This window comes from Enemella dayhoffiae, assembly GCF_002250625.1.
GTDB classification, from domain to species: domain Bacteria; phylum Actinomycetota; class Actinomycetes; order Propionibacteriales; family Propionibacteriaceae; genus Enemella; species Enemella dayhoffiae.
Window position 1 is genome coordinate 1 of the sequence record NZ_NMVQ01000010.1, and the last position, 54,760, is coordinate 54,760.

The 54,760-nt window shown below is 67.7% G+C and carries 55 protein-coding genes, 2 tRNA genes and 3 pseudogenes; 28 read left to right on the top strand and 32 right to left on the bottom strand.

What is annotated here, in order from left to right:
• The first annotated feature begins 139 nt into the window (after nt 1-139).
• The 4 genes and pseudogenes from CGZ93_RS07315 to CGZ93_RS07325 all read left to right on the top strand — a co-directional run bounded on the left by CGZ93_RS07315 (nt 140) and on the right by CGZ93_RS07325 (nt 4,608).
• Nucleotides 140-910 (top strand): restriction endonuclease subunit S domain-containing protein, encoded by a 771-nt coding sequence (locus CGZ93_RS07315; RefSeq protein ID WP_094363499.1) that lies wholly within the window; start codon nt 140-142, stop codon nt 908-910.
• 3 nt (nt 911-913) lie between these two features.
• Nucleotides 914-3,919 carry a type I restriction endonuclease subunit R gene (locus CGZ93_RS07320; protein ID WP_094363500.1) on the top strand — a complete coding sequence of 1,002 codons (3,006 nt, stop codon included), beginning with the start codon at nt 914-916 and terminating at the stop codon, nt 3,917-3,919.
• A 75-nt stretch (nt 3,920-3,994) separates the two neighbouring features.
• A pseudogene (locus CGZ93_RS20045) lies at nt 3,995-4,132 on the top strand (hypothetical protein); the annotation flags it as partial.
• A 23-nt stretch (nt 4,133-4,155) separates the two neighbouring features.
• On the top strand, nt 4,156-4,608 hold the full coding sequence (locus CGZ93_RS07325; protein WP_324252438.1) for an 8-oxoguanine DNA glycosylase OGG fold protein: 453 nt from the start codon (nt 4,156-4,158) through the stop codon (nt 4,606-4,608).
• 615 nt (nt 4,609-5,223) lie between these two features.
• Here CGZ93_RS07325 and CGZ93_RS18345 read toward each other — a convergent pair.
• Nucleotides 5,224-5,448 (bottom strand): hypothetical protein, encoded by a 225-nt coding sequence (locus CGZ93_RS18345; protein WP_141211124.1) that lies wholly within the window; start codon nt 5,446-5,448, stop codon nt 5,224-5,226.
• 50 nt (nt 5,449-5,498) lie between these two features.
• Here CGZ93_RS18345 and CGZ93_RS07330 point away from each other — a divergent pair, with 50 nt between their 5' ends.
• From CGZ93_RS07330 to CGZ93_RS07340, 3 genes are all read left to right on the top strand, one after another.
• Entirely contained in the window at nt 5,499-6,707 is a 1,209-nt protein-coding gene (locus CGZ93_RS07330; RefSeq protein WP_094363502.1) for a MarP family serine protease, read from the top strand.
• Between the two features lie 192 nt (nt 6,708-6,899).
• Nucleotides 6,900-7,457 carry a hypothetical protein gene (locus CGZ93_RS07335; protein ID WP_141211125.1) on the top strand — a complete coding sequence of 186 codons (558 nt, stop codon included), beginning with the start codon at nt 6,900-6,902 and terminating at the stop codon, nt 7,455-7,457.
• A 106-nt stretch (nt 7,458-7,563) separates the two neighbouring features.
• The gene (locus tag CGZ93_RS07340) at nt 7,564-8,700 is read left to right on the top strand and encodes a metallophosphoesterase (protein ID WP_229117283.1); all 1,137 of its coding nucleotides are present in this window, start codon (nt 7,564-7,566) and stop codon (nt 8,698-8,700) included.
• A 3-nt stretch (nt 8,701-8,703) separates the two neighbouring features.
• On the opposite strand, the gene CGZ93_RS07345 is transcribed toward CGZ93_RS07340, so the two are convergent.
• Both CGZ93_RS07345 and CGZ93_RS07350 read right to left on the bottom strand, forming a co-directional pair.
• Nucleotides 8,704-9,096, bottom strand: coding sequence for a (deoxy)nucleoside triphosphate pyrophosphohydrolase (locus tag CGZ93_RS07345; RefSeq protein ID WP_094363504.1), 393 nt, complete (start codon nt 9,094-9,096; stop codon nt 8,704-8,706).
• The gene (locus CGZ93_RS07350) at nt 9,093-9,680 is read right to left on the bottom strand and encodes an HhH-GPD-type base excision DNA repair protein (RefSeq protein WP_094363505.1); all 588 of its coding nucleotides are present in this window, start codon (nt 9,678-9,680) and stop codon (nt 9,093-9,095) included. The genes CGZ93_RS07345 and CGZ93_RS07350 overlap by 4 nt, the downstream gene beginning before the upstream one ends.
• 67 nt (nt 9,681-9,747) lie before the next feature.
• Here CGZ93_RS07350 and CGZ93_RS07355 point away from each other — a divergent pair, with 67 nt between their 5' ends.
• Together CGZ93_RS07355 and CGZ93_RS07360 are read left to right on the top strand one after the other, a co-directional pair.
• Nucleotides 9,748-10,302 (top strand): cysteine hydrolase family protein, encoded by a 555-nt coding sequence (locus CGZ93_RS07355; RefSeq protein ID WP_094363506.1) that lies wholly within the window; start codon nt 9,748-9,750, stop codon nt 10,300-10,302.
• Nucleotides 10,302-10,835: a flavodoxin family protein gene (locus CGZ93_RS07360; RefSeq protein WP_094363507.1), complete on the top strand. Its 534-nt coding sequence runs from the start codon at nt 10,302-10,304 to the stop codon at nt 10,833-10,835. The genes CGZ93_RS07355 and CGZ93_RS07360 overlap by 1 nt, the downstream gene beginning before the upstream one ends.
• Nucleotide 10,836: 1 nt before the next feature.
• Here the strand turns inward: CGZ93_RS07360 and CGZ93_RS07365 are convergent, their stop codons facing one another.
• The 3 genes from CGZ93_RS07365 to lpdA are packed head-to-tail and all read right to left on the bottom strand — an operon-like array spanning nt 10,837 to nt 16,530.
• Nucleotides 10,837-13,071: a heavy metal translocating P-type ATPase gene (locus CGZ93_RS07365; protein ID WP_094363508.1), complete on the bottom strand. Its 2,235-nt coding sequence runs from the start codon at nt 13,069-13,071 to the stop codon at nt 10,837-10,839.
• A complete protein-coding gene (locus CGZ93_RS07370) occupies nt 13,068-15,113 on the bottom strand; it encodes a cytochrome c oxidase assembly protein (RefSeq protein ID WP_094363509.1) in 2,046 nt (681 codons plus the stop codon). The genes CGZ93_RS07365 and CGZ93_RS07370 overlap by 4 nt, the downstream gene beginning before the upstream one ends.
• 19 nt (nt 15,114-15,132) lie before the next feature.
• The gene (gene lpdA / locus CGZ93_RS07375; protein WP_094363510.1) at nt 15,133-16,530 is read right to left on the bottom strand and encodes a dihydrolipoyl dehydrogenase; all 1,398 of its coding nucleotides are present in this window, start codon (nt 16,528-16,530) and stop codon (nt 15,133-15,135) included.
• A gap of 80 nt (nt 16,531-16,610) precedes the next feature.
• Between lpdA and CGZ93_RS07380 the strand changes: the two genes are divergently transcribed.
• Nucleotides 16,611-18,158, top strand: a complete 1,548-nt coding sequence (locus CGZ93_RS07380; RefSeq protein ID WP_094363511.1) for a helix-turn-helix domain-containing protein — start codon at nt 16,611-16,613, stop codon at nt 18,156-18,158.
• A gap of 252 nt (nt 18,159-18,410) precedes the next feature.
• Here the strand turns inward: CGZ93_RS07380 and CGZ93_RS07385 are convergent, their stop codons facing one another.
• Together CGZ93_RS07385 and pdxY are read right to left on the bottom strand one after the other, a co-directional pair.
• Nucleotides 18,411-18,875, bottom strand: coding sequence for a GNAT family N-acetyltransferase (locus tag CGZ93_RS07385; RefSeq protein ID WP_094363512.1), 465 nt, complete (start codon nt 18,873-18,875; stop codon nt 18,411-18,413).
• A 13-nt stretch (nt 18,876-18,888) separates the two neighbouring features.
• Entirely contained in the window at nt 18,889-19,743 is an 855-nt protein-coding gene (gene pdxY, locus CGZ93_RS07390; RefSeq protein WP_094363513.1) for a pyridoxal kinase PdxY, read from the bottom strand.
• A gap of 32 nt (nt 19,744-19,775) precedes the next feature.
• Here pdxY and CGZ93_RS07395 point away from each other — a divergent pair, with 32 nt between their 5' ends.
• Together CGZ93_RS07395 and CGZ93_RS07400 are read left to right on the top strand one after the other, a co-directional pair.
• Nucleotides 19,776-20,561 (top strand): glycerophosphodiester phosphodiesterase, encoded by a 786-nt coding sequence (locus CGZ93_RS07395; protein WP_094363553.1) that lies wholly within the window; start codon nt 19,776-19,778, stop codon nt 20,559-20,561.
• Between the two features lie 93 nt (nt 20,562-20,654).
• Nucleotides 20,655-20,987, top strand: coding sequence for an RNA polymerase-binding protein RbpA (locus CGZ93_RS07400; protein ID WP_094363514.1), 333 nt, complete (start codon nt 20,655-20,657; stop codon nt 20,985-20,987).
• Between the two features lie 19 nt (nt 20,988-21,006).
• Here CGZ93_RS07400 and CGZ93_RS07405 read toward each other — a convergent pair whose 3' ends face one another.
• The 5 genes and pseudogenes from CGZ93_RS07405 to CGZ93_RS07425 all read right to left on the bottom strand — a co-directional run bounded on the left by CGZ93_RS07405 (nt 21,007) and on the right by CGZ93_RS07425 (nt 26,249).
• Nucleotides 21,007-21,519, bottom strand: coding sequence for an FxsA family protein (locus CGZ93_RS07405; protein WP_229117275.1), 513 nt, complete (start codon nt 21,517-21,519; stop codon nt 21,007-21,009).
• Nucleotides 21,520-21,674: 155 nt separating this feature from the next.
• Nucleotides 21,675-22,472: pseudogene (locus CGZ93_RS07410) on the bottom strand (polyprenol monophosphomannose synthase); the annotation flags it as partial.
• Nucleotides 22,473-22,526: 54 nt separating this feature from the next.
• Nucleotides 22,527-24,182 (bottom strand): apolipoprotein N-acyltransferase, encoded by a 1,656-nt coding sequence (lnt, locus tag CGZ93_RS07415; RefSeq protein WP_176451668.1) that lies wholly within the window; start codon nt 24,180-24,182, stop codon nt 22,527-22,529.
• Nucleotides 24,179-25,792: an amidohydrolase gene (locus CGZ93_RS07420; RefSeq protein WP_176451669.1), complete on the bottom strand. Its 1,614-nt coding sequence runs from the start codon at nt 25,790-25,792 to the stop codon at nt 24,179-24,181. The genes lnt and CGZ93_RS07420 overlap by 4 nt, the downstream gene beginning before the upstream one ends.
• A 19-nt stretch (nt 25,793-25,811) precedes the next feature.
• Nucleotides 25,812-26,249, bottom strand: coding sequence for an Lrp/AsnC family transcriptional regulator (locus CGZ93_RS07425; protein ID WP_094363519.1), 438 nt, complete (start codon nt 26,247-26,249; stop codon nt 25,812-25,814).
• Nucleotides 26,250-26,337: 88 nt separating this feature from the next.
• On the opposite strand from CGZ93_RS07425, the gene CGZ93_RS07430 reads away from it, so the two are divergent.
• Both CGZ93_RS07430 and CGZ93_RS07435 read left to right on the top strand, forming a co-directional pair.
• A complete protein-coding gene (locus tag CGZ93_RS07430; RefSeq protein ID WP_229117276.1) occupies nt 26,338-27,336 on the top strand; it encodes a 5'-3' exonuclease in 999 nt (332 codons plus the stop codon).
• A gap of 321 nt (nt 27,337-27,657) precedes the next feature.
• Nucleotides 27,658-28,098: an HNH endonuclease gene (locus CGZ93_RS07435; protein ID WP_094363520.1), complete on the top strand. Its 441-nt coding sequence runs from the start codon at nt 27,658-27,660 to the stop codon at nt 28,096-28,098.
• A gap of 25 nt (nt 28,099-28,123) precedes the next feature.
• Here the strand turns inward: CGZ93_RS07435 and CGZ93_RS07440 are convergent, their stop codons facing one another.
• Genes CGZ93_RS07440 through thpR form a run of 5 tightly spaced genes read right to left on the bottom strand, consistent with a single transcriptional unit; the run spans nt 28,124 to nt 32,206 of the window.
• A complete protein-coding gene (locus CGZ93_RS07440) occupies nt 28,124-28,432 on the bottom strand; it encodes a hypothetical protein (protein WP_141211126.1) in 309 nt (102 codons plus the stop codon).
• 21 nt (nt 28,433-28,453) lie between these two features.
• Nucleotides 28,454-29,071, bottom strand: a complete 618-nt coding sequence (metW, locus tag CGZ93_RS07445) for a methionine biosynthesis protein MetW (RefSeq protein ID WP_094363522.1) — start codon at nt 29,069-29,071, stop codon at nt 28,454-28,456.
• Nucleotides 29,068-30,225, bottom strand: coding sequence for a homoserine O-acetyltransferase MetX (metX, locus tag CGZ93_RS07450; RefSeq protein ID WP_094363523.1), 1,158 nt, complete (start codon nt 30,223-30,225; stop codon nt 29,068-29,070). Before metX ends, metW begins: the two co-directional genes overlap by 4 nt.
• Nucleotides 30,212-31,528, bottom strand: a complete 1,317-nt coding sequence (locus CGZ93_RS07455) for an O-acetylhomoserine aminocarboxypropyltransferase/cysteine synthase family protein (protein ID WP_094363524.1) — start codon at nt 31,526-31,528, stop codon at nt 30,212-30,214. The genes metX and CGZ93_RS07455 overlap by 14 nt, the downstream gene beginning before the upstream one ends.
• 48 nt (nt 31,529-31,576) lie before the next feature.
• Nucleotides 31,577-32,206 carry an RNA 2',3'-cyclic phosphodiesterase gene (gene thpR / locus CGZ93_RS07460; protein ID WP_094363525.1) on the bottom strand — a complete coding sequence of 210 codons (630 nt, stop codon included), beginning with the start codon at nt 32,204-32,206 and terminating at the stop codon, nt 31,577-31,579.
• Between the two features lie 45 nt (nt 32,207-32,251).
• Between thpR and CGZ93_RS07465 the strand changes: the two genes are divergently transcribed.
• Both CGZ93_RS07465 and CGZ93_RS07470 read left to right on the top strand, forming a co-directional pair.
• A complete protein-coding gene (locus tag CGZ93_RS07465) occupies nt 32,252-33,313 on the top strand; it encodes an ATP-dependent DNA ligase (RefSeq protein WP_094363526.1) in 1,062 nt (353 codons plus the stop codon).
• Entirely contained in the window at nt 33,313-33,741 is a 429-nt protein-coding gene (locus CGZ93_RS07470; RefSeq protein ID WP_094363527.1) for a pyrimidine dimer DNA glycosylase/endonuclease V, read from the top strand. The genes CGZ93_RS07465 and CGZ93_RS07470 overlap by 1 nt, the downstream gene beginning before the upstream one ends.
• A 16-nt stretch (nt 33,742-33,757) precedes the next feature.
• On the opposite strand, the gene CGZ93_RS07475 is transcribed toward CGZ93_RS07470, so the two are convergent.
• Nucleotides 33,758-34,312: an excalibur calcium-binding domain-containing protein gene (locus CGZ93_RS07475; RefSeq protein WP_141211127.1), complete on the bottom strand. Its 555-nt coding sequence runs from the start codon at nt 34,310-34,312 to the stop codon at nt 33,758-33,760.
• 72 nt (nt 34,313-34,384) lie between these two features.
• On the opposite strand from CGZ93_RS07475, the gene CGZ93_RS07480 reads away from it, so the two are divergent.
• Nucleotides 34,385-34,921: a type 1 glutamine amidotransferase domain-containing protein gene (locus tag CGZ93_RS07480; protein WP_094363529.1), complete on the top strand. Its 537-nt coding sequence runs from the start codon at nt 34,385-34,387 to the stop codon at nt 34,919-34,921.
• A 16-nt stretch (nt 34,922-34,937) separates the two neighbouring features.
• Here CGZ93_RS07480 and CGZ93_RS07485 read toward each other — a convergent pair whose 3' ends face one another.
• Nucleotides 34,938-35,510: a GtrA family protein gene (locus CGZ93_RS07485; RefSeq protein ID WP_229117277.1), complete on the bottom strand. Its 573-nt coding sequence runs from the start codon at nt 35,508-35,510 to the stop codon at nt 34,938-34,940.
• 118 nt (nt 35,511-35,628) lie between these two features.
• On the opposite strand from CGZ93_RS07485, the gene CGZ93_RS07490 reads away from it, so the two are divergent.
• Entirely contained in the window at nt 35,629-35,820 is a 192-nt protein-coding gene (locus CGZ93_RS07490) for a hypothetical protein (protein WP_094363530.1), read from the top strand.
• A 40-nt stretch (nt 35,821-35,860) separates the two neighbouring features.
• Here CGZ93_RS07490 and CGZ93_RS07495 read toward each other — a convergent pair.
• The 4 genes and pseudogenes from CGZ93_RS07495 to CGZ93_RS07505 form a co-directional block, all read right to left on the bottom strand.
• Nucleotides 35,861-37,039 (bottom strand): annotated as a pseudogene (locus CGZ93_RS07495) (IS3 family transposase).
• 413 nt (nt 37,040-37,452) lie between these two features.
• Nucleotides 37,453-37,884 (bottom strand): hypothetical protein, encoded by a 432-nt coding sequence (locus CGZ93_RS18350; RefSeq protein ID WP_141211128.1) that lies wholly within the window; start codon nt 37,882-37,884, stop codon nt 37,453-37,455.
• Nucleotides 37,885-38,156: 272 nt separating this feature from the next.
• Complete coding sequence (locus CGZ93_RS07500) at nt 38,157-38,594, bottom strand: very short patch repair endonuclease (RefSeq protein ID WP_094363531.1); 438 nt, start codon at nt 38,592-38,594, stop codon at nt 38,157-38,159.
• A gap of 7 nt (nt 38,595-38,601) precedes the next feature.
• Nucleotides 38,602-39,933, bottom strand: a complete 1,332-nt coding sequence (locus tag CGZ93_RS07505) for a DNA cytosine methyltransferase (protein WP_094363532.1) — start codon at nt 39,931-39,933, stop codon at nt 38,602-38,604.
• A gap of 192 nt (nt 39,934-40,125) precedes the next feature.
• Here CGZ93_RS07505 and CGZ93_RS07510 point away from each other — a divergent pair, with 192 nt between their 5' ends.
• Together CGZ93_RS07510 and CGZ93_RS07515 are read left to right on the top strand one after the other, a co-directional pair.
• The gene (locus CGZ93_RS07510) at nt 40,126-41,547 is read left to right on the top strand and encodes an ATP-binding protein (protein WP_094363533.1); all 1,422 of its coding nucleotides are present in this window, start codon (nt 40,126-40,128) and stop codon (nt 41,545-41,547) included.
• Nucleotides 41,544-42,491 carry an O-methyltransferase gene (locus CGZ93_RS07515; protein ID WP_094363534.1) on the top strand — a complete coding sequence of 316 codons (948 nt, stop codon included), beginning with the start codon at nt 41,544-41,546 and terminating at the stop codon, nt 42,489-42,491. The genes CGZ93_RS07510 and CGZ93_RS07515 overlap by 4 nt, the downstream gene beginning before the upstream one ends.
• 67 nt (nt 42,492-42,558) lie before the next feature.
• Here the strand turns inward: CGZ93_RS07515 and CGZ93_RS07520 are convergent, their stop codons facing one another.
• The 4 genes from CGZ93_RS07520 to CGZ93_RS18845 form a co-directional block, all read right to left on the bottom strand.
• A complete protein-coding gene (locus tag CGZ93_RS07520) occupies nt 42,559-42,798 on the bottom strand; it encodes a hypothetical protein (protein WP_229117279.1) in 240 nt (79 codons plus the stop codon).
• Between the two features lie 430 nt (nt 42,799-43,228).
• Nucleotides 43,229-44,449: an IS256 family transposase gene (locus CGZ93_RS07525; protein WP_094363535.1), complete on the bottom strand. Its 1,221-nt coding sequence runs from the start codon at nt 44,447-44,449 to the stop codon at nt 43,229-43,231.
• 216 nt (nt 44,450-44,665) lie between these two features.
• A tRNA-Pro gene (locus tag CGZ93_RS07530) sits at nt 44,666-44,739 on the bottom strand.
• 11 nt (nt 44,740-44,750) lie between these two features.
• Nucleotides 44,751-44,820: transfer RNA gene (locus tag CGZ93_RS18845), tRNA-Pro, on the bottom strand.
• A gap of 141 nt (nt 44,821-44,961) precedes the next feature.
• Between CGZ93_RS18845 and CGZ93_RS18355 the strand changes: the two genes are divergently transcribed.
• From CGZ93_RS18355 to CGZ93_RS07565, 6 genes are all read left to right on the top strand, one after another.
• A complete protein-coding gene (locus CGZ93_RS18355; RefSeq protein ID WP_141211129.1) occupies nt 44,962-45,618 on the top strand; it encodes a hypothetical protein in 657 nt (218 codons plus the stop codon).
• Between the two features lie 158 nt (nt 45,619-45,776).
• On the top strand, nt 45,777-46,190 hold the full coding sequence (locus CGZ93_RS07545) for a hypothetical protein (protein WP_094363538.1): 414 nt from the start codon (nt 45,777-45,779) through the stop codon (nt 46,188-46,190).
• A complete protein-coding gene (locus CGZ93_RS07550; protein ID WP_094363539.1) occupies nt 46,190-47,245 on the top strand; it encodes an alpha/beta fold hydrolase in 1,056 nt (351 codons plus the stop codon). The genes CGZ93_RS07545 and CGZ93_RS07550 overlap by 1 nt, the downstream gene beginning before the upstream one ends.
• A gap of 39 nt (nt 47,246-47,284) precedes the next feature.
• Complete coding sequence (locus CGZ93_RS07555; protein WP_094363540.1) at nt 47,285-48,100, top strand: 3-oxoacyl-ACP reductase family protein; 816 nt, start codon at nt 47,285-47,287, stop codon at nt 48,098-48,100.
• A 95-nt stretch (nt 48,101-48,195) separates the two neighbouring features.
• Nucleotides 48,196-48,477, top strand: coding sequence for a hypothetical protein (locus CGZ93_RS07560; RefSeq protein ID WP_094363541.1), 282 nt, complete (start codon nt 48,196-48,198; stop codon nt 48,475-48,477).
• A gap of 202 nt (nt 48,478-48,679) precedes the next feature.
• A complete protein-coding gene (locus tag CGZ93_RS07565) occupies nt 48,680-49,927 on the top strand; it encodes an alpha/beta fold hydrolase (RefSeq protein WP_094363542.1) in 1,248 nt (415 codons plus the stop codon).
• Between the two features lie 23 nt (nt 49,928-49,950).
• On the opposite strand, the gene CGZ93_RS18850 is transcribed toward CGZ93_RS07565, so the two are convergent.
• The 3 genes from CGZ93_RS18850 to CGZ93_RS07580 are packed head-to-tail and all read right to left on the bottom strand — an operon-like array spanning nt 49,951 to nt 51,266.
• On the bottom strand, nt 49,951-50,322 hold the full coding sequence (locus tag CGZ93_RS18850; protein ID WP_229117280.1) for a helix-turn-helix domain-containing protein: 372 nt from the start codon (nt 50,320-50,322) through the stop codon (nt 49,951-49,953).
• Between the two features lie 9 nt (nt 50,323-50,331).
• On the bottom strand, nt 50,332-50,940 hold the full coding sequence (locus CGZ93_RS07575; protein ID WP_094363543.1) for a DMT family transporter: 609 nt from the start codon (nt 50,938-50,940) through the stop codon (nt 50,332-50,334).
• The gene (locus CGZ93_RS07580) at nt 50,922-51,266 is read right to left on the bottom strand and encodes an EamA family transporter (protein WP_176451670.1); all 345 of its coding nucleotides are present in this window, start codon (nt 51,264-51,266) and stop codon (nt 50,922-50,924) included. Before CGZ93_RS07580 ends, CGZ93_RS07575 begins: the two co-directional genes overlap by 19 nt.
• 124 nt (nt 51,267-51,390) lie before the next feature.
• Between CGZ93_RS07580 and CGZ93_RS07585 the strand changes: the two genes are divergently transcribed.
• Together CGZ93_RS07585 and CGZ93_RS07590 are read left to right on the top strand one after the other, a co-directional pair.
• A complete protein-coding gene (locus CGZ93_RS07585) occupies nt 51,391-52,398 on the top strand; it encodes an acetamidase/formamidase family protein (protein ID WP_094363545.1) in 1,008 nt (335 codons plus the stop codon).
• A 37-nt stretch (nt 52,399-52,435) separates the two neighbouring features.
• Nucleotides 52,436-53,194 carry an SDR family NAD(P)-dependent oxidoreductase gene (locus CGZ93_RS07590; RefSeq protein WP_094363546.1) on the top strand — a complete coding sequence of 253 codons (759 nt, stop codon included), beginning with the start codon at nt 52,436-52,438 and terminating at the stop codon, nt 53,192-53,194.
• Here CGZ93_RS07590 and der read toward each other — a convergent pair.
• Nucleotides 53,191-54,549, bottom strand: a complete 1,359-nt coding sequence (gene der, locus CGZ93_RS07595; RefSeq protein ID WP_094363547.1) for a ribosome biogenesis GTPase Der — start codon at nt 54,547-54,549, stop codon at nt 53,191-53,193. The two genes, CGZ93_RS07590 and der, sit on opposite strands and share 4 nt — an antisense overlap.
• Nucleotides 54,550-54,760: the final 211 nt, after the last annotated feature.

The following is a 54,760-nucleotide window of genomic DNA, read 5'->3' on the forward strand; positions in this document are numbered from 1 at the left end:
GACAAGATGGACGATGAGGTGGAAGCCCGCGCTGAACGCCTTCGCCATCACCTTCGCAGACCGCATGCCAGCCGCCGAGGACCGCTGACATGGAAACCGCCACTTACACCGTTCGTCGGACAGTCCCACGCCGATCCCCATGCCTGCACTTGATGAGCAGCGGCGGATCGCGGACTTCCTCGACGACCGCGTCGCCCGGATCGAGCAGATCATCGCCGCCCGCCAACAGCAAGTAGAACTGGCCGAGTTGGGGCGTTTGGCTAATCTGGATGCCGTGGTCCGGGGCTCGGCCCCGACACAGCGAATCTCACGTGTGGTGGCCTTGGGTGCCGTTGGCGTTGTCGTGAACCCCTCGACCTATTTCGAGGACGAGGGCGTGCCGTTCGTACATGGCTACAACGTGCGCGATGGCTATCTTGATCTCACGGAGGTCAAGCACATGAGCCAAACGTCTTCGAACGCTTTGAGCAGGTCTCAGCTAAGGGCGGGCGATGTCCTCGTTGTTCGGGCTGGGTTCCCTGGTAGGGCTGCTGTCGTTCCTCCCGAATTGGCAGGTGGGAACTGCGCATCAGTGCTCCTTCTCCGCCCTGGTGACGACCTGCAGCCGGAGTGGCTCGCCGCTTTCTTCAACTCTCCTCTGGGGAAGCAGGACGTCGACAGTGTCCAGTACGGAGCAGCGCAGGGCGTCATCAATCTGTCCGATGTCATGAGTTTCGAGCTCCCCCTCCCTCCGCTAGATGACCAGCGGAAGGCGTTGGCCGCATACGAGCGCACAGACAACGCCTGGCGCCAAGGCCAAGCGTGCGCTGAGCGACAGATTTCCGTCCTGCAGGAGTACAAGCAGTCCCTCATCACGGCTGCGGTGACGGGTGAGTTCGACGTCACCAGTGCAGCCCCGATCCCGGAGTGAGTCATGTCGGTCACCACTGAGCACACCTTCGAGGGCAACATCGAGGCCCACCTGCTGTCCCACGGCTGGACTAAGGTCTCCCCCGCTGGCTACGACCGGAAGCTGGGCCTGTTCCCCGACGAGGTGGTCGGGTTCGTGCAGGCGACTCAGCCGAAGGCGTGGGCGAACCTGGTCCGCCGCCATGGCGGCGAGGAGGCGGCGCGGGTGAAGTTCCTGGCACGGGTCGCGGCTGAGCTGGACCACCGGGGCACCGTCTCCGTGCTGCGCGGCACGGTGAAGGACCTGGGTGTCGATGTCCGGCTGTGCTACTTCAAGCCCGCGTCCGGGCTGAACGCCGACCAGACCAAGCGCTACGCAGCGAATCGGCTGGCGGTGGTGCGGCAGTTGCACCATTCGGAGTCGCGGCCGATGGACTCGTTGGACATGACGCTGGTGGTCAACGGCATCCCGATGGCGACGGCTGAGTTGAAAAACACGCTCACCGGGCAGAACGTCGAGAACGCCCGCGAGCAGTACCGCACCGACCGCAACCCGGCCGACCTGATCTTCGCCAAGCGCTCGCTGGTGCACTTCGCCGTAGATCCGCACCACGTGTCGATGACCACAAAACTGGCCGGGCAGCAGACCCGCTTCTTGCCTTTCGACCAGGGGTCCGCTGGCGCGGGCCAGCCCGGCACCGCGGGCAACCCCGCCGCCGATGCGGACGGGTATCAGACGTCGTACCTGTGGGAGCAGGTGTGGCAGCGCGACAATTGGCTCGACATCCTGGGCAACTTCGTCCACGACAACGAGGGCACGATCCTGTTCCCCCGCTTCCACCAGTGGCACGCGGTGCGCTGCATCCTCGACGCCACCCGGCGTGACGGCGCCGGGGTGGACCGGCTGATCCAGCACTCGGCCGGGTCGGGCAAGAGCAACACCATCGCCTGGTCGGCCCACCAGCTGTCCCGGCTGCACGACGACGCGGACGCGCCGATCTTCGACAAGGTCGTGGTGATCACCGACCGCAAGGTGCTTGACCAGCAGCTGCAGGCCACCGTGGCCGGCTTCGACCACACCCCGGGCACCATCGTGCGGGTCGACAAGAACTCCGCCCAGCTCAAGGAAGCGCTGGAGGGCAACGCCGCCCGCATCATCATCACCACGCTGCAGAAGTTCCCCGTCGTGGTGAAGGCCGCCGCCGAGGAAGCCGAACGCGGTGAGGGCAAGGACGTCGCCGGCCGGCACTTCGCCGTCATCGTCGACGAGGCCCACTCCTCCACGTCCGGTGAGGGTGTCAAGGAACTCAAGAAGGTGCTCGGCGGCCCCGAAGCCCTGCTCGCCGCCGCCGAGCAAGCGGAGAACGCCGCCGAGGAAGCCGCCGACGCGGCCGACGTGATCATCGAGTCCGCGGCCTACCGGGGCAAGCAGAAGAACCTGTCCTTCTTCGCGTTCACCGCCACCCCCAAGCCCAAGACGCTGGAGCTGTTCGGCGAGAAGGGCGACGACGATCAGTACCACCCCTTCCACGTGTACTCGATGCGGCAGGCCATCGCCGAGGGCTTCATCCTCGACGTGCTGCGCAACTACACCACCTACGACGTCTACTACCGCCTCGCCAACGTCGAGGGTGCGATGGACCCGGACGTGGAGGCCCGCAAGGGCAAGGCCGCCCTGGCCCGGTTCGCGTCGCTGCACCCCTACGAGCTGGACGCGAAGGCCGAGGTGATCGTGGAGCACTTCCGGCAGAAGACCGCCGCCAGGATCAACGGTCATGCCAAGGCGATGGTCGTCACCCGGTCGCGGCTGCATGCGGTGAAGACCCATGAGGCGATCACCCGGTACATCGAGCGGAAGGGCTACGACAAGGGCGCCCATCCGATCCAGGCGCTGGTGGCGTTCAGTGGGTCGGTGCCCGACCCGGACCTGCCCGAGAAGGAATGGACCGAGGCCGAAATCAACGGCTTCCCCGAGGGCCAGCTGCCCAAGAAGTTCCACGGCGACGACTACCAGGTGCTCGTGGTTGCGGAGAAGTACCAGACCGGCTTCGACGAGCCGCTGCTGCACACCATGTACGTCGACAAGAAGCTCTCCGGTGTGAAGGCCGTCCAGACCTTGAGCCGGTTGAACCGGACAACGCCGGGCAAGGAGGACACCTTCGTGCTCGACTTCGCCAACACCGCCGAGGAGATAGAGCAGGCCTTCCAACAGTTCTACGAGGTGTCGCTGGCCACCCCCACCGATCCCAACGTGCTCTACAACCTGTCCACCGACCTACGGGCCGCGCAGGTACTGTCCGAACCCGAAATGGACGCCTCCGTCGCTGCGCTCCTCAGCGACGACCCCGCCCAGCAGACGGCGGTGTACGCCAACCTCGACCCGACCGTCGGACGGTGGATCAACCTCGACGAGGAGGCCCAGGAGACTTTCCGCGCCACCCTGAACCACTTCTGCCGCGCCTACGGGTTCCTCGCCCAGGTGATGCCCTTCATCGACCCGCAGCTGGAGAAGCTGTACCTGTACGGCAAGCTGCTGCTCACCCAGCTCCCCACCAGTAGTGACGACCAGCCGTTGCCGCAGATCAGCAAGCAGGTGCAGCTCACCCACCTGCGGCTCTCCGTGAGCGGCGAGACCGACATCCAGCTGCAGGCCGACGAACAGACTCCCGGCACGGCGTTGCCCGGCGGCGGCCTCGGACCCATGGACGAGCCTCAGATGGACAAGCTGTCGGCGCTCATCACTCTGGTCAACGAGAAGTTCGGTGCCGAGCTCACCGACGCCGACAAGCTCACCTTCGAGCAGGCACGTATGGATCTGATGCGGCACGACGACATGCGCATCGTGGCCGAGAACAACGACCGCGCGCAGTACAACATCGTCCTCGAGGACCGCGCCGACGACATCATCCTCGAACGAGGCCAGCGCAACGGCCAGCTCTTCGACGCGTACTTCGCCAACCCGGAGATCCGCCGCGTCTTCATCGATTACCTCGCCAGCACCTACGACGAGTTCAGGTCAGGCGCCCGATGAACGCCGGCTGGATACCAGCCGTCCCCACGGACCTCGCACCCCGGCTGTTGTTGACCACGCCCACAACGGGCATTCGAGTGGGGACGCGAGCGATGGTGCCTCCTGGACCCCTTCGATGGAGTCGCCGATCTGCTCGATCGTCTGCCAGAGGAGGTTGATCGAGAGTCGACAAGGCGTGTGGTGCTCGATGAGTTTGAGGCCGGACGCATCGTCCCCGCCTTCGTGGCGGCAATGGTCTGGGGCTATGGCACCACCGGCTATGGACCGCGACGAACCACCTGGGTTCTAACAGGGACCAAGTCCGAGGGGCCAGCCTCAACCCTCACGTGTCCGAGCACCTGGCCGCCGGCGCCAAGATCGCCCGCATGGCCGGCGCGGAGGCGGGCTACCGATACCTCAACAATGAGGGCTACTCGAAGTACCTGCGCGCGGCATTCTTCACCAAGTGGCTGTACTTCACCACCGCTGTCCAGGGCCTCGACGACACGGCCGCAGCACCGATCCGCGACATGCAGGTGCGGAACTGGATCGCGACCCACGCAGATGTGCGGCTGGAACTGGGGAGCACCGCCTTGTACGGCCGGTACCTCGTGCTGCTCGATGCTTGGGGTCACCCCGAGGACGCAGCGTGGTCGCTGAGCCGCTCCCAGGTTGAGCGCGAGATTTTTGGCCTCGCCACTGGCCGATGATACCTGACCCGCTCCGTTGCGCGGTCAACTCTCGACGTCATCCAAGGGCAACAGGAACAGCCACCACATTGAGCGCCCGAGACTCAACTTCCGGATTGAGCGATCTTCGCTCAACCTTTAGATCCAGCACTGTCGCTTTGGGGTACACCCAAGTGCAACAGTCCCAATGTACCGGGAACTCGTGGCGTGGTCCCTGGCGCATCCCCGGACCGACTCACCATGGCGACTCCCAGGAGCCCCAGTCAGGACCCCCAAGGACGAGGGACGCAACCAAGCGACGGACTAGTTGGTCTGGCCCAGCCGTGAGCTGCGCAACACCGGCCTGACCAACTGGCGGCAGACCCAGGACGCCCGCCGGAAACGCGCCGAGTCCAAGCGGATCCATGCGCGCGTTACGAGACCCAACCGTCAACTTGAGCTCGTCCGGAAATAACATGATCCGTGTCACACATCTGTGCAGCCGACGTGTCGGGTCCTTGTCAAATCCCTAGTCAGAGTTCCAGCTCGGTCACATGTTCAGTGGCACCGGACAGCACCCCTCGGCCACCGTCCGGTGGCCAAGAGCCGCGTTCATTTTCGCGTAGGGTGATGCGACGGCCGATCATCAGCGCGGCCTCAGTTCGAAGACTCGGCCGCGCTGACACGACGCGTGAGCGCGTGGAGGACGCCGATCATGTCCTCGGCGCCGTGCCCGAAATCCATGGTTTCGGTGAGCAGCTGCAGGCACTCGTCCAGCAGCGGCAGCCGAATGCTGTTGGCGCGTGCAGTGTCGGTGATCAATCGGGCGTTCATGGGCACGTCCGGAATCGCCGCCTGTGCTGCAAAATGATTGCTGGCCACGGGCTCCCCCATGCGGACCCAGGCTTGTCCCGGTCCACCATGATTGACCTGTGACCGCCGCCCAGCTCGTTGACCTCACCCTGCTGGCGTTGCTGGTGATCCAGGTCGCCATCGGGTGGGCGCGCGGCCTGGTCACCTCCATCTTCGGGGTCGTCGGCTACGTCGGCGGAGCCGTGCTCGCGCTGTGGGGGCTGTCCAGCATCCTCGCGCTGACCCCGATCGCGCCAGACTCCACGCTGCGAACGATCATCATGCTGGTCGGCGTACTCGGCATCGCCTCGGCCCTGCACGGGCTGATGGCCCAGCTCGGCTCACGGCTGATGGCTCCGCGGCGCGACACCGGCGGCGGACGCCTCGACTCCCTGGCGGGGGCGGTGGTCAACGCGCTGGTCACCCTGGTCGCCGTCGGCCTGATCGGCATGGCGCTGCTTCCCGTGGTGCCAGGTGCCTGGCGGCGTACGCTCCAGGAGTCTCGCGTGGTCTCGACCACGGCCGAGCTGATGCCGCCCCAGGTGATCACCGCCACCGCCCGCCTCACGGTCGCGCTCTATGATGCCGGCTTCCCGCCGGTGTTCGGCAACCCGCTGGACGAGCCACGGATGCAGGCCGAGGCACCGGAACGGGAGGCGCTCAACTCCGCCGGCGTACAGCGGGCCCGCACGAGCGTGGTGAAGATCCTGTCCGACGCCCCCGGCTGCAACCGGATGTCGGAGGGGTCGGGCTGGGTGGCCGCGCCGCACCGGGTGATCACCAACGCCCACGTCGTGGCCGGCGCGCGCACGGTCACCCTGCGCGTGGGCGGGACCGGGCGGAGCCTCAACGCCCAGGTGGTGTGGTTCGACCCGCGCCGTGATGTCGCCGTGCTGCACGTGCCCGACCTGCGCGCCCCTGCACTCCCCGTCGTCGACGGTCTCCCCGCCGGCGCCTCGGCGGTGGTCGCCGGCTTCCCGCTGAACGGACCCTATGACCTCGAGCCCGCCCGGATCCGCGGCACCGTCCAGGCGCAGGGTCGCGACATCTACGGCGAGCAGCCGGCCACGCGCGAGATCTATTCGATCTATTCCGACGTCAACCCCGGCAACTCCGGCGGTCCCCTGCTCACCACCGACGGCCAGGTCGCCGGCACCGTGTTCGCCCGCTCCACGGTGGCGGCCGAGACCGGGTTCGTGCTGACGAACCAGACCACCGCGGAAGCGCTTCGGATCGCCCGCAGTCCCGCGGCCGCCCCGGTCGCCACCGGGGCCTGCACCACCGGCTGACAGCTCCCCCTCGAGCTCGTCAATCCACTGTTCGGTGGTCATCGGTCCTCCCTCTACTGGAGGGTAGTCTGCGCCGCGTGTGATGTTCCTGACACTTCGGTCAGTTGACCCTGTTATGACTACGCTGCGTAGTAGCTGAGTGTTGCATTACCTGTGTCGATCACGACAGCCCGATGAACAGAAGGAACTCCCATGCGACGCAGCGCACTCGACAAGCTCATTTCCTACGGTGGCCTGGCCCTGGCCGCGATTCTGGTGATCGCTGGCGGGTTGCTCACCTGGGCCAGCACGTTCGTGAACCAGCAGGTCCACGACCAGCTCGCCTCCCAGCGCATCACGATGCCCTCTGGCGCCGCTCGACTCGCTGCCGGCCGAGGACAAGGCCATTCTGGCGCCCTATGCGGGCCAGGAGATGACCACGGGCGCCCAGGCAATGCGTTCGCCGACAACTACATCCTGGTTCACATGAACAAGTCCTCCGGCGGCAAGACCTACGAGGAGGTCTCCGGTGAATACCAGAAGCTGCCGGACAAGACCACCGAGGCCGCCAAGAAGATGGGCGACCTGCGGCAGAGCCTGTTCATGGGCAACGCGCTGCGCGGCATGCTGCTGAACGCCTACGCCTTCGGCACCATGGGCATGATCGCCGGAATCGCTGCAGTGGCAGCGTTCGTCGGCGGCGTGGTGATGCTTCTGCTGGCCCTGCTCGGCTTCCGGCACGCCGGACGCGCGGGCGACCAGACCGTCTGAGCGTCACCCCACACCACCCAACCGGGCTCGCGTCGGCTCCTGCCGACCGGGCCCGGTTTCGTTCCCGGCCACCACGGTTGGGGATCCCGGCTATCGTCAGTCCTTGGTGAACGCGTTCTTCCTGATTCCGCTCCTGCTGATCGGTGGCAGCTGTTGGTTCCTGTACGCCCGGCTGGCTGGCGCAACCGGCCTGCCTCGCGGCTGGCGAGTCGCGGTGCTTGCCGGGCTGCTCGCGCTGTTCGGGCTGGTGTTCACCCAGTTCGCGGCTCCCGCTTGGCTCCCGCCGGCAGTGATGCGGCCGTTCGTCTGGCTCGGCGGGGTGTGGTTGGCCGTCTGGGGTTATCTGACCCTGGCCCTGCTGGTCGTCGCACTCGGCTCGCTGATCGTCCGGATCGTCAACCGTGGCGGCGATTCGCGGCCGGCCCGACTCCGCTGGAACCGACGGGCAGTCCCGGTCGCCGTGCTGGCCGTGCTCTTGCTGGTCGGCGTCGGGGTGACCCGCTCGGCCGACCCGCGGATCACCGAACTCCGGTACGCCTCCCCCGCGGTCACCCCTGGGCTCGACGGCCTCCGGATCGCACTGGTCACCGACCTGCACGTCGGACCGCTGCGCGGCGCCGAGTTCACCCGACTGGTCGTCGAACGGGTCAACGCGGCCCGACCCGACCTGGTGATTCTCGGCGGCGATCTGGTCGACGGCGACCGGGAACGGTTCGAGGGGGTCCTGGAACCGCTGCGCGAACTTCGGGCGCCGCTGGGGGCGTACGCCGTCACCGGTAACCACGAGTTCTACAACAGCAGCACCGAAAGCTGGCTGCAGCGCTGGCAACAGCTCGGCGTCACCGTGCTGCGCAACGAGCACCGCATCCTCACGAACAACGGGGCACACCTGGTGGTCGCCGGGGTGAACGACTGGTCCGGTCAGGGAGCGTTCGCGCCCGATCCGGAGGCGGCCCTGGCCGGCGTACCGCAGGATGCGTTTCTGCTGCTTGCCGCGCACCAACCGCGGCAGGCGCTGCGGACACAGGGAAAGGGCGTGGATCTGCAACTCTCCGGGCACACCCACGGCGGCCAGCTGTGGCCGGGGCGCCAGCTGGTGCCACTGCAGCAGCCGATGGTCGAGGGCCTGGCCAGGGTCGGCGACGTGCCGGTGTTCACCAGCCGCGGCGCCGGCGGATGGGGCACACCGGTGCGGATCGGCGCCGACCCGCAGCTCCCGGTGATCACCCTCACCCGCGGCTGATCGTCACCCGGTCAACGAATCGGCCACCAGCGCGGCGATCGCCACGTCGGCCGGCACCCACTCCAACTCGCCGAACTCACCCCGGCCAACCCAGCGGACCAGGTCGTGCGACTCCCCCGCCACCGGCTCCCCCTCGGTCTCAGCCCACCAGACCCGCATCGCCAGCTCCGTCGAGATCGGCCACATTCCCTGTGCGGCAACGAGTTCCGTGCCGAGGCGTACGTTGACCCCCAGTTCCTCGGCGAGCTCGCGGACCAGCGCGTCCTCGGGCGCCTCACCGGGCTCGACCTTGCCGCCGGGAAACTCCCACAGCCCGGCCAACGCTTCGGGACGGGTACGCCGGCAGGCCAGCACCCGGTCACCCCGCCGCAGCACCGCCGCGACGACGAGCCTCACGCCTCTTCCTTGGCCGCCTTCGCCGCCGCCTTCATCCGCTTCTTGGCCTCGCGCACCTTCTGCAGCGACGCCTCGTCGGTGACGTCGGCCACCGAGAGCAGCTCCTTGGTGCCGTATTCCCCGGCCGCCTGTTGCCATCCCTTCGGGGTGACTCCCCAGAGCTTGCCCAGCATGGCCACGAAGATCTTCGCCTTCTGGTCGCCGAATCCCGGCAGCGCCTTGATCCGCTTGAACAGCGCGGCACCGTCGTCGACCCCGGCCCACAGGTTCTCCGCGTCACCCTGGTAGTCGTCGACCAGGGCCCGGCACACCTGCTGCACCCGTTTGCCCATCGATCCGGGGAACCGGTGGATCGCCGGGCGCTGCGAGCAGAGCGCGACGAACTCCTCGGTGTCCATCGCGGCGATCGCTGCCACATCGAGCTTTCCGCCCATCCGCTCGGCGATCACCGCCGGCCCGCTGAACGCCTTCTCCATCGGCACCTGCTGGTCCAGGGTCATCCCGAGCAGCAGCGCGTTCGGATCCTCACTGAGCAGCCGATCCGCGGTCTCGTTGCCGGTGAGCCAGAGCTTACGCGTGGTCATGGGCTCATCCTGCCAGAGGAAAACCCGGCCGTGGAGGCCGTCAGTGGCCTGGGATAGCGTCCCCTCCATGCGTGAAAACACCCCAACCAAGCAGCGAGCGCTGGTCGTGATCGACGTCCAGGGCGACGTGATGGCCACCTGCGTCAACACCGAACTGACCATCGCCAACATCGGCTCCCTGGTCGAGAAGGCCCGCGGCAGCGGCGTGCCGGTCGTCTGGATCCGACACAACGCCGACAACGAGCTGGTGCGAGGTACGCCCGGCTGGCAGATCGTCGACGAGCTGGTGCCCGCCGAGGGCGAACCGATCGTGGACAAGCGCTTTGGCGACTCGTTCGCCGAGACCGATCTCGGTGACCGGTTGGCCGAGCTGGGCGCGCACGACCTGGTCATCTGCGGCGCCCAGACCGACGCCTGCGTCCGCTCCACGTTCTATGGCGGGCTCTATCGCGGGCACTCGGTCACGCTGGTCAGTGACGCGCACACCACAGAGGACATGCGCGAGTGGGGCGCCGGGTTCACCCCGGAGCAGTCGATCGCCGTGCTGAACCTGCAGGCGAGATTCACCCGCCTGCCGGAGGTCGCCGGCTCGGTGATCAGCACCGCCGACGCGTTCGCCTGATGACCACCCTGCTGGTCGTCCACCACTCCCCCAGCCGCTCGGTGCGCCGGCTGACCGAGGCGGTGCTGGCCGGGGCCAACTTCGCCGACGAGGACGTCACCGACCTCGCCGACGAGCTGGCCGACTTCGAGGTGCGCGAACTCGAGGCGCTGGCCTTCGCCCGCGGCGAGGCCGACCACGCCGATCTGCTGGCCGCCGACGGCTATCTGCTGATCACCCCGGCCAACTTCGGGGCGATGAGCGGGGCGCTGAAGCACGTGTTCGACTCCACCTTCCTGCAGATCGGCGGGGCTCTGGCCGCCGACGGTTCCGCCGACTCCAGCAGCGGCAGCACGAAGGGTCGGCCGTTCGGGTTGCTGGTGCACGGGCGCTACGACACCGCCGGCGCGGTGCGCCAGGTGCTCGGCATCACCACCGCGCTCGGCTGGGAACAGGCGCACCAGGTGGTGGAGCTGCTCGGCGACGTCGATGACGAGGCGACCGCTGCGGCGTACCAACTCGGCGGGACGCTGGCCGCGCTGCTGCTCGGCTGAGTCAGTCGAGCGAACGGTTGCGCAGCCGCAGGCTGTTGCCGACCACGAACAGCGACGACAGCGACATCGCGAAACCGGCGATCAGCGGGTTCAGCAACCCGGCCACCGCCAACGGGATCGCCGCGCAGTTGTAGCCGAACGCCCAGATCAGGTTGCCGCGGATCGTGCGCAGGGTGGCCCGGGAGAGGTTGATCGCGTCGGGCACCACGTTGAGGTCCTCGCGGACCAGGATCACGTCGGCCGACTTCATTGCGATGTCGGTGCCGGACACCATCGCCAGCCCCAGGTCGGCGGTGGCCAGGGCCGCGGCGTCGTTGATCCCGTCGCCGACCATCGCCACCTGATGGTCGTCGGCCTGCAGCTCCGCTAGCACCCCCGCCTTGTCGGCCGGCAGCACCTGCGCGCGATGTTCGTCGATGCCCACCTGGGCGGTGACGGCGGCGGCGGCCTGCTCGTGGTCGCCGGTCAGCAGCACCGTGCGCAACCCGCGCTGCTTGAGTCGGCGCACCGCGGCGGCGGCGCTGGGCCGGATCCGGTCGGTCAGCACGAGTACGCCGGCGACCTCGCCCGCGACCGCGACCAGTACCGGGGTGGCACCGCTGGATCGCGCCTGATCCAGCAGTGCCCGGGTCTCCGCGGGCAGGTCTGTGACGGCGTACGCCTGCAGCATCGCCTCGTTCCCGACGACCACCCGCTCACCGTCGACCAGACCGGTGGCACCCTGCCCGACCGGGGTCTCCACCTCGGTCACCGCGGGCAGCTCCCCGGGGGCGTCGGCGGTGATCGCCCGGGCCAGCGGGTGTCCGGACTGGCTTTCCACAGCGGCGGCGAGCAGGCGTACCCGCTCGGCGGGCAGCGCACCCACGGCGTGCACCTCGGTCACGGTCAGCGCGCCCTCGGTGATGGTGCCGGTCTTGTCGAACACGACCGTGTCCACCTTGCCGCTGGCCTCGAGGGCCTCCTGGGTCTTGATCAGGATGCCCAGCTGTCCGCCGCGGCCGACGCCGACCATCAGCGCGGTCGGGGTGGCAAGCCCCAGCGCGCACGGGCAGGCGATGATCAGCACCGACAGCGCGGCGCTGGCCGAGGAGCGTACGCCGTGCCCGGTGCCCAGCCAACCGACCAGGGTGAGCAGCGCGATCAGCAGCACCGCGGGCACGAACCAGCCGACGACCTGGTCCACCAGCTGCTGCACCCGCGCCTTGCGCAGCTGGGCCTGCTCGGCCAGGGCGGCCATCTGGGCCAGCTGGGTGTGCGCCCCGACCCGGTCGGCGCGCACCACCAGGCGGCCGGTGACGTTCACCGTGCCGCCCAGCACGGTGGCGTGCTCGGTCACCTCGGCCGGCACTGGTTCGCCGGTCATCATCGACGCGTCGACCGCCGAGGCGCCCTCGGCGACCGTGCCGTCGGCGGCGATCCGCTCACCGGGGCGGACCACGAACAGCTCACCGCGACGCAGCGCGGCCACGGGGACGAGTTCCTCGCGACCGTCGGCGGTGAGCCGGCGTACCTGCTTGGGGGCGAGCGCGTTCAGCGCGCCGAGCACGCCCTGGGCGCTGCGCCGGGCGCGCGCCTCGAAATAGCGGCCGGCGAGCAGGAAGGTGGTCACCGCAGCGGCCACCTCGAAATAGATGGCATCCGCCCCGGCGGGGGTGATCCCGTAGCCCAGCCAGTAGCCCTCGGTGTCCGGCGCCCCCAGCACGATCGACACCAGCGACCAGCCAAACGCGGACAGCACGCCCAACGAGACCAGGGTGTCCATGCTGAACGAACGGTTGCGCAGGTTGCGCCAGCTGGCGACGTGGAACGGCTTGGCGCACCAGAACACGACCGGCGCGGCGAGCGCGACACAGAGCCACTCCCACAGCGGGAACCGCAACGAGGGCACCAGCGCCAGCACGATCGCCAGGTTGCCCAGCGGCAGGGTGAGCACCGCGGCCACGGCCAGGCGACGCCGCAGGTTGGTGACACGCTCGGTGGAGATCCGGCCGAGCTCGCTGTCGTCACCGGTCGCCGCGACGGCGGTATAGCCGGCCTTCTGCACCGCGGCGATGGCGGCCTCGACGGTGGTGCCCTCGACCAGCGCACGCTCGGTCGCGTAGTTGACGGTGGCGTGCACGCCCTCGAGCTTGTTCAGCTTCTTTTCGATCCGGGCCGCGCAGGCGGCGCAGGTCATCCCGCCGACGGCCAGCTCGATCCGTTCGTCCTGCTCGGTGGTCACGGTCTCGGTGCTCATCGGTCGGCCCGCTCGGAGAGCTTCTTCAGCATCTCGTTGTAGGCCTCGAAGGAGTCGTCGAGGCCGCTGTCCATCGCCCGGTCCTGGCGTTTGGCGTCGCGGGCGTCCTGCCGGAACCACTGGAACACCAGCGCGACCACGACCACCAGCATCGGCAGCTCACCGAGCGCCCAGGTGAACTGCCCGCCGGTCTTCTGATCGGCCAGCAGGTTCGTCATCCACGGCAGGTCGAGCGAACGATAGAAGTTCTCGCCGATGATCCCGTCGGTGGACAGCAGCGCCACCGCGAAGAACGCGTGGAACGGCATCACCGCGAACAGGAAGCCGAGCTTGGCCACATGCGGCAGCTCGCGCGGCATCCGGTCCGATCCGGCTACCAGCCCGAAGAACACCAGCCCCGACAGGATGAAGTGCACCGTCATCAGCTGATGGCCCCAGTGATAGCGCATCAGATAACCGAACAGGTCGGAGAAATAGATCAGATAGAACGCGCCGACGAAGTTGAGCCCGACCAGCACCGGGTGCAGCAGGATCTCCAGCGGTTTCCAGCCGACCAGTCCGGTGATCAGCTCGCGTACGCCGGCGGGCTGGTTGTCCTGGTGGGTGGGCAGCACCCGCAGCAGCAGCGTGGCCGGCGCGCCCAGCACGATCAGCGCCGGGGCGAGCATGTTCACCGTCATGTGCACCAGCATGTGCTTGGAGAAGGTGGCGCCGGAATACGCCCAGATCCCCGATCCGGTCGCCCACAGCATCACCACCCAGCCGGCGAGCCAGGCGCCGAGGCGTACCCCGGACCAGGCGATGCCGCGGCGACGCAGCACCAGGTAGGCCGCCAGGTAGACCGCGATCGCCAGCAGCGAGACGGTGACGATCAGCAGGTTGGGGCGTCCGGGCAGCACCAGCGCGGCCAGCGTCGGCGGGTGCGGCAGCTCGAAGCCGAGGTAGTTGATCTGCGCCGAGGTCTGCGGCTCGAGAAACCGCGGCGGTGCCAGGTGTGCGGTGGCCACCTGCAGTCCGACCGCCAGCACGGCGATCGCCAGGTCGACTCCGATGGCGGTCCGGCTCCGGGCCTGTCGGCGCAGAGAGGCGACGAGCAGGCGTACGCCCAGCAGGGACCACAGCGTCAGGGCCCCGACCCGGAGCACGCCATAGCCGGTCGCCAGCGGCGCGGCGCCGGCCAGTTCATACCAGGTGACCACCGACCAGCCGGCCAGCACGAACGGCAGTGCCCAGCCGACCAGCCGACGCTGGCGACGCTCCAGCCGACCGGCGCCGGAGTCGGCGACCGCCGTCGCCAGCACCGCGATGGTGGCGGTGATCGCCACGGTCTGGGCCAGGGTGGCGATGATCGCCGCGTCGGAGCCGAAGTCGTGATCCGCGCCGACCGACACGTTGCCGGTGAGCACGGTGGCCAGCTGCCACACCCCGCCGACCACGAGCAGGGCGAGCACGGCGCCGAGCCGACGTACCCGCCGCGCCGCGAACACCGTGACCAAGGCGATCGCCGCCGGGAACAGCCAGGCCGCGGCCGACTGGGTGACGCTGAGGAACGGCACCAGCGCCGGCAGCGCGGTGAGCACCGACACCCCGTTGTTCTCCCCGGCCGTCAGCGGCACCAGCAGCAGGGCGCCGGCGAACCAGACCGCCGCCGTCGTGCCAGCCAGCCGGGCCAGTCCGCGGCCCTGCGCGGAGAGCTCGTGGTGCCGTCGCCGGACCGGGGCGAAGTGGGCGGCCGCCAGCAGCAACCCCAGCGTGGTCAACATCGCCAGCTGGGTGATCAGGTCGACCAACCCGGTCAGCTGGTTGGTCAACGGGTCGGAGAACTCGCGTCCGCGCAACGGCGGCAGCGTGGCCTGGTGGGCGACCGCTCCCGCGACCACCAGCATCGCCATCCCGGCGCTGACCCAGACCGGAAGCCAGCCGGTCCGGGTCTCCAGCACCTGCCCCACCGAGTCGACGGCCGCCTCGGCGTGCGTGGGGTCCTCGGCGTCGGGCGGGTCGGCGTCGTGTCTGGTGGTGGTGTCCTCGGGGTCGGTGCTCATCAGGGTCGGGTCAGGCTCCTCAGAGGTTGATCATGTGCCCGGCGATACCCTCCGCGGCCTCCTTGAGGGCCTCGGTGAGGGTCGGGTGGGCGTGGATGCTGCGGCCCACCTCGTCGGCGGTCAGGTCCCAACGCTGGGCCAGCACCAGCTCGGGCAGCAGCTCGGTGACGTCGGGGCCGATCATCGAGGCGCCGAGGATCTCGTTGTAGTTGGCGTCGGCGACGATCTTGACGAACCCGCCGCTCTCCCCCAGCCCGTTGGCCTTGCCGTTGGCCGAGAACGGGAACTTGGCCACCTTCACGTCGTAGCCCTTGTCCTTCGCCTGCTGCTCGGTGTAGCCGAAGGAGGCGACCTGCGGGATGCAGTAGGTGGCCCGCGGCACCATGATGTAGTCGATCGGGAAGGTCTCCACCCCGGCAATCGTCTCCGCCGCGACGACGCCCTGGGCCTCGGCGGTGTGCGCCAGCATCAGCTTGGCGGTGACGTCGCCGATCGCGAAGATCCCGTCGACGTTGGTGCGCATGAAGTCGTCGATCTCGATCGCGCCGCGCTCGGTCAGGCGTACGCCGGTGTTGTCCAGCCCGTAGCCCTCGGTGCGGGGAGCGAACCCGATCGCCGACAGCAGCTTGTCGGCCTTGAGGGTCTGCTGGTCGCCCCCGTTGGCCGGCGCCACGGTCACCTCGACCCCGTCGCCGTTGTCGACGACCGACTCCACCTTGGTGGAGGTCATCAGCTTGACGCCCAGCTTCTTGTACGCCTTGGCGAGCTCCTTGCTGATCTCCGGGTCCTCCAGCGGCACGATTCGATCGAGGTACTCCACCACGGTCACGTCCACGCCGTAGTTGGCCAGCACGTAGGCGAACTCGATGCCGATCGCGCCCGAACCGGCGATCACGATCGACTCGGGCACCTCCTCGGCCAGGATCAGCTCCTCGTAGGTGAGCACGTTCTCGCTCACCTTGACCCCGGGCAGCATCCGGGTCACCGATCCGGCGGCGATGATGCAGTTGTCGAACGTGACGGTCTGCTCGTCCTTGCCGCCGGAGACCTTGATGGTCTTGTCGTCGACGAACTCACCCCAGCCGTCCAGCTCGGTGATCTTGTTCTTCTTCATCAGGTAGTGCACACCCTTGACCATCTTGTCCGCGACCCCGCGGGAGCGGGTGAACGCCGCGTTGTAGTCGACGGTGATGTCGCCGGAGATGCCGAAGGTCTTGGCCTCCTTGGTCACGATGTGGGCCAGCTCGGCATTGCGCAGCAGCGACTTGGTCGGGATGCAGCCGACGTTCAGGCAGACTCCGCCCCAGTACTTCTTCTCGATCACGGCGGTCTTCAGGCCCAGTTGAGCGGCGCGGATCGCCGCCACGTAGCCGCCCGGCCCGGCGCCCAGGACAACGACATCAAAGTGTGCACTCATGGGGTCAACTCTAGGGAGTTTGCGGGAAGGACGCCCATTGGGGGCGCCACGCGGAACGGCGATGTTGAGATATCTCTGATATGAGTTACCGTGGCCGGGTGACTGAGACCTCCCTCGACCGTATCGGAACGATCATCCGGGACGCGCGCAAGCACCGTGGGCTCACCCAGCAGCAGCTGGCTGACCACATCGGTACCAGCCAGAGCGCGATCCACCGGATCGAGTCCGGAAACCAGAACCTCAGTGTGGACATGATCAACCGGATCGCCGCCGCACTCAACTCGGAGCTGATCTCGCTGGGTGCCACCGGTGCCGAGCACCTCCGCGTGAACGGCCCCACCAAGCTGTCGGGCTCGATCGAGGTTCGCTCCTCCAAGAACGCCGCGGTGGCGCTGCTCTGCGCCTCGCTGCTGGTGCCCGGGCGTACCGTGCTGCGCGGGATCGCCCGGATCGAGGAGGTGAACCGGCTGCTGGAGGTGCTGACCAGCATCGGTGTCGAGGCCATCTGGTCCGACGACCGCCGCGACCTGACGCTGACCCGCCCCGAGGAGCTGCGGCTGGACCAGATGGATGTCGAGGCCGCCCGGCGTACCCGCTCGATCATCATGTTCCTCGGCCCGCTCCTGCACTACTACCCGACCTTCAACCTGCCGTACGCCGGGGGCTGCGACCTCGGTTCGCGCACCGTGGAACCGCACCTGCAGCTGCTGCGCCACTTCGGGCTCGACGTGCAGGCCACCGAGGGCTACTACCAGGCGACCAGCAACAAGCGGGCCCCGGAGAAGGCGATCGTCCTCGTCGAGCGCGGCGACACAGTGACCGAGAACGCGCTGATGGCCGCGGCCCTCACCCCGGGCACCCACGTGCTGCGCAACGCCAGCTCGAACTACATGGTGCAGGACCTGTGTTTCTTCCTCGAGCTGCTCGGGGTGAAGATCGAGGGGCTGGGGTCGACCACGCTGAAGGTGACCGGAATCGACATCGGCGAGGTGCCGAACGAGGTCGTGTACGCCCCCTCCGAGGATCCGATCGAGGCGATGAGCCTGCTCACCGCGGCCATCGTCACCGAGTCGGAGCTGACCATCACCCGGGTGCCGATCGAGTTCCTGGAGATCGAGATGGCGATCCTGATCGAGATGGGGCTGCAGGTCGAGATGACCCCCGAATACCCGTCGCACAACGGGCGTACCCGGTTGGTCGACCTGACCGTACACCCCTCGAAGCTGAAGGCGCCGACCGACAAGATCCACCCGATGCCGTTCCCGGGGCTGAACATCGACAACCTGCCCTTCTTCGGGGTGATCGCCGCGGCTGCCGAGGGCCAGACGCTGATCAACGACTGGGTGTACGAGAACCGGTCGGTGCACATGCTCCCGCTGAACCAGCTCGGCGCGAACATCCAGCTGCTCGATCCGCACCGGTTGATCGTGAACGGGCCGACCCGCTGGCGCTACCAGGAGATCGTCTGCCCGCAGGCCCTGCGCCCCGGCGTCTGCATCCTGCTCGCCATGCTGGCCGCCCGGGGCACCTCGACGCTGCGGAACGTCTACATGATCAACCGCGGCTACGAGGACCTCGCCACCCGGCTCAACAAGATCGGCGCCGACATCCAGGTCTTCTGGGACTGAGTTTACGCTCGCCGATAGGCCGCCTGCGGCCGTGTCGAGGCGCATCAGCCCCGCCCCCAGACTTGTGCGACGCACCCGGTACAGCGGGGGCATCGCACAGCTCGGGGGGCTCGGTGGCCAAGGTCCCCTCGACACGCTGCCCATTGCTCCGCTCCGCATGGGCAGCTACTCGGGGACCGTAGTGGAACCCACGCTCGCCGAGTAGGCCGCCTGCGGCCGTGTCGAGGCGCATCAGCCCCGCCCCTCGGGCGGCTACAGGGTGAGCGTCATGAAAACGCTGTTCGGGTCCTCGACATAGGACCCGAAGGGCGGGCACTCGACGAAGCCGTGGGCGGCGTACAACCGGCGAGCCGGGGCGAAGAAGTCCTGGCTGCCGGTCTCCAGCGACACCCGCGAGACGCCACGCGACCGGGCCTCACCCAACGCGTACGCCAGCAGTTGGGCGCCGATGCCGCGCCCTCGACAGGCGGGAGCGGTCCGCATGCTCTTGAGTTCGAGATGCCCCGGGCTCGCCTCGGACAGCGCGACGGTGCCGACCACCCGATCCTCGGCAACCGCGGTCCAGAGGCGTACGCTTGGACTCTGCAGCCCGGACAGGTCCAAGGCGTGCTGGCTGCAGGCGGGCGCGGTGGGCGCGATGTCGTCCAGGTGCGCCTGCAGGAACTCGGCCAGATCACCTCGCGTGAAGTCCGCGTCCTCGATCCGGATCCCTACCATCGGTCAACCCCGATCAACGGACCTGGCGTACCTCGAAGGTGCGGGTGGGGTTGGCGATCTCGTCCTGGGCGGCGACCAGGCGCAACTCCGCCTCACCGAGCTCGGCGGTGCGGTTCAGCACCCCGAAGACGATGGCGGCGGTCCGGGCCAGCGCCCCGGGCGTGCCTGCGCCGTCGAGCAGCGCGGTCAGGAACATGGCCGTGGTCAGGTCCCCCGAACCGGTGAACGTGCGATCCAGCAGCGGGGTGGTGACCAGCCATGCCCCGTCGGCGTCCACGGCGAGCATGTCGAGGGTGCCGGGCTGCTGACCGGCGTGGGTGACCGAGGTGACCAGCACCGTCTGTGGCCCGCGCTGGCGCAGCGCGTCCACCGCGGCGAGCACCTCCTCCAATGACGACGCCTCACGCCCGGTCAGGAAGTTGAGCTCGAAGTGGTTCGGCGTCATCACGTCGGCGTGCGGGACGACCTTGTCCCGGAAGAACTCCGGGATCCCGGGCCGGGCATAGAAACCGCGCCCCACATCACCCATCACCGGGTCACAGCAATAGATCGCCGACGGGTTCCGCTGCTTCACCAGCGCGACCGCCTCCAGGATCACCGCGCCGACCTCTTCGCCGCCCTGATAGCCCGACAGCACCGCGTCAACCCGATCGAGCACCCCGCGTTCGTCGATCCCGGTGACGATGTCCGCGACGTCGCTGGCCGCCAGCAGCGGCCCGCGCCAGGCGCCATAGCCGGTGTGGTTGGAGAACGCGACCGTGTGCACCGGCCACACGTCGACGCCACGGCGCTGCATCGGGAACACCGCGGCGGAGTTGCCGGCGTGGCCGTAGGCCACCGAGGACTGGATCGAAAGGATGGTTGTCACAAGGAGCCATCCTGCCACGACATACTGTGTCCATGGCTCCGCGCGCCGCCGACTACCCCTACTTCGACGCCCCCTTCATCCCGCTGGCCCATCGCGGCGGTACGCTGCTCGAGGCCAATCTCGGCCGGGAGAACACGGCGTACGCCTTCGAGCAGGCGGTCCGGCTCGGCTATCGCTGGCTGGAGACCGACGTGCACGTGACCGCCGACGGCATACTGATCGCCTTTCACGACGAGCAGTTGGACCGGGTCAGCGACGCCACCGGCCTGATCGCCGAGTTGCCGTGGACAGAGCTCGAGCAGGTGCGGATCGGCGGCGAGCCGATCCCGACTCTCGATGAGCTGTTCGAACGCTTTCCCGAGGTGCGGTTCAACATCGACCTCAAGGCCCCCGGTGCGGTGCTCCCGCTGGCCCGCACGATCGCCGCCCACCGGGCCCACGACCGGGTCTGCGTCGGCTCCTTCTCCACCGAGCGGCTGGCCCGCTTCCGCCGTCAGGTGGGCCGCTCGGTGGCGACCTCGGTGAACCCCGCCGGGGTGGCCTGGTCGGCCTTCGCTCCCCTGCTGCCGCGCTGGACCCATGACCCGGGTGTCGCCTTCCAGGTGCCGACGACCTGGCCGATCGCCGGCCGCGAGGTCACCATCGTCACGCCCGGTCTGATCGCCCGGGCGCACGCCGCGGGTCAGCAGGTGCACGTGTGGACCATTGACGATCCGGCCGAGATGCACCGGCTGATCGACCTCGGTGTCGACGGACTGGTCACCGACCGCCCGGACCTGCTGAAACGCGTGTGCCTGGAGCGCGGCCTGTGGCCCTGACCGGGCCGCCGTCGCTGCGGTTGTGACCCGCGCTACATTGGAACAGCACGCAGTTTTCTGACGTTGCACCAAGCACAGACTCTGGAGGTAACCATGGCAGATCGTTCACTGCGCGGGTCGGGGCTGGGTGCCAAGAGCTTCGAGGACGAGACGAGCATCGAGTTCGCTCCGCGGACCGAGATCGGTTTCGACTGCCCGCAGGGCCATCACTTCACCCGCACGTTCGCCGAGGAGGCGGAGCTCCCCACCAGTTGGGAGTGCCCCCGGTGCGGTCAGGAGAGCATCCGCTCCGATGGCGTACCGATGGAGGTCAAGGAGGAGAAGCCCGCGCGGACCCACTGGGACATGCTGCGCGAACGCCGCTCCATCCCCGAGTTGGAGGACCTGCTCGCCGAGCGGCTCGACCTGCTCCGCGGCAAGGAGTGAGACGTACGCCGGAGGCGCGTCAGCGTTTCCGGTCCGGGTCGTCGTCGATGACCTCACCCTCGATCACGTCACCCTGACGATAGTTCGGCCGCCCGTACGCCGAACCGTGCGGGTCGTGGCCAGGCGCGCCCCCGAGAAAGCCGTCCAGCGGATTGGGCGGCCGGTAGGCCTTGAGGCGCGCCCCGATCAACTTGCCGAGGGCCTTGCGGGCGATCGGCCGGGTGAACGGCAACAGGCAGAACAGCCCGATGACGTCGGTGAAGAAGCCCGGGAACAGCAGCATCAGCCCGCCGGACAGGATCAGCGCGGCGTCGGCCAGTTCTCCCTGCGGCATCTGACCGGTGGCCAGCGCCTTGTTCAGGGCACCCCAGGCGCGGGCCCCCTCCCGCTTGGAAAGCCACGATCCGAGCACCGCCATCAGCACCAGCAACCCGACCGTCGGCCACACGCCAATCAGGTCCCCCACCTTGAGCAGGATGAAGACCTCGACCAACGGGACGATCAGGAAGACCGCCATCAGCACCGGCAGCACCCACCCCCGTCGGCGGCGGGGCTGCGCTCCCGGCAGCTGGCCCGACATCAGTGACCGGCCCGCCCGGACTGGCCTGACTGCCCGGACTGGCCTGACTGCCCGGACTGGCCTGACTGCCCGGACTGGCCTGGCTGGTTGCGGCGCCGCTGGGCCCGCAGCTGGCGCCCCTTGTCACCGGCCCGGCCGGCCAGGCGACGCAGCTGGTTGCCGCGATGCTCCAGCCCCATCAGGGTGGTCTGCTTGAGCGCCTCGACGAACACGTCGCGGCCGAGCTTGGAGTTACCGCGCTCGCGCTCCTTGAAGTCGATCGGCACCTCGACCACCCGGAACCCGTTGCGGTGCGCATGCCAGGTCAGGTCACGCTGGATGCCGAACCCCTGGGCGTCGATGTCGTCGATGAAGCTGCGCAGCATGTCCGAGCGCAGCGCGTTCAGTCCGCCGGTGATGTCCTTGACCGGGATGCCGAGCATCATTCGGGTATAGAAGCTGCCGCCGCGCGAGAGCAGTTCCCGCTGGATCGGCCAGTTGATCACCGAGCCGCCCTTGACCCAGCGGGACCCCTTCACCATGTCCGGTCCCTGCGCCAGCCGGTCCAGCAGCCGATGCAGCTGCTCGGGCTGGTGCGATCCGTCGGCGTCGAACTCCACGAGCACGTCGTAGTCCCGCTCCAGCCCCCAGCGGAAGCTCGCCAGATAGGCGGCGCTGAGGCCCTCCTTGCCCTGCCGGTGCAGCACGTGCACGTGCTCGTCGGCGGCCGCGAGCTCGTCGGCGATCCGGCCCGTCCCGTCCGGTGAGTTGTCGTCGGCGACGAGGATGTGCACCTGCGGCACTGACTGGCGCAACCGCTCGACGATGGGTCGGATGTTCTCCGCCTCGTTGTAGGTCGGAATGATCACCAGAACCCGTCCCAGCCCTGGGTAGGAATCGGCTGCGGTGGAGTGGGCGTCGGTCATGTGTCTCTCTCGGTCGTCAGGTGGCGCACAGCGCTGTCAACGATCCATTTTGGCCTACCGGGCCAACGGTGCGTCGCTGCCCCGCCCGCGTGCCGCGTTTCCGCTGGTCGGTTGCTCCGATTCCGGCCCCGCGGCGCGGCCACCGGGCGCCGCCCGCCGGCGCAGGGTCAGCACCACTGCGGCCAGCAGCGCCAGCCCGGCCGCCACACCGACCACCCCGTCCACGACACCGCCCCAGCGCACGGCGGGGGTCAACGCCTCGCGCCTGGGCACGGCGTACGCGCTGGAGGCCGACGTCATCTCGGCGGTCTGCTGCACCACCCGACCGTCCCGGTCGACCAGCCCCGAGACCGAGTTGGTGGTGGCAACGACGATCTCGCGCCGGGACTCCATGGCCCGGATCCGGGTGATCGCGAACTGCTGGTGGATCTGCGCGGTACGCCGGTAGGTCGCGTTGTTCGACTGCACCACCAGCACCTCCGACCCATTCACCGCCTCGCGCACCGTGCGGTCGTACGCCAGCTCGAAGCAGATCACGTCTCCGACCCGCACCGTGCTCCCGTCGACCAGGCGCCCCTCGAGCACCCCGGGCACGGTGCCGGCCACCGACTGGGCTCCAACCAGTTCCAGCAGCGGGATCAGCGGCAGCAGCTCGTCGCGGAAGGGCACGTACTCCCCGAACGGCACCAGGTTGCGCTTGTCATAGCGGGCGGTGATCGACTGGTCGGGGTTCCACCACAGCCCCGAGGTCTGCCGCTCGTCCACTCCGGGCCCCTCCATCACCGCGCCCACCAGGATCGGCCGGTCACTGATCCGCGACGCGGCGGCCACCACCTGGCGGGTCTGCACGTCGAGGGTCGGGTCGATGTCGGTCGAGTTCTCGGGCCACAGGATGAAGTCGGGCATCGGCTGCACCCCGGCGCGTGCCCGCGCCATCAGGTTCACCGTCTCGCTGAGGTGGTTGTTGGTGACCGAACGCGCCCGTCCCATGCCCCCGATTCCGACCCCGTCCACGTTGCCCTGCACCATGCCGACGGTGATCGTGCCTTTTCCGGCCGCAGGTTCCACCTGGTACGCCCGGCCGGCGAGTCCCAGCCCGGTCAGCACCGCGACGACGGCCAGCAGGGCCAGCCCCCGGCGTACCCGACGCGGGCGAAGCAGCCACCACGCCAGCCCGGTACCGACGCCGGCCGCGAGCACCGACACCCCGGACACGCCCAGGAACGGGAACAGCCCGGACAGCGGGGAGTCCGGGTGGGCGTACGCCAGGCGGATCCAGCCAAACCCCCCGAACGGGAACCGGCCGTAGACCCACTCGCACAGCCCCCAGCACAACGCCATCCACACCGGCCAGCCGGGCAACCGGCGGACCAGCACCAGCGCCACCCCGAGCAGCCCGAAGAACAGCGCCTCGAACGCGATCAGCGCGGCCGCCAGCAGCGGGCCGACCCCGGGGACCAGCACCCGCAGCCAGTTCAGCGACACCACACCCAGGCCGATCCCGAACAGATAGCCGGCGCCGAAGCCGCGCCCGCGATACCCCTGTCCCGGACCCGTCGCACCGGTCGGGGGCCGCTCCAGCAGCAGCACCAGCGACGCGACCCCGAGCAGTTGCAGCGGCCAGAGGCCGGTGGGTTCGAAGGAGAGTCCGGTCAGCGCTCCGGCGAGCAGCAGCGCCAGCGCCCGTACGCCGCGCGGCAGCCGGATCACGCCGCGGCCCGCCCGAACAGCCCGCGCTCGTCGAACACAGCGACCCCATCCACCAGGGTGGCCAGGCAGCTCGGCAGCGGGGCGTACGCCGCCAGGTCGGGCCAGCCGTCGACGAGTTCGGGCACCGACCAGAGCGCCAGGTCGGCCGGCGCGCCCTCGCGCAGCACCCCACGGTCGGTGTCGCCGACCGACGCGTGACCGCCGGAAGTGGTGGCGGCGAAGGCCGTGGCCGGGTCCAGTCGTTCCGCGGGCCGCCAGTGCTGCACGGCCCCGCGGATCACCTCCCACCCGGAGAACGGGGTGACCGGTGAATCGGAGCCGAACGCCAGACCCACGCCGGCGCGGTGCAGGCTGCCGAACCGGTTCATCGCCGGGCGGTCGACTCCGAGCCGCTGCTCGTACAACCCGCCGGGGCCGCCCCACAGCGCCTCGAACATCGGCTGCATGCTGGCCACCACCCCATGCCGCGCCATCAGCTCGATCGCCCGGTCGTCGGTCATCTCGGCGTGCTCGAGCCGGTGCCGGGCCGCGCGGACCCGATCCGGGCCCAGCTCGGCGGACGCGCGGGCGATCGCCCGGGCCGCGGTCCCGACCCCCTCGTCGCCGATGCAGTGGAAGCCCGCCTGCAGCCCGGCCACGGTGCAGTCCACCACGTGGCGGGCCGCGGTTTCCTCATCCAGATAGAGAAAGCCGCCGGACTGGTGGTCGTGATAGCCACCGCCGACACAGGCCGTCCGGGAGCCGATCGCCCCGTCGCAGTTCAGGTCGCCGCCCAGCCCGGCCAACCCCTCGGCGGTGGCCCAGCCGAGCAGTTCGGCGGTGGCCAGCTCCCCCCACCAGGCGGGCAGGCGTACGCCCATCGCGGCGGCCTCCTGCCGGGTGAGCGCGAGTTCCTCGACGGTGTTGATGTGCGGCGCCGACATCTCCTGGACGGTGCCGATGCCGTGGGTGACCGCCTGGCCGAGCGCCAGGCGTACCTGGGCTCGTCGCTGGTCTGAGGTGAACATGCCGGCGATGGCGCGGGAGGCGAGCGCGAACGCGTCGCGGGTGATCCACCCGTCCGCGGTGAACCCGTCGGCCGCCCGGACCCCTGGCACCCGGTCCACCAGCGCGGAGGACACCAGGGCGGAGTGCATCTCCACCCGGGTCAGGAACACCGGAGCCCCGGCGGCGGCCCGGTCGAGCTCGGCCATCGTGGCGGGCCGCCCCTCGGGCCAGTCGGTGTGGTCCCACCCCTGCCCGTGCACCAGCGCACCCGGGTGCCGGGCGGCGGCGGTCGACACCGCGCCGAGCAGTTCGGTCGCCGAGCCGAGTCGGCCGAGCTCCAGCCCGGCCAGGCCGCGGCCGGTCAGCAGCACGTGGGCGTGGGCGTCGACGAAGGCGGGCGCGAGCAGCAGCCGCTCGTCGGCGGACTGGTCGAGCCGGTGGATCGGCAGGCCGAGACGTGGCGCGTCCTCCGAGCGGCCGAACCAGGCGATACGGCCGTTGTCGACGGCCAGGGCGTCCAGTCCGGGACGGGTCACCAGGGCGGCACCGGTCAGCACCACGGCGTCGACCGGACGGCCGGCCGCCTGGTGCCCGAGGTGAGAATGAAAACCCTCGATGGTCACTGGCCCTCCCCACACGGCCTCAGAGGTTGGGCCGCTCGTGGAAGGGTATCGACAGCACCAAGGTGGTGTGGGTGGAAACCCGTGCCGTGGTACGGATTCCAGAGAGGAGCCGCTCCAGCTCGGCCGGGGTGTTGCAGTGCACCATGATCAAATGGCTGGCCTCGCCGGCGACGGTATAGCAGGACACCACCTCCGGCAGCGGCTTGAGCCGCTCGGGGATGCTGTCCGCCTCCGCGATGTCGAGCGGGCGCAACGCGATGAACGCGGTGATCAGGTGACCCAGGGCGACCGGGTCGACCTGCGCGGTATAGCCGGTGATCACCCCGCGCTGCTCGAGCCGGCGGACCCGTTGCTGGGCCGCCGAGGTCGACAGTCCGGTCTCCCGACCGATGTCGGTATAGGAGATTCGTCCGTCGCGAGCCAGCAGGGACAAGATCTTTCGGTCCATCTCCTCCATGGGCCCATCCTGCCACCGGCGGACCAACCGGTCAGGGGTTTCCACTGCGCCGAGACAGTCCGCGTCCGAGCGTGCCACGATGGGGCCCATGTCATCCTCCGCGCCCGTTCGGCTGATGCTGCTGGACACCGCCAGCCTCTATTTCCGTGCCTTCCATGGGTTGCCGGACAGCATCCGCACCCCCGACGGTCGGCCGGTGAACGCGGTGCGCGGGTTGCTCGACTTCATCGCGCGGCTGGTGACCGATCACTCCCCCAGTCACCTGGCCGCCTGCTGGGACAACGACTGGCGGCCGCAGTGGCGGGTCGACCTGCTGGCCAGCTACAAGACCCACCGCGTGGCTGAACCTGCTCCGCTGGCCGAGCGAGCGGAGCGAGCCGAACCCTCCGTGATCGGCGCCGGCGGGGTCGGCGCCGACTCGGGGGTGGCCGAGGAGTCCCCCGACGGGCTGAGCCACCAGGTGCCGTGGATCGTGGACACGCTGACCGCGCTGGGCGTCGCGATCGTCGGTGCCGACGGTTTCGAGGCCGATGACGTGATCGCTTCGCTGGCCGCCCAGACCGAGGTGCCGTGCGACGTGGTCACCGGCGACCGGGATCTGTTCCAGCTGGTCGACGACGCGCAGGGCGCACGCATCCTCTACACCGCCCGCGGCATGTCCAACCTGCAGCTGGTCGACAACGCCTGGGTGCAGCAGAAGTACGGGATCTCCGCGCGGCACTATGCCGACTTCGCCGCCCTGCGCGGGGACACCTCCGACGGGATCCCCGGAGTGCCGGGCATCGGCGAGAAGACCGCGGCCGGCCTGGTCAACGCGTTCGGCGACCTGGAGTCGATGATCGAGGCGGCGCTCGACCCGGACAGCGCGATGACCGGGACCCAGCGCAAGCGGTTCGACCAGGCGGCGGACTACCTGGCGGTGGCGGGCGAGGTGGTGCGGGTACGCCGGGATCTCGACCTCGGCGTACGGCTGCCCGACCTGCAGCTGCCCACCCGACCGGCCGACCCGGAACGGTTCGCCGAGCTGACCGAACGGCTCGCGCTGGGCTCCAGCGCCGAACGGGTGCTGGCCGCGCTCGGCCGTTGACCCGAAAATGTTGCTGACAGTTTGACGACCCGCAACTATTCTGTTCCCGGACCACCACCCGCGCCGCGGGACACTGGTCCGCGACCGACAACGACCGGGAAGGAGGAGCAAACGATGATCGTGACCATCAGCCATGAGTGGCCGCACGAGACGGGCGTGCTCGCTCGTCCCTGTCTGCGTCGCCGCACCATCGACGGCTGTCCAGGCTGAGCCGCGGGTTCTCCCGGCCCGGCCTGTGTCAACCGTCCTGCGTGTGCGTGGGACGGTTTTTGTTTGTCCACAGGATTTGCTGAAGTTCGAGCCGCTACGGGAGGAGGAACCATGAGCGGAGTACTGGTCCTGAACGCCGACAACACGGCCTTGCACACCGTGTCGGTGAAGCACGCGATCGGCATGCTGGTGCGTGAGGTGGCGATCGTCGAGGAGGCCCGGGAGGGCCACCTGATCGGCCCCTACCCCTGGCCGCTGGTGCTCCGCCTGGTGCGTTACGTGAAGACCGCCTTCCTGTACGCCCGCCCGCCGGGGTGGACCAAGCGCGGCGTGCTCAAGCGGGACCGGCACAGCTGCGCCTACTGCGGCGGGTACGCCGACACCGTCGACCACCTGGTGCCCCAGTCCCGGGGCGGGCCGAACTCGTGGTTGAACACGGTCGCGGCGTGCAGCCCGTGCAACCTCAACAAGGCCAACCGGACCCCGAAGGAGGCCGGTCTGGTCCTGCGGTACCAGCCGCACGTGCCCACCCGCGTGCAGCTGGTGCGCTGAGCGGTGGGGTTCGGGGTGGGTGGGCTCAGGCCCGCTCGTCCCGGCCCTCACCGTCCTCCAGTTCGCGCCGATCGCGCCGCTTCTTCTTGCGGCTTTCACCCTCGTCCTCGTCTTCGTCCTCGCCGTCGGTGAGGCCGCAATACTTGGCCAGGGCGCCGCTGGCGCCGGCGAGGAAGAAGGCGGTCCACCAGAAACCGCCGCCGAGGATCACCAGCATGGCGGCGTACGCCCCCCACATCACCGCCATCGCGACCAGGAAGGTGTTCAGACGCCGCTCGGGGCGCTGGACCGCGGCGGAGCCGGCCGTCGGGGTCGGTCGGTCCATGGCGCTCACCCACCCATTTTGAGCGACCGCTCAGGATCGTTGGTCGGGGCGCGGGCGGGTGAGCACGTACACCGCGGAGCCGGCCAACAGGTTCGCCGTCCGCGGAAAGCGGACCGGCCGTTGATCATCACCGAGCGGAATCCGTTGCTCCACAGCGAATCCGACGTCGGCGAAGAAGTCCTCCAGGTCGGCCAGCGTGGTGTAGCGCACGTTCGGGCTGTCGTACCAGGTGTAGGGCAGGTCCTTCGAGATCGGCATCCGACCGCGCAGCACCGACACGCGGTTGCGCCACCAGCCGAAGTTGGGCACCGACACGATGCACCGCTGACCGATCCGCCCCATCTGCGGCAGCAGTCGGCCGGGGTGGCGTACCGCCTGGATCGTGCGGGAGAGCACGACGGTGTCATAGGTCCCGTCGGCAAACTGGCCCATGTCGGTGTCGATGTCCAGCTCGATCACCGGCACGCCGCGGCGGATCGCCCGCAGCACCTGCTCGTCGTCGCTGTCCACCCCGGTCCCGGTGCACCTCTTGTGGTCCATCAGGTGCCGCAGCAGATCGCCCTGGCCGCAGCCGAGGTCCAGCACCCGCGAGCCGGCCGGGATCAGATCCGCCACCAGCGCCAGGTCGGCGCGCAGCCCGGGACTCATCGCAGCGCCTCCTCGCGGGCCCGTTCGAGGAAGGCGCGCACGGTGGCGTGGTAGGCGGGAATCTCGAGCAGGAAGGAGTCGTGGCCCCACGGTGAGCTGATCTCGCGGAACGTGGTGGCACAGCCGGACTGTTCCAACCGGGTGGCGATCCGCCGGGAGTGGGTGGTGTCGAAGCGCCAGTCGGAGTCGAACGACAACACGCAGAACCGGGTGCCGGCGGCGCGCACGTGGCCCAGTTCGGCATATTCGGAGAACGGGTCGAAATAGTCCATCACCCGGGTCAGGTAGAGGTAGCTGAGCGCGTCGAACCGGTTCAGGAAGGTCTCCCCCTGGTGGTTGAGGTAGCTCTCCACCTCGAAGTCCACCCCGAATCCGTGCCGTGGGGTGGTCGAGTCCTGGAAGCGGCGGCCGAACTTCTCCGCCATCGCCTCCTCGGACAGGTAGGTGATGTGCGCCATCATCCGCGCGATGGACAACCCCACCTCGGGCAGGGTCCCCTCGTCCAGGTAGTGACCGGCGCGGAAGCCGGTGTCCCGCATGATCGCCTCGCGCGCCACCGCCGAGAAGGCGATGTTCTGCGCCGACAGCCGGCTGGAGGCCGCGATGATCACCGCGTTGCGCACCTGCTCGGGGTGTGCCAGCGCCCACTGCAGCACCTGCATCCCACCCAGCGATCCGCCGACCACGGCGGTCAGCGTCTGCACCCCGAGGTGGGTCAGCAGGGCGCGGTGCACGGCCACGAAGTCGCTCATCTGCAGCAGCGGGAAGTCCAACCCGTATGCCCGGCCGGTCTCGGGGTTCACCGAGGCCGGCCCCGTGCTGCCCTGGCAACCGCCGAGCAGGTTGGGGCAGATCACGAAGAAGTGGTCGGTGTCGACGGGCCGGCCGGGGCCGATCAGGTTGTCCCACCAGCCCGGTTTGGTGGCCCCCTCATGCACCCCGGCGGCGTGGGCGTCCCCGGTCAGGGCGTGGCAGATGAACACGGCGTTGCTGGCGTCGGCGTTCAGGGTGCCGTAGGTCTCGTAGGCGATGTCGACCTCGGCGAGGGTGGCGCCGCTGCTCAACCGCAGCGGGTTGTCGGCGTCGAACAGGCGTACCCGTTCGGTGCGCACCTGCCCGACACCACCAGCATTCAGCGGATCAGTCGGTGCCACCGGTCGCCTTGGCCAGGGCCTGGTCGAGGTCGGCGATCAGGTCGTCAACGTGCTCGATGCCGATCGACAGCCGCACCATGTCCGCCGGTACGCCGGCCGCCTCCAGCTCGGTCTCGGTGAGCTGGGAGTGCGTGGTGGACGCGTTGTGGATGGCCAGCGACTTGGCGTCACCGATGTTGGCCAGGTGGGAGAACAGCTCCAATGCCTCGACGAACCTCGACCCGGCGGCCCGCCCGGCGCGCAGCCCGAACGAGATCAGCCCGGAATAGCCGTGGCCGGTGAACATCCGGTCGGCGACCTCCTTGTAGGGGCTGTCCGACAGGCCCGGATAGTTCACCCACGCCACCTCCGGGTGGTCCTTCAGATGCTTCGCCACGGCGAGCGCGTTCTCGCTGTGCCGCTCCATCCGCACGTGCAGCGATTCCAACCCCTGCAGGAACAGCCACGAGTTGAGAGGGGCAAGGGTGGCCCCGGTGTTGCGCAGCAGCACGGTACGCGCGCGGATGATGTACGCCGCCTCGCCGACCGCGTCGGTCCACACCACGCCGTGGTAGGCGCCGTCGGGTCCGGTGAGGCCGGGGAAACGGTCGCTGTGCGCCGCCCAGTCGAACCGGCCGGAGTCGACGATCACCCCGCCCATCGAGGTGCCGTGCCCGCCGATGTACTTGGTGGCGGCGTGCACGGCGATGTCAACGCCGTGCTCGAACACCCGGCACAGGTGCGGGGTGGTCGCGGTGTTGTCCACGATGAACGGCAGCCCCTGGGCGTGGGCGGCGGCGGCCCAGGCGTCGAGGTCGAGCACGTTCACCTTCGGGTTGCCGAGGGTCTCCCCGAACACGAGCCGGGTCTTCTCATCGACCTGGGCGGCGAGCTCCTCGGGCTTCTCGGGGTCGACGAAGCGGACCTCGATGCCATACTGCGGCAGGGTGTGCGCGAACAGCGCGAAGGTGCCGCCATAGAGGGTGGAGACGGCGACGATGTTGTCCCCGGCATAGCAGAGGTTGAGCACCGCGTAGGTGACCGCCGCCGCACCGGAGGCCGTGGCCAGCGCTCCCACTCCCCCTTCCAGGGCGGTGATCCGCTCCTCGAACACCGAGGTGGTCGGGTTCATGATCCGGGTGTAGATGTTGCCCGGCGTCTTCAGCGCGAACAGGTCGGCGGCGTGCTCGGTGTCATCGAACACGTACGACGTGGTCTGGTAGATCGGCACGGCCCGGGCATTGGTGGCGCTGTCGGCCTCCTCCTGCCCGGCGTGGACCATCAACGTCTCCGGCCGATACGCGGCATTCTCGGTCTCAGACATGGCAAAACCCTACCCGTGCTCGACCGCCCTCCAGGGCCTGTCCATCTCCTACGTTCCCCGAATGGCTGACCAGGCGGAGCAATGGTCCGCGTGTCGAGGGGAAACCCCCGCACCCCCACCCAGCGCCAACCGCCCGAGCACCTCATAGCGCGACCGTCCCGACGCCCCTTGGCGCAGGTGACTCTGCACCACCACGAGCTCCTCGGCGGTGAACTCGAAGGAACCGAACGATTCGATCACCCGCAGCCATTTCGTCGCCTCGAACCGTCGGCGGGCCCGGGCCAGGGTCAGGTGTGGCGTGAACCGGGTCCCGTCCGGCTCCGCCCCGACCAGACTGGCCGCGGCGCGGCCGTTGCGGCTCAGCACGGCGAGCTCCTCGCGGCCCTGGGCGACGTCGAGATAGAGCACCCGCACCGCGAACGGGTCCGGGAAGCAGCCGGCGCCGCCGAGGCGTACCCGGAACGGATTGACGCGACCCGCCACCTCGGTCAGTCGTTCCAGCAGCGGCTCGACGCTGCGCTCGGGGCAGTCGTCGACGAACAGCGTGGTCAGGTGCCACTGTTCGGGGAACACCCAGGCCAGGCGGGTGTCCACCTCCCGGCGGGGTGCGATGTATTCCTCCAATCGGTCAACGACGTGCGGCGGGGGGAAGATTGCCGCGAAGATTCGGTTGGTCATGGTTCGATGATCGCAGGCCAGACCGTCCTCGCGCGAAGGAGAATCATGGTGCTGCCGCTGCAACCGCCGGTGAAGCCGATGCTGGCGAAGTCGGTGCCGAACATCCCCGCCGACCGGTGGTATGAGCCGAAGTGGGACGGGTTCCGCTCGATCGTGTTCGTCGACGGTGGCGAGGTCGTGCTGGGCAGCCGCAACGAGAAGCCGTTGACCCGCTATTTTCCCGAACTGGTTGCCACGCTGACCGAGCAGCTGGCCGTGCCGTGTGTGCTGGACGGCGAGATCGTCGTGGTCGACCCGTCCGCCGGCCGGCTTGAGTTCGAGGTGCTGCAGCAGCGGATCCACCCTGCGGTCAGCCGGATCACCAAGCTGTCACAGGAAACCCCGGCCAGCTTCGTCGCGTTCGACCTGCTGGCGTTGGGCGATCGCGACCTGTCCGCGGAACCGTTCCGGGTACGCCGCAAGCTGCTGGCCGAGCTGTTCGCCGACCTGCGCCCGCCGCTGCACCTGACACCGTTGACCACCGATCTGGACGAGGGCCAGCGCTGGTTCGACACGTTCGAGGGGGCGGGGTTGGACGGGGTGATCGCCAAGGACCCGGAGCAGGCGTACCAGCCGGACAAGCGGGTGATGGCCAAGATCAAGCACGTGCGCACCGCGGACTGCGTGGTCGCCGGCTATCGCACCCACAAGAACGATCCGGAAGGGATCGGCTCGCTGCTGCTCGGGGTCTACGACGAAGACGGCAACCTGCACTCGCTGGGGGTGATCGGCTCCTTCCCGGCCGCACGACGCAAGGAGTTGTACGCCGAGCTGCAGCCCCTGGTGTGCGATTTCAGCGACCACCCGTGGGCGTGGGCGGCCGAGATGGCGACGCGTACGCCGCGCTCCGGTGAGGGGTCGCGCTGGAACAACGGCAAGGACCTGTCCTTCACCCCGCTGCGACCCGAGCTGGTGGTGGAGGCGAAATACGACTATCTGGAAGGGAAACGCTTCCGGCACACCGCCCAGTTCGTGCGCTGGCGGCCGGACCGCGATCCGAAGTCGTGCACGTTCGACCAGCTGGAGCAGCCGGTGAAGTTCGACCTCGCCGACGTGCTCGGTGCCTGATGCGCGTCTGGTCCCTGCACCCCGGCCTGCTCGATCGCGCCGGCCTGATCGCCTGCTGGCGGGAAACCCTGCTGGCGCAGGCGGTTCTGGCCGGGCGGACCCGCGGTTATCGCAACCACCCCCAGCTGATCCGGTTTCGCGCCACCGACGATCCGGTGGCGGCGATCGGCGTCTATCTGACCGGGCTCGCCGACGAGGCGGACCGTCGCGGCTACCGGTTCGACCGGAGCCGAATCGACCGCCCCGGGCCGGTGGCCAACACCCTTGAGGTCACCGCCGGCCAGCTCGCCTTCGAGGCCGAGCACCTGCACGCCAAGCTCGGCGTACGATCCCCGGAAACCGTGCGAGCGAACGAATCACGGGCCCTCGAACCGCATCCGCTGTTCCTGGTCGTGCCGGGACCGATCGCCGCCTGGGAACGCCCCTGATCGGGTTGCCCCTGGGTCAGTTCTGCTCGCAGGCCACGCCGTCACCGTCGGCGTCCCGCGCGGGATTGACGTTGTAGACGTCGTCGTTCACCACGAACGCGGGCTGCACCTTCTTGGGCTTCCCACTCGTCAGGTCCACGCCGCCCCTGCGCGCGACCCCGTGCGGGTAGTCCTTGCGCAGATCCTCGCAGTTCTTGTAGACCTTCGCGCCGCCGGTGACCGCCTGCGGCTCCGATTCAGTGCTGGGAGCCTTCGACGGGGTGGATCTGGTCGCGGTGGCCGACGGGGCGGGGGTCCGCGAAGGCGCCGGCGTCGTCCGCGTGGGAGAAGCCGTCGTCCGCGTGGGGGTCGGCCGGGTGGAGGTTGGCGGAGCGGCCTGGGTGGTCGCCGCTGGTGGCGGGGGGATCGGGGCCGTGCTCGTCGGCGCGACGGCGGCGGGCTGGGTGGCGTTGGCGATCGGCGCCGCGACCGGAGCCGGTGCGGAGGTGGGTGCGGTGGGGCCGCAGCCGGTGGCCAGTCCCGCCAGCATCAGCGCTGATCCGGCCAACAGCCGGCGGTGTCGTGAGGGCATGGGATGAAGGTAGAACCAGGGCCCGGGCGGCGCCGCCGAGTGACCCAATCGTTACCAACTAGACTGAGCGACATGCCGAGACAACAGAAGCGAATTGCATTCCTGGTAGCCCCCGAGGGGATCGAGGAGAAGGAGCTGGTCGACCCCCGCCGAGCCGTGGACGAGGCCGGTCACGAGACGGTGCTGGTGAGCACCGACTCCGGCGAGGTGCAGGCGTTCAACCACCTCGACAAGGCGAACACCTACCCGGTCGACCGGACCGTCTCCGAGGTGTCGGTGGACGACTTCGACGCACTGGTGCTGCCCGGCGGAGTCGCCAACCCCGACGCGTTGCGGACGGATGAGCAGGCCGTCGCGCTGATCGCCGAGTTCATCGGTTCGGGCAAACCGGTCGCGGCGATCTGTCACGCGCCGTGGACGCTGGTCGAGGCCGACGTGGTGCGGGGCCGGAAGCTGACGTCGTGGCCGAGCCTGCAGACCGACCTGCGCAACGCCGGCGCCGACTGGGTGGACGAGGAGGTTGTGGTGGACCAGAACCTGATCACCAGCCGCAACCCCGGCGACATCCCCGCCTTCAACAAGGCACTGCTGGACGCCCTCTCCGACTGACCGACGACGCGGCGAGTCAGCGGCGGGCCGAAGCGGGCTCGCCGCCCTCGTTGCGTCCCTGATCGTCGGTACGCCGGCCGCGGAGCTTGGCCCACACCGTGCGGAACTGCTCGCTGACGTTCTCCGGGAACACCCACAGGTTCATCAGCAGGTAGATGTAGACGCCCTCGACACAGGCCGCGACCACCCGCGCCACCTGGTACTGCACGCCGAGATGCTCCAGCAGCCAGGAGAACCCGAGGATCCAGATCACGTAGTTGCTGATGATCACCACGAGCTGTTTGCCCGACTGTGCGGCGATGTGACCGTGGCTGCGGAAGTTGAGCCATTTGTTGAGGAAGAAGTTGAGGATGCTGGCCAGCAGGTAACCCAGGGTCACCGCGATCGGGTACGGGATGTGGAACCAGCTCTTGAAGATGCTCAGCAGCAGGATGTCGAACAGGAAGGTGGTCAGCCCGAGGATGCAGAATCCGAGCCCGGTGGCCGGGATCCAGCTCAGCCACCGCGGTAGCCACCGGTGCATTCGCGCGGTCGTTCGCGCGAAGACTTCGGCGGCGGTGGTACGCCGGGCGGTGGGCATGGGTGCCATTTTGGCAGGTTCGGGCAAGGATCAGGAAACGCCCGGACGATGATCAGGGGCAGGCCCGGGTCGAAACAGGCCCCGAGGTCCGGCCGAGCCGGGAATCGCCCCACCGTAGGCTCGTCGGATGACACGAACACCCGATGAGCCCGAGCTGGACACCCGCGATGAGTTGCTGCCCGAGGAGGAGGCGGCCGGCAGTTCCGATCCCGAGGCCCAGGCCGACGCGATCCTCGAGGAGTCCGAGCAGCGTACGCAGCACCCCGAGGAAACCCGGCGGGAATCCACCCAGACCCCGGACGACACCAGCGGAGGGTGACTTCCCCGGGCGTGAGGAACGAACTGGTGACAGGTTCGGTTTAGGCCGCGAGCGTGAGCGGCTCGGCTAGCTTGGCTTCGAACTCGATGGGCGTCAAGCCGCCGAGGGTGTCCTGGGCTCGTTGCCGGTGGTACTTCCGCTCGATCCAGACGACGATCGCGAGTCGCAGCTCCTGCTGTGTGTCCCAGCGCTGCTGGTTGAGCACGTTCGTTTGAAGAAGCGACCAGAAGCTCTCCATCGCCGCGTTGTCCCCGGCGGCGCCGACGCGGCCCATCGATCCGACCATGTCGTGACGGCGCAGCTCGCGGGGCCATCGCCCGGCTCCGAAACTGGCTGCCCCTATCGGCATGCAGGATGCAGCCGGCGACCTCACCGCGGCGCGCGACGGCGTTTCGGACGGCGTCGACGGCGAGTTTCGCGGTCATCCGGTCCGAGATCGAGTAGCCGACGATTCGGTTGGAGAACACGTCCTTGATCGCGCAGCAGTACAGCTTGCCTTCGCTCGTCCAATGCTCCGTGATATCCGTGAGCCAGAGCCGGTTCGGGGCATCGGCGCGGAACACCCGTTGCACGTGATCGTCGAACACCGGCGGGCCGGCCTTCTTCCCCTTCCCGCGGCGCCGGCGTTGCGCGGACGAGAGGATCCCGGCCTGCGAGCACAGCTTCCACGCCGTCCGCCGGCTCATCCGCCACCCCGCTCGGCGGGCTTCGTCGGCGAGGTATCGATACCCGAACGTCGGGTCGTCGTGGTGCGCGTCATGCAGTGCGTTGATCCGATATGCCCGGAGCACGTCCGCGTCGCGGACAGGGTTGTTGCGCCACCGGTAGTAGGCCTGGCGGGCGAGCTTGAGGACCCGACACGACACCGTGACGGGGATGCCGTCCTCGGCGAGCTCAGATACGAGCGGGTACGTCATTTTGGGGAGCCGCCGAGGCGCAAGTTCGCCTGCGACAGATACGCCGCTGCACGACGGAGGACTTCGTTCTCCTGCTCGAGCAACCGGATCCGCTTCTTCAGCTCGCGAGCCTCGGCCGCATCCGCGGCGGTCTGACCGGGACGGTTCCCGTCTTCGACATCGGCCTGGCGGAGCCAGTTCTGCAGCGTCGCTTCGCTGATCCCGAAGTCGGTGGCGATCTGTTTGATGGTGACGCCGCTCTCGCGGCGACGAGCGACCGCGACGACGTCCTCGCGGAATTCTCTGGGATAGGGACCGGGCATGATGACATCCTCCCCGCCAGCGCCTCCCGGCACTAACGATCAGTTGTCACCCATTCGTTCCTCACGCCCCCCGGCCTCGTTCCCACTCCGTGGCGCGAACGTCACTCGGCGGCTCACTGGTGGGCCGCCGAGTGGAGCTCAGGCCGCTGAGTGGCCGACCCCGGAAACGAGCGAAGTCCCGAGGCATCTGGACGATGCCTCGGGACTTCAAAACGTCGGGCTGACAGGATTTGAACCTGCGACCCCTTGACCCCCAGGTGGCAGGAGCACGGCTCATAACCCACCTGACCTGGGGTTTTGTGTTTCAGGAGCGTGCTCTGCGCGTCACGTTTTGCAGGGTTTGCAGGCTGTTGGTCACCTGATTGGTCCACTTCGATGCCTGCCTACGGTGTCGGCGCAGCACGACAGCGCGATCAGTCTGACCAACACACTTCGCAGGCCAAGAACCCGCGCAGCACCAGGCGAATCCGTAAGGCTCTATCGACCCGGTACGAGTAGCGGTAGCGGTCCTGCTGTACGGTGAACCAGACCTTCTCTTCTTCGGCGCTGTCGAACCAACGCAGTAGCGCTCGTGACCCGACTTCAGGAAGCAGCAGCGTCTGATCGTTCGCTGGCATCCATTGTTCGAAATCGATGACTTCATCCGGCGATGCTTGGTCTAGTCGAAACCACCTGACGGAGCTGGGACTGTCATAGCGAGGGTCGCCGAGATCGTACATGGCATGTCCGCGTGCCAGCTTCAGAATCACTGCTCGCAGGCGATCGCCGTTGTCGCCGTGATCCCACGCCTGTCCCGATGAGAGGGTCGAATCGAGTTGTCGTGCGATCGCCTCCGTCGCTTCCACGGACCGACGCACTCGGGGCCGCTCGAACAACGCGGGATCAGCGCTTCCCGCGCACACAGCCTCCAGCAGGCACACAATGAATCGCTCATCCGCCGAAGTGCCGTTGTTACACGAAAAGCATGAGTAAACGGTGGCGAGATTGTCCGGGAGGGGCCGGTCTAGAAATGCCCGCGCTGGCACATGTTCGATGGTCCTTGTCCTAGGCGTGATGGTGCCACCGCAGGTGTAGCAGTAGTCAAACAGCCTGTCGTCGGTAAACGGCACCCGCTGCCTCATGGTTGCCCTGCCCTGAGCCTGACGACATCGATAACGCTAGCCGCCACTTCCTGGGCTGGCTCGTGTTCCCAGTACCGGAGGACGGTCCACCCGGCTAGCCGAAGGATGCTACTCGTACTGGCATCCCGCGCCTTGTTGTCTTTGATCTTGGTTGTCCAATAGTCGTAGTTCGAGGACGTCAGGTGACAGTGCTGAGGGCAGCCGTGCCTGTAGCAGCCATCGATGAAGACGGCAACTTTCGACCTTGTGAAGACGATGTCTGCCGTGCGGCGAAGGCTCTGTTCCGGGCGGACTGAGACCCTGTACCGCAGGCCTGCGGCGTGCAGCAACCGTCTTACGGCCATCTCGGGAGCTGTGTCGCGCGACTTGTTGCCCTGCCTCACTTTGCGAGCACGGGGGCTGCTAGCCCAGGACTCGCGTCGCGACCCCTGCATACTGGGTCTAGACCCTCGCGGGTTCTGAGTGTGGAGCCGAGATCGCGCACTGCTCCCACTCGTCGGATTGGCTGCGTAGCTCCGCCCTTGCTTGGGTCACGTTGCAGGAGAGCCACGCCGGGTCGCCGAGGGCGAGGCTATCCGTCGGACGAACCAGACCCTCTACTCCCAGGGCGGCAATCAGAGCACGTCCCGCGGCCGCTGCGAGTGGTGGCGGCACGCTGTTCCCTACCTGGCGGTGCCCATGCCAGTTCGTCGTGTTGAATCGAAACCAATCAGGATATCCGTGAAGGCGGGCGGCTTCTCGGACCGTAATTACGCGGTTCTTGGCCGGGTGGATTGGTCTCGGCGAAGTGTGAGATCCTCTATCGGTTCCGGTTCCCGCGCGCAAGGTCCGTGCTTGGCCACTGGGGCTAAGGCGGAACAGCCTACTAACCTTTTCGGCCTCGCCCTGAGGAGTGCGCGCGAATCGTTGCACTGTCTTCTGCGTGTGCACGGTCCGCAACGAACCCGTGAGTACGCCTGGGTCGTATCGTCGCGGCACGCTCATGTCGATGGGATCTACTGTGACGCCGACCAGACCTTTCGCGTACAGGGACTCCGCATCGAGTAGGCCCGCCAAATCTTCCTCATCAAGTTGCACTTCGTCACTCGCCAGCAGCCGTCGATACTTGGCCAGTTCCGGCAAACCGGCGAATGCGTCTGCGACGGTAACTCGTTCAACATGGGGTGCTTCAAGAGTTGGTGCAGAACCTTCGCGAGACCCCATCATGATTACCCGACGCCGGCTCTGTGGAACACCGTAATCGGCCGCATTTACGACGTTCTCAAATTCGTTCAGAACGTAGCCACCGTCGATCGTCAAGCGGCGCACCGCCTCTTCACGGAGCTCCTTGAACCGCGGCTCGAGTAGGCCCGCTACATTTTCGAGGCAGAACACTCTAGGTTGCATCGCCACAACTAGATCGACGAACCGGAGCAACTGATTATTTCGCTCATCGGTCAGGTCCCTGACGCCCCCGACGGAGAATCCTTGGCAGGGGGGGCCGCCAATAATCGCGTCGATCGACAACTCTTCGTCGGCACGGCCATGTTGCACCAGGCCAACTCTGGCCAGAGCGACGATCTCATTAGCGACTTGCTCCGGAGACCCCTCACGCAGATCGCGGCACAGAACCGGAGTATTCGGCATGTTATACCGGTGAACTAATGCATGCACCGGGTCGAACTCGGCAGCTGCAATCACGTCAAAACCCGCTCGCTCAGCGCCGAACGACAAGCCACCAGCGCCTGCGTACAGGTCGACGGCGACTGGTCGCCTGCGGAGTCCAAGTGTCACTGCGGGGTGCGCCTCACGTTAGCCGGGGCCTCACTCGGCCGTTGTCAAGACGAGTCTAGCCGGGACGTACGACGCAGAGACCGCGACACACCACAGCATCGACCGCAGAGCGGCTGACCAAGTCTGCTGTACAGGAGGGGGTCACATGGGATAATCGGTGTCACAAGGTCCGATCAACCGACGGAGTCGACGATGCCCTCCCACCAGCTTGCGCGCTCCTCTGCGGACGCCAGCCCAACCAAGGCGTTCTTCGTCAGGATGCTAACCCGCGACATCTCGCTCGATGACTGCATCCTTGACCTGATCGACAACAGCATCGATAGCGCCTGGCAGCACGCAGGAGTTCGCCCCACCGCATTCACTCCGAGCGAACTTCTCAAGGAATACCGCATCGACATCGAATTCGATGAGACTAGCTTTCGCATATCAGACAACTGTGGCGGCATATCTCTCGATAACGCGGCGGACTATGCATTTACGTTCGGCCGGAAAGACGGCACCGACGAGTCATCTTCTGCTGAGCTAGAGGGCGGCCAAGGCGAGGATGAAGACCCCGACAGCGATCCATCTTCGCCCGACTACTCGGTTGGCGTCTACGGCATCGGGATGAAACGTGCGATCTTCAAGATCGGAAACGATATCACGATTACAACCACACATTCGGATCGGTCATCGTCAGATTCATTCGCGGTGCCTATCATGGTGAAAGAATGGCTTGCTGATACGACGACACCGTGGGATTTCGATATCGTCCCAGCGGAGCCGCTTTCGAGCCCCGGCGTAGTGATCGATGTTACCGACCTGAACGAAGAATCGAAGCGCAGATTCGCCGACCCTGCTTATGAGCAAACGCTCAGAAGCGACATATTGCGACGAGATTACATGATTCCACTCATGCAAGGGCTCACGATCACGGTAAACGGAAACGAGGTTGGATACCGTCCGATAAGCCTGCTTGCGAGCGAAGACTTCACTCCGCTTCGAGAAACGATCGAAGACGGCCAAGTTACCATCGAGATCATTGCGGGGATGCACGCTGCGCCTCCGGACGACAATGAGCCCGATGGGTCGCGCCAAGACCGGGATTCAGGGTGGTATGTGGTCTGCAATGGACGAGTCGTTCTTGCGGCCGACCGTACTACATCCACGGGCTGGGGCGTTAAGGGATTCCCTCAGTGGCACGGCCAATACTCCGGATTCATCGGGATCGTCCTCTTCTCCGCCGCAGATCCCTCCCTCCTTCCCATGACCACCACGAAACGCAACGTCGACGTCTCCTCAGCCGTGTACCAACGCACCGTCAACCAGATGATGAAGCCAACCCGATCCTGGATCGACTACACGAACGCACGGAAGACAGCGATAGAGCGCGCGAAGAAGTTCGAGGAGTCTGCAAAGCCCATCGAGGCGTCAAGTGTCGCCGAGAACGCTTCCGTCGTGCTCCCGAAGATCACAACCAAAAGAACACGGGTTGCGAACATCAACTATTCGGTTCCACTTGCCAAGATGAAGTCACTGGCTGAAGCGCTCGGAGACGCGGGCATGAGCTACCGAGACGTTGGACTTGCGTCGTTCGAGTACACATACAACGATCACGTGGACGATGACGAATGAGCTCCACGACCCGCATCGACTACAGCATCCGACAGAACAAGGCGATAGAGCGAAGCATTGTCTTCGACGGCCTCCGAGCTCTCTATGTCGGCGTTCACCCACATAACCCCTTGGTGTACATCGGTTTCGGATCAGTGTGGTTTACGGACTTTCATCTGGCTCACCGCCACCTGGGCATCGATCGAATGATCTCCATAGAGCTGGACGAGGTCACTGCAAAGCGCGCGGAATTCAACAAACCTTACAAAACTATCGATGTCATTCAGGGCGACTCGAACGATGTCCTGCCGGAACTCCGCGACCGCGATGACCTGGCCGGGCAGCCGTGGATCGCCTGGTTGGACTACGACAAGGCTCTGGACGAGGATCGGATTGAACAGCTCGACGATCTCATCAGGTACATGCCCGACGAGTCGACGGTTGTCACGACGTTCAGTGCTACCCCTAGCCCTTACGGGAAGCCGAACCAACGAGTACAACGCATCCAGGAATTGTTCGGCTTCGCGGCTCCCGACGGCTTGCAGAACGACGATGTTCGCGATGAGGACGGTCTATCGCAAGTCCTAGCCGACTCGCTGGAACGCCGCCTTCGCAGCATCTCAATTAGCGCAGGGCGCTCACCCGCCGTGCCAGCTTTCCGTATGCGTTATCGCGACGGGGCACCTATGGTGACGGTTGGCCTCCATCTTCCGAGCCCGGAGACGTCGGATGATGTCCGCAGGATCATCAGCGACCCAAGTTGGCCGGGCATCGTTGGGGCGGCGATAACTACACCACCTTTGACGACACGCGAGGTCGGAGCCATCCGCGCCCTGCTACCAACCACCAAGTCCATTACGCGTAGCGACATCCAGGACGCCGGATTCGACCTGGAAGACGACCAGCTCGATGCCTTCACCGCTCACTACAACCGTTACCCCACTTTTGCTCAGTTGGCCTTCTGAGACACCGAAACCTGCACCATCAGGCTGGTAACGGCGAGGGTTGCGCTCCCCTGTGGTCGTAGCGCTACTACACGACCTCTTCTCGTACGGGAGTCCGCTGCTCGAAGTCGATGGCGCGACGCCGCTCGACATGCTCGCGCGCCCTCGCCCGCAGCAGTAGAAACACGCTGACGGGCCCCATGATGGTCAGCTTCATCGAGTTCCAGATGCACAGGAGAACCAGGAGGTTCATCCATCCGGGCCCGCCTCCCTCGATGAGATCCAGGAAGACGGCCGCGGCGAGAAGGTACGGGATCGCGAGGAGCATCGCTGGGATGCCCCACTTGAGGCCGCGGCGGGTGCGGATCGCGTCGAGGAGCCGGTTGGGGGGGGCATGTAGTGGCGCAGGAAGTTGCGGGTGTGGACGCTGAGGGTCCAGATGAGTCGGAGCATGGCCGAGTCCTGTCATGGTCTCGGCGACAAGAACCTTGAAGGACTCACCCGCGAGCGGTGGAGCCATACTGTCGCGACGAGCGACAGCGCATATTTAGAGGCCGCCTCGTCTTCCACTGTACGACGAACCCCAGACAGCCGGAAGGCCTGTCGACGACGCTTGAAAACGAGGCCATAGCGACGGTCGAAAACGAGGCCACCCAGACAGATTGGATGGGTGATCTCTATGGAGGATTGGGCTTTGATCCGGCTGGTGTAAGAGTCCCGTGGAGTGGTGGGCTTGAGGTCATCTCGATGCCGACCGGTCAGCCCTTGGTGAGGGCGACGGTGTCAGTCTGCTCGCTCTTGCCGATCTTGGCCATGGATTCTTCGGAGAGGTAGCGGCGTTCGTCGGTGGCCCATTCGTCGTGGGTGTCGGCCAGGACCGCTCCAACGAGGCGGATGACGGCGGCTTCGTTGGGGAAGATCCCGACGACGCGGGCGCGGCGTTTGATCTCCTTGTTGAGGCGCTCGAGGGGGTTGGTGGACCAGATCTTGCGCCAGTGCTCGCGCGGGAACACCGCGAAGGCGAGGACCTCGGCTTTCGCGTCGTCCATGAGGGCACCGATCTTGGGGTAGCGGGCGGCGAGTTCGTCGCGGACTTTGTCCCACTGCTTGCCCATCGAGGCCAGGTCGGGTTGGGCGAAGATCGTGCGGAACACGGCGGCGACCATCTCGCCCTCGCCCTTGGCCACGTGCGCCAGGACGTTGCGGATGAAGTGGACGCGGCAGCGTTGATGCGCACTGCCCTGCATCGCTCGCCCGATCGCGGCGACCAGGCCGGCGTGCTGGTCGGAGATGACGAGCTGGACCCCGGACAGGCCCCGCTTCTTCAACCCGGTCAGGAAGGCGCGCCAGAACACCTCGTCCTCGCTGTCGCCGACGTCCAACCCGAGGATCTCCCGGCGCCCCTGGCTGGTGACGCCAGTGGCCACCACGACCGCCTTGGACACGACCATGCCGTGCTCGGTCCGCACGTGCAGGTAGGTCGCGTCCAGGTACACGTACGGGAACTCGACATGGTCCAGGCGTCGGGTCCGGAACGCGCCGACCGCTTCGTCCAGCCCGGCACAGATCCGGGACACCTCGGACTTGGAGATCCCGGTCCCACCCAACGCGGTCACCAGGTCGTCGACGTTGAGGGTCGATACCCCATGCACGTAGGCCTCCATCACGACCGCATACAGGGCTTGGTCGATCCGGCGCCGCGGCGACAGGATGCTCGGGAAGAACGACCCGGCCCGCAGCTTGGGCACCGCGAGCTCGATGTCGCCGGCGTGAGTGGTCAACAGCCGCGGGCGCGACCCGTTGCGTTCGGTCACCCGGGACTCGGTGCGTTCGTACCGGCCGGCGCCGATCGCCGCGGTGGCTTCGGCGTCGATCAGCTCCTGCATCGCGACCCGGACACACTCGCGAATGAAATCAGTGCCCTCGCCGGAGCGGAACACCTCCTGCAGTTCGGACAAGGCAGACTGGGACAAGGCCATCGGTGAGATCTCCTTAGATGCGTGCTTGGGCGGTACACATCGAGAATCTCGCCGGTGGCCCCTCTAGTCAGGACGCCGCGCCGTCACCCAAACCCCACCACTCCCCGGGGCTCTGTCCGGCTGGTGGCGGACGGTGTTCCGCAGCTGGACCAGCCAGTGACCACGTCCAGATACGACGAAGCCCTGGTGAAAGTTGCCTCTCACCAGGGCTTTTTGTCGGGATGACAGGATTTGAACCTGCGACCCCCTGACCCCCAGTCAGGTGCGCTACCAAGCTGCGCCACATCCCGTTATTAAATTTTTGGGCCGACCAGGAGGGGTAAACCCCTTGACCCCCAGTCAAGTGCGCTACCAAGCTGCGCTACAGCCCGTTATCGTGTTGTACGCCCCGCCGAGCGGGCCGCAGCAACACTACACGAAGTGCGGCGTCCCGCCCAACAGCACGACCGTCGAACCGTTTGCTCCCATTTTGCTAACGTTGCTAACTCCAACCGGCGAGAAGGAGTTCATTGATGACCGAGTCCGAGCCGCCCAGCACTGAGACCCCCGGCACCGGCCCGAGCCAGCCTCCGGCGAGGAAGGCCCCGGCCAAGAAGGTGCCGGTCACGAAGGCCCCTGCCACGAAGGCGCCCGTCACCAAATCGCCCACCGCCAAGGCTTCAGCAGCCCCCAAGGTTCCCACCCCCGCATCACCCACAACTGAAAACGCCCAGAAGTCGACCGAGCAGCCGACGCCGCAGAACCGACAGATCATGGAGCAGACAATGGACCAGGCAGACAAGATGACCGAGCAGAGCGCCGACCAGGCCAAGCAGTTCACCCAGCAGAGCAACGACCAGGCCAAGCAGTTCACCGAGCAGGCCTCCAAGCAGGCGCAGCAGTTCAGCGACCAGGCCGCCAAGAACATGTCCGAGGCGACCGCGGCCGCCGAGGAGAGCGTCCAGCGGATCCGTCAGTTCAACGAGCAGCTGATCGAGTCGTCCAAGGAGTCGGGCCGCAACGCGCTGGACTCCTACGAGCACGCCCTGAAGCGGATGCTCGAGTTCCAGCGTTCGATGGCCGACTCCAGCCAGATCGAGTGGGTGTCCAACCTGGCCAAGGTGCAGACCCAGTTCGTCGAGGACCTCACCTCCGCCTACACCAAGGCCGCCCGCGACCTGATGAAGTGACCCGTTCCGTGGCGTACGCCGATCCGCAACCACGGTTCGGCGTACGCCACGGCCACACCCCCCGTCGAAGCACGGGGGGTGTTCCAACTCCCCAGGCCCCTGTTCCGGATGCGCAGCGGCCCAGTAGCATCAATCACGTCCTCGACGAAGGGTCGACCATGGCAGAGCAAGAGACCGTCTCCCAGCAGTTGCGTAAGGCGCTGGACGATTTCCTCAAGGGCCAGGGGGCTGGGCTGGAAGAGGTGGTGAACACCCGCGCCTTCGGATCCCTGGTCGCCCAGACCACCGGCAACCTGGTGGCCCTGACCCGGATCAGCAACGAGGTGCTCGATCTGGCGATCCGCAACTCCCGGCTGGCGGGACGCCGCGACGTCGCCTCGCTGGGGCGCCAGCTGGCGCGTACCGAGGAGAAGCTCGAGCGGGTGCTCCAGGTCGTCGAACGTCTCGAGGACGAGTTGGCCGACTCCCGAGCCCGCAACGCCGAACTGGAAGAGGCCGCAGCCCGGCGTACCACCTCCTCCGCGGCGACGACGGCCAAGTCCGCAGTCACCGCCAAGCGAGCCCCGAAGTGATGTCGCTGCTCAAGGAGGCCCTGAACCTGCCAAGGACCCTTCTGGAGTACAACAACATCCTGCTCACCACCGAGGACGCCAAGGTCGGGGTGACCGGTAAGGACGAGATCTGGACCTATCGCCGCACCACGCTGTTTCGCTTCCGCAGCAGGAATCGCAAGCACCCGGTGCCGATCCTGCTCACCTTCGCGCTGATCAACCGGCCGGACATCTTCGACCTGAGCCCGGAGAACAGCTTCGTGGGGTTCCTGCTCGGGGAGGGCTTCGACGTCTACCTGGTCGACTGGGGCTATCCGCAGGAGGAGGACTCGGACATCGGGATCGACGACCTTGTGTGCGACCACCTGCCGTGGGCGATCCGGGAGGTGCTGCGCGACAGCGGCGCCAAGGAGATCACCCTGGTCGGTTGGTGCATCGGGGCCGTGATCACCTCCATGTACCTCGCGCTCACCCCCGACGCACCGGTGCGCAACTACATCTCGCTCACGATGCCGCTGGACACCGAGGACACCACCTTCGCCCGCTGGCTCGGCCCCGAGGAATTCGACGTGGACCAGCTGGCCGACTCGATGCCCTACCTGCCGGGCGCCGCGGTGGACCTGTACAACAAGCTGCTCAAGCCCGTGCCGAACCTGATCGGCACGCCCTTGCGCCTGTACCAGCAGGTGCAGGACGGCACCGCTCGCCGCGCCGCCTACCAGTCGATGGCCAAGTGGGTCGCCGACAACCCCAACTTCACCGCCCGCGCGTTCCAGCAGTGGGTCACCTGGATGTACAAGGACAACCGACTGATCTCGGGGCGGATCCGCCTGCGCGGCCAGCGGGTCGACCTGTCCAGGATCACCACGCCGATGTTGGTGGTCACCGCCAGCTATGACCACATCGCCCCCCGCGACGGCACGATGCCGCTGTTCGACATCGTGTCCAGCACCGACATCCAGCACCTGGACGGGGTGGGCGGTCACATCGGGCTGATGGCCGGCTCCAAGGCCCGGCGCGAGATCTGGCCGCAGATCTCCGAGTGGCTGACCGCCCGGCAACCGGCCACCCACTGAGACTTCCCCGCACACCCGTAGCGAGCACAGGGAGCAACGATGGCGGAACAGGAAGCAGGCAGCACAGAAGGCCGGTTCAGCGGCAAGGTGGCGCTGGTCACCGGCGGCACCCGTGGGATCGGTGCCGCCATCAGCCGGGGCCTGGCCGAGCAGGGCGCCACGGTGGCGATGGGTTACGGCAAGGACACCGCCCGGGCCGAGGAGTTCCTCGACGAGTTGCGGTCCGCGATGCCCGGCGGCACGTTCTCCACCCATCAGGGCAACGTGGCCTCCGGTGACGACTGCCGGCGGACCGTCCAGGAGGTGATCGACACCCACGGACGGCTCGACATCCTGGTCAACAACGCCGGGATCACCCGCGACAGAACCGTGTTGAAGATGGATGACGACGACTGGACCGCGGTGCTCCAGGTGAACCTGTCCGGGACGTTCTTCATGGCCCAGGCTGCGCTGAAGCACATGCTGGAGCGTGGCACCGGCCGGATCGTCAACGTGTCCTCGATCATCGGCGAGATGGGCAACATCGGGCAGGCGAACTACGCGGCTTCCAAGTCCGGGCTGTTCGGGCTCACCAAGACCCTGGCGCGAGAGGCCGTGTTCTATCTGCAGCGCGCCGACAAGCTGCACGACAACTCGATCGGTGTCACCGTGAACACCGTCACCCCGGGTTATGTGAACACCGAGATGGTGGAAGCCGTGCCCGACAAGGTGCTGGACAAGATCAAGGGCAACATCCCGATGGCCCGGCTGGCTGATCCGGACGAGATCGCCCGAGTGGTGGGGTTCCTGTGCGCGGACAAGTCGGCGTACATCACCGGCCAGGTGTGGGGCGTCAACGGCGGCATGGACATGTGAGGCGTACGCCACAGCGCGCTGGTTTTGCTCGTTAGCTGGATGCGTGCTAGCGTTGCTAACGCAAGCAGCGTACAAGACACGAAGGAGCCACCGACATGAACGAGAACAGCACTTTCGCCGACAGCACCAAGCAGTTCGAGGAGAACGTCCAGCGCGCCAAGGACTTCAACGCCCGCGTCCTGGAGTCCTCGAAGGCCACCGGCCGCCTCGCGGTCGACAACTACGAGAAGGCCGTCAAGAGCACCCTCGACTTCCAGCGTCAGCTGGCCGGCGCCAGCCAGGTCGAGTGGGCCACCTCGGTGGCCAACACCCAGATCCAGCTCGCCCAGGACGTCACCGACGCCTGGACCAAGGCTGCCCGCGAACTGCTCAAGTGAGCGGTCGCTGACCCCCGCGCGACGGCCCCGCTGGGACTCCAGCGGGGCCGTCGTCGTCCCTGGCTCCAGCACCCGACCGGTATCGGTTGGGTCACCAACCGTCCCGACACATGGTCCGCAGGGTGTCTTTCGCCCAAACTCTGGGTAATACTGCACAGTAGCCCAGTTGCATGGTTGGGCACGCGACTCCGAGGAGGCAGTCATGACTCTGCTCACACCGAAGGTCCCCGACCGCATCGTCGAGTCCTGGCTCGACGCCACCGTCGGCGGCTGGGAAGCGGTGGGCCGAGCCACCGTCGAATACTGGGCAGGCGCCTGGCGCCGCGGCGCGACGCCCCTCGACGTGACCACCGACCTGTGGCGTTGGTACGCCACGGCGAGCCGCCGGGAGCGCCCCCAGTGGGCGCACGAGCACCGCCTGGTCCGCGAGTGGCCGATCGCGCGACTGCGCGACTATTCCACCGATGACGCCGATCCCGAGCAGGTGCCCACCCTGCTGCTGCCACCCCAGGCCGGTCACGACTCCTGCATCGTCGACTACGCCGAGGGACAGAGCCAGATTCTGACCGCCCGCGAGTCCGGGTGCACCCGCGTGCTCGCCCTGGACTGGGTCGGGGCGACCCGGGAGACCCGCAACGCCGGGATCGACGACTACATCGACGTGCTGCGCGAAGCCATCGAGGGACTCGGCGGCAGGGCCAACCTGGTGGGCGACTGCCAGGGCGGCTGGCTGGCCACCATCTTCACCGCGCTGCACCCCGAGCTGGTGCACAGCCTGACCATCGCCGGGGCACCGATCGACTTCCACGCCGGCGAGCCGCTGATCCACGACTGGGTCCGCTACCTGACCCCCGGCGAGGACCTGTCGTTCTATCGCTCCGTGGTCGCCGCCAACGACGGCGTGCTGCCGGGCTCGTTCCTGCTCGGCGGCTTCATCGGGATGCAGCTGAACAAGGAGCTGGATCGCCAGCTCCAGCTGTTGGCGCACCTGCACGAACCCGACTACGTCCAGCGCTACCGCACCTTCGAGACCTGGTTCCAGTGGACCCAGGCACTTCCGGGCACGTTCTATCTCTGGGTGGTCGAACACCTGTTCCAGAAGAACGAGCTGATCCAGGGCACCTTGGAGGTCAAGGGGCAACTCGTCGACCTCGGCCGGATCGACTGCCCGCTGTTCCTGATGGCCGGCAGGACCGACCACATCACTCCCCCGCCGCAGGTGTGGGCGCTCGCCGACTATGTGTCGACCGACCCCGACAAGGTGGGCCGACAGATTTCCGACGGCGGGCACCTGGGTCTGTTCATGGGTCACGAGGCGCTGGCCAACCACTGGCCGGTGGTGTTCGGACAGATCGCCGAGCTCTCCCGCCCCGGACGGGAACTGACCGGCGTACGCGACCAGGCGTCCCGTCCGCCGGCCCGGCCCGCCAAGCGGCAGACCCGCAACTGACGACCCTGGTCCGCCGCCGCGGGTCAGTCGGGGTGGCGTACCCGATTGGCGTCGACGAAGGAACGGTAGACCTCGCTCAGCGAACGACGCTGCGCGGCGGTGAGCTCCGACGCACTGTCGATGGCGCGCTGCAGATCGGTCTTCTCGCCGGCCTCGGCCTTGGCCGATACGTAGCCCGCCCGCTGGTAGAGCTCATCCACGCTGATCCCGAGCGCGGTGGCGATCCCCGCGGCCACCCCCGCCGACGGCGCCCGTAGGCCGCGCTCGATCTGCGACAGGTAGGGGTTCGAGATCCCCACCATGGTCGACATCTGGCGCATCGACAGCTCCGCCAGCTCACGCTGCTGGCGGATGAAGGTCCCGAGCAGGGACTTGGGCGGTTCGGTCTCACTCACCCGATCAGCCTACCGCCGGGCGCGCAGGAACCACGGTTGCGTGACCAGGGCCGCGAAGATCACCAGCGCCGCCCCGATCAGCTGCGGCCACTGCACCCGCTCCCCCAGCAGCAGCACGCCCAGACCGACCGCGACCACCGGGATCACGTAGGTGACCATGGTGCCGATCGTCGGTCCGGCGGCGCGAACGACGTTGTAGTGCAGCAGGGTGGCAATCCCGGTCCCGAGGACGCCGAGCACCAGCACCGACCCCACTCCGAGCGCCCGCTGATGGCCGTTTCCGCCCAACGCCAACACCGGTGGCACTGCGCCGAAAGCGTGGGCGATGGCGTACCCGATCGCGATCTGCACCGTCGCCAGCAGGAGCTGGACCGTCGGCTGCGCGAGCCCGCCCAGGTCGCGACCGCCGATGAACCGGCGGTTCCAGACCCAGCCGATGCCATAGCAGGACGAGGCACCGAGCACCATCGCGAACCCGATCGGATCGGGCCGGCCGAGCGCGTGCCAGGGCTGCAGGATGACGAGTACGCCGATCAGCCCGACCACCACGGCGGTCACCTTGCGGACCGTGGGCCGGTCGCTGGGCAGGAACAGCATGCTCAGCACCACGGTGAACACGGGGTCGACGCGTTGCCGATCCCGGCCAGCGCGGAGGTGACTCGCTGCTCGGCCAGCGCGAACAGCGTGTAGGGAATCGTGCACAGGAACAGCCCGGTCACCGCCAGGTGCAGCCAAGTGGACGGTTCCCGCGGCCACCGGGTACGCCCCAGCAGCGCGAGCAGCAGGAGCACCAGCGCACCGGAGACGATCCGCAACCCCGAGACCTGCAGCGGCGCGAGCACCACCAGTCCGTACTCGATCAGCAGGAAACTCGATCCCCAGATCAGGCTGAGCAGGCCGAACTGCAGCTGCCACGGTGGCCCGGCAGCGGGCGCGGTTGTCACAGCAGCCGAACCTAGCCCGCGCGGACGGGGGCGTCCACCGGGTGCTCCGTCGACGTCCCCGAGGTCGGTCCGGACGGACGCATCCGCTGTGGACATGCCCGTGCGCCACACCTAGGATCGGTCGATGGAGCTCCTGGAGATCACCCCGGACCGCAACCAGTACGCCTACACCTTCGGCGGCGCCCCGGCGCTGCGCCGGATCCGCCCCGGGGTCGCGCTGCGGCTGTGGTCGGACGACGCGTTCGGCGGCCGGCTGACAAGCGTCGACGACCGCTCCGCGGAGAAGGTGGACCTGCGCTTCGTGAACCCGCAGACCGGCCCGTTCCACGTCGAAGGTGCAGAGCCCGGGGACACGTTGGTGCTGCACTTCGTGGATCTGGTGCCGGCCCGGGACTGGGGCGCGTCCGCGGCGATCCCGTTCTTCGGCGGGATGACCAGCACCGACCGGACCGTGACATTGCAGCCCCCGCTGCCCGACAGCACCTGGATCTATCAGCTGGACCGGGAGCGCGGCACCGTCGGTTTCGCTGCCCGCAACAGCGACCACCACATCGAGCTGCCGATGAACCCGATGCTGGGCACGGTGGGAGTTGCCCCCGCGGCCGGCGAGGTGCGCTCCTCCTTGGTCCCGGACCGGTTCGGAGGCAACATGGACACCCCCGAGCTGCGCGCCGGCGCCACCATCTATCTCGGCGTCAACGTGGAGGGCGCGATGTTCTCCATCGGGGACGGACACTACCGCCAGGGCGAGGGCGAGGCGTGCGGCACCGCGGTGGAGGGGGCGATGACCACCACCTTGATCGTGGAACTGATCAAGGGCAACGCGCCGGGGTGGCCACGGATCGAGCACGACGACGCGATCATGACCATCGGCTCCTCCCGCCCGATGGAGGACTCCTGGCGGATCGCCAACGCCGACCTGATCGGCTGGGTGTCCGAGCTCACCGGCCTGGACCAGCTGGACTCCTACCAGCTGTGTTCGCAGATCGCGTTGGCGCCGATCGCCAACGTGGCGGACGCGAACTACAGCGTCGCGGTCAAGGTGGCCAAGGCCCATCTGCCCCGCGCCGCCCAGGCGTACCGCGGGATGCACGACCACCTCCGCGAACAGGCCCGCCAACTGCGGGGTTGAGGCCAACACCAATACCCGGGGAAGAAGGGGATACGGGATGGATCTAGGACTTCAGGACTCCGCCGTGCTGGTCACCGGCGGCACCCGTGGTATCGGCCGGGCGATCGTGGCCGGGTTTCTCGCCGAGGGCGCCAGGGTGGCCTTCTGCGGGCGTACACCGGAGATGGTCGCCCGCGCCGAGGAGAGCCTGGCCCCGGCCGGGCAGGTGCACGGCAGCCCGCTCGACGTGGGCGACGCCGCCGCGCTGCAGCAGTGGGTCGGCGAGTGCGCCGAACGCTTCGGCGGGATCGACTGCGTGGTCGCCAACGTCAGCGCCCTGGCCATCCCCGACACGGAGGAGAACTGGGAGGCCAGCTGGCAGGTGGACGTGATGCACACCGTACGCCTGGTCCGCGCCGCCATGCCGTGGCTGGAACGCAGCGACAACCCCTCGATCATCGGCATCTCCAGCGTCTCCGGACGGGAGTCCGATTTCGCCAGCGGACCCTACGGAACGGCCAAGACCGCCCTTGTCGGCTACCTGCACGGGTTGGCGTTCTCGCTCGCGGACAAGGGAATCCGGGCGAACACCGTGTCCCCGGGCAACACCTACTTCCCCGACGGGGTGTGGTCCAGCATCGAGCAGGGTGATCCGGGCCTGTTCGACACCGCGATGTCGCTCAACCCCACCGGACGGATGGGTACGCCCGAGGAGATTGCCGCACCGGTGGTGTTTCTGGCCAGCAGGATGGCGAGCCGGATTTCCGGCACCAACCTGCTGGCCGACGGCGCGCTGACCCGCGGCATCCAGCTCTAACGGTTCTTGCGCTTCTCCCTGGCACGGACCTCGACGTGCACCGGCGTACCGGTGAAGTCAAACTCCTCGCGCAGCCGCCTGGTCACGAATCGGACGTAGCCCGCCTCGAGCTGGCCGGAGGTGAACAGCACGAACGTGGGCGGGCAGTTCTGGGCCTGGGTGCCGAACAGGATCCGCGGCTGCTTGCCGCCGCGGACGGGGTGCGGATGGGCGGCGACGATCCTGCCCAGGAACGCGTTCAGCTTGCCGGTGGAGACCCGGGTCTCCCAGCTGGCCAGTGCCTGATCGATGGCGACGCCGAGGCGCTGCACGTTGCGCCCGGTCTGGGCGGAGATGTTCACCCGGTCGGCCCAGGCGAACGAGTGCACGTCGCGCTCGATCTCCCGCTCCAGGTAGTAGCGGCGCTCCTCGTCGGTGAGATCCCACTTGTTGTACGCGATCACCATCGCGCGGCCCGCTTCGGCAACGCTGGAAAGGATTCTGAGGTCCTGCTCACTCACCGGTTCTGATGAGTCGATCACCACCACGCAGCACTCGGCGCGCTCGATCGCCCCCTGGGTGCGCAGCGAGGCGTAGTATTCGTGACCGGAGGCTTCCTTGACCCGCTTGCGAATGCCGGCGGTGTCGATGAACCGGTACACCTCGCCGTCGAGTTCGATCAACTCGTCCACCGGATCCACGGTGGTGCCGGCCACGTTGTCCACCACCACGCGCTGCTGGCCGGCAAGCTTGTTCAGCAGGGAACTCTTGCCCACATTGGGTTTCCCGACCAGGGCGATCCGACGCGGCCCGCCCACCGGCTCGAAGTCCTCGGCCGGGGCGTCCGGCAGCGCGTCGAGGAGGGCGTCCAGCAGGTCACCGGTACCGCGACCGTGCATCGCCGACACCGGCCACGGCTCCCCCAGCCCGAGGTTCCACATGGACGCGGCCTCGGCCTCGGTGCGCTGGTCGTCCACCTTGTTCACCGCCAGCACGACCGGCTTGCGGGAGCGGCGCAGCACCTGCACCACGGCCTCGTCCTCATCCTGGGTGCCAACGGTCGCGTCCACCACGAACAGCACCGTGTCGGCAGCGGCGATCGCCAACTCGGCCTGCTCGGCGATCTGGGCGGCCATCCCCCGGGCGTCGGAGGCCCAGCCGCCGGTGTCCACCACGATGAACTCGCGGCCGTTCCAGACGGCGTCATAGGACACCCGGTCGCGGGTCACCCCGGGGGTGTCCTGCACGACCGCCTCGCGGCGGCCGATGATCCGGTTGACCAAGGTCGACTTGCCCACGTTGGGTCGTCCGACGACGGCGACGACCGGCTTGATCACGCGCTCTTCGGCCTGGGCCGATTCCGATGCGGTCGACATGGGACCTCTCTGGGTTCGGGAAACCGTCCCAGACTACCGGGTTCGCCGGGGCGCGGGCCAATGAGACGGTCCTGCGCGGTTCCCTCCGGATCGACCCGGCGATTCCGGTGGCCGGTCGCAGATCCGCATTCCTCGGGTGGCCGGAACGCACGCGTGGTCGATCCGGAGGGCGACGGGTTCCCCTCGACAGTTGTCCATTGCCTTGCATGGA

What these genes read in the sequence shown, in the direction of transcription:
- CGZ93_RS07435 (WP_094363520.1), top strand. Translation starts at nt 27,658, where the DNA reads ATGAGCGGAGTACTGGTCCTGAACGCCGACAACACGGCCTTGCACACC.
- CGZ93_RS07395 (WP_094363553.1), top strand. Translation starts at nt 19,776, where the DNA reads ATGGCTCCGCGCGCCGCCGACTACCCCTACTTCGACGCCCCCTTCATC.
- CGZ93_RS07590 (WP_094363546.1), top strand. Translation starts at nt 52,436, where the DNA reads ATGGATCTAGGACTTCAGGACTCCGCCGTGCTGGTCACCGGCGGCACC.
- CGZ93_RS07385 (WP_094363512.1), bottom strand. Translation starts at nt 18,875, where the DNA reads ATGGTAGGGATCCGGATCGAGGACGCGGACTTCACGCGAGGTGATCTG.
- CGZ93_RS07470 (WP_094363527.1), top strand. Translation starts at nt 33,313, where the DNA reads ATGCGCGTCTGGTCCCTGCACCCCGGCCTGCTCGATCGCGCCGGCCTG.
- CGZ93_RS07350 (WP_094363505.1), bottom strand. Translation starts at nt 9,680, where the DNA reads ATGACCACGCGTAAGCTCTGGCTCACCGGCAACGAGACCGCGGATCGG.
- CGZ93_RS07425 (WP_094363519.1), bottom strand. Translation starts at nt 26,249, where the DNA reads ATGGAGGAGATGGACCGAAAGATCTTGTCCCTGCTGGCTCGCGACGGA.
- CGZ93_RS07515 (WP_094363534.1), top strand. Translation starts at nt 41,544, where the DNA reads ATGAGCTCCACGACCCGCATCGACTACAGCATCCGACAGAACAAGGCG.
- CGZ93_RS07400 (WP_094363514.1), top strand. Translation starts at nt 20,655, where the DNA reads ATGGCAGATCGTTCACTGCGCGGGTCGGGGCTGGGTGCCAAGAGCTTC.
- CGZ93_RS18355 (WP_141211129.1), top strand. Translation starts at nt 44,962, where the DNA reads ATGACCGAGTCCGAGCCGCCCAGCACTGAGACCCCCGGCACCGGCCCG.
- CGZ93_RS07360 (WP_094363507.1), top strand. Translation starts at nt 10,302, where the DNA reads ATGACCACCCTGCTGGTCGTCCACCACTCCCCCAGCCGCTCGGTGCGC.
- thpR (WP_094363525.1), bottom strand. Translation starts at nt 32,206, where the DNA reads ATGACCAACCGAATCTTCGCGGCAATCTTCCCCCCGCCGCACGTCGTT.
- CGZ93_RS07465 (WP_094363526.1), top strand. Translation starts at nt 32,252, where the DNA reads ATGGTGCTGCCGCTGCAACCGCCGGTGAAGCCGATGCTGGCGAAGTCG.
- CGZ93_RS07560 (WP_094363541.1), top strand. Translation starts at nt 48,196, where the DNA reads ATGAACGAGAACAGCACTTTCGCCGACAGCACCAAGCAGTTCGAGGAG.
- CGZ93_RS07315 (WP_094363499.1), top strand. Translation starts at nt 140, where the DNA reads ATGCCTGCACTTGATGAGCAGCGGCGGATCGCGGACTTCCTCGACGAC.
- CGZ93_RS07585 (WP_094363545.1), top strand. Translation starts at nt 51,391, where the DNA reads ATGGAGCTCCTGGAGATCACCCCGGACCGCAACCAGTACGCCTACACC.
- CGZ93_RS07320 (WP_094363500.1), top strand. Translation starts at nt 914, where the DNA reads ATGTCGGTCACCACTGAGCACACCTTCGAGGGCAACATCGAGGCCCAC.
- CGZ93_RS07365 (WP_094363508.1), bottom strand. Translation starts at nt 13,071, where the DNA reads ATGAGCACCGAGACCGTGACCACCGAGCAGGACGAACGGATCGAGCTG.
- CGZ93_RS07475 (WP_141211127.1), bottom strand. Translation starts at nt 34,312, where the DNA reads ATGCCCTCACGACACCGCCGGCTGTTGGCCGGATCAGCGCTGATGCTG.
- CGZ93_RS07510 (WP_094363533.1), top strand. Translation starts at nt 40,126, where the DNA reads ATGCCCTCCCACCAGCTTGCGCGCTCCTCTGCGGACGCCAGCCCAACC.
- CGZ93_RS07455 (WP_094363524.1), bottom strand. Translation starts at nt 31,528, where the DNA reads ATGTCTGAGACCGAGAATGCCGCGTATCGGCCGGAGACGTTGATGGTC.
- CGZ93_RS07565 (WP_094363542.1), top strand. Translation starts at nt 48,680, where the DNA reads ATGACTCTGCTCACACCGAAGGTCCCCGACCGCATCGTCGAGTCCTGG.
- CGZ93_RS07430 (WP_229117276.1), top strand. Translation starts at nt 26,338, where the DNA reads ATGTCATCCTCCGCGCCCGTTCGGCTGATGCTGCTGGACACCGCCAGC.
- CGZ93_RS07490 (WP_094363530.1), top strand. Translation starts at nt 35,629, where the DNA reads ATGACACGAACACCCGATGAGCCCGAGCTGGACACCCGCGATGAGTTG.
- CGZ93_RS07355 (WP_094363506.1), top strand. Translation starts at nt 9,748, where the DNA reads ATGCGTGAAAACACCCCAACCAAGCAGCGAGCGCTGGTCGTGATCGAC.
- CGZ93_RS07380 (WP_094363511.1), top strand. Translation starts at nt 16,611, where the DNA reads ATGAGTTACCGTGGCCGGGTGACTGAGACCTCCCTCGACCGTATCGGA.
- CGZ93_RS07480 (WP_094363529.1), top strand. Translation starts at nt 34,385, where the DNA reads ATGCCGAGACAACAGAAGCGAATTGCATTCCTGGTAGCCCCCGAGGGG.
- CGZ93_RS07370 (WP_094363509.1), bottom strand. Translation starts at nt 15,113, where the DNA reads ATGAGCACCGACCCCGAGGACACCACCACCAGACACGACGCCGACCCG.
- metW (WP_094363522.1), bottom strand. Translation starts at nt 29,071, where the DNA reads ATGAGTCCCGGGCTGCGCGCCGACCTGGCGCTGGTGGCGGATCTGATC.
- lpdA (WP_094363510.1), bottom strand. Translation starts at nt 16,530, where the DNA reads ATGAGTGCACACTTTGATGTCGTTGTCCTGGGCGCCGGGCCGGGCGGC.
- CGZ93_RS07500 (WP_094363531.1), bottom strand. Translation starts at nt 38,594, where the DNA reads ATGCAGGGGTCGCGACGCGAGTCCTGGGCTAGCAGCCCCCGTGCTCGC.
- CGZ93_RS07520 (WP_229117279.1), bottom strand. Translation starts at nt 42,798, where the DNA reads ATGCTCCTCGCGATCCCGTACCTTCTCGCCGCGGCCGTCTTCCTGGAT.
- CGZ93_RS07555 (WP_094363540.1), top strand. Translation starts at nt 47,285, where the DNA reads ATGGCGGAACAGGAAGCAGGCAGCACAGAAGGCCGGTTCAGCGGCAAG.
- CGZ93_RS07550 (WP_094363539.1), top strand. Translation starts at nt 46,190, where the DNA reads ATGTCGCTGCTCAAGGAGGCCCTGAACCTGCCAAGGACCCTTCTGGAG.
- CGZ93_RS07525 (WP_094363535.1), bottom strand. Translation starts at nt 44,449, where the DNA reads ATGGCCTTGTCCCAGTCTGCCTTGTCCGAACTGCAGGAGGTGTTCCGC.
- CGZ93_RS07335 (WP_141211125.1), top strand. Translation starts at nt 6,900, where the DNA reads ATGCGACGCAGCGCACTCGACAAGCTCATTTCCTACGGTGGCCTGGCC.
- CGZ93_RS07545 (WP_094363538.1), top strand. Translation starts at nt 45,777, where the DNA reads ATGGCAGAGCAAGAGACCGTCTCCCAGCAGTTGCGTAAGGCGCTGGAC.
- der (WP_094363547.1), bottom strand. Translation starts at nt 54,549, where the DNA reads ATGTCGACCGCATCGGAATCGGCCCAGGCCGAAGAGCGCGTGATCAAG.
- CGZ93_RS07485 (WP_229117277.1), bottom strand. Translation starts at nt 35,510, where the DNA reads ATGGCACCCATGCCCACCGCCCGGCGTACCACCGCCGCCGAAGTCTTC.